The organism is Caulobacter sp. LARHSG274, assembly GCF_052871235.1.
In genome coordinates this window covers 1-52,766 of sequence record NZ_JBIXJO010000024.1, presented here as the reverse complement: position 1 = coordinate 52,766, position 52,766 = coordinate 1, and the positions used below count along the sequence as shown (strand labels likewise).

Sequence of the window (52,766 nt, the reverse complement as noted above, 5' to 3'; positions counted from 1 at the left end):
GCGTGTCTCTCCCGGGGCTTTCCCCCCCCCACCCCATTGTGGGGGTGGGGGGGGGGGTGGGGGGCCACCGCGGTTCAGGATGAATCACGGCCGGAGCGAACCCCGCCACCGTAGTCACCCCCACCCCTGGCCCCTCCCCCATCAAGGGGGAGGGGAAATTGTTGTAGTTCATGCGCCCACCCCCTCCAGCGCCCCAGCGAACCCATCCACCGCCACGACCAAGCGGTCGATGGCGGCGTCCTGGGTGACCGGCGACACCAGCATCATGGTGTGGAAGGGTGCGATCAGCACCCCTCGGTTGATCAGCCACAGATGAAGCGCGGCCAGGACCTCGGCGTCCAGCGCCTTCCTCATTGCGGCGGCGGTCTTCGGCGGCGGATCGGCCAGCACCAGCTCGACCCGCGCCCCGACCTGGACCACCGACCAGGCCACGCGCCGCGCGGCGATCACCGCCCGCAGCCCGGCCGCCAGCCGCTCGGCCCCGGCCAGCATCCGCCCATAGGCCGCCTCCGTCATCACCTCGCTGAGCATGGCCCGCATGGCCGCCAGCGCCAGGGCGTTGCCGGACAGGGTGGTGCCGATCCCCGACTGGCCGGGCCCGACCCGGGCTGCGGCCGCGTTCATCCGCGCCGACAGCTGCGCCGTCACGCCCCAGACCGCGGCCGGCACGCCGCCGGCTATGGCCTTGCCCAGCACGAAGACGTCCGGCTCCAGGCCGTGGGCGCCGGTGTAGCCGCCCGGGCCCGTCGAGATGGTGTGGGTCTCATCGATGACCAGCAGGGTCCCGGCCGCGCGGGTCATCGCCCGTAAGGCGTCGTGGAAGCCGGGCTCGGGCAGGATCATCCCGCAATTGGTCATCACCGGCTCGGCCAGGACCGCGGCGACATCGCCCGGGGCCAGGGCGGCTTCCAGGGCGGCCAGGTCGTTGAACGGCACGACCCGGGTGGTGGCGGTCAGGTCCTGGAGCTGGCCCAGCAGGCCGGGCTTCATCGCCGGCTGGCCGTCCCTCAGCGCCACGAAGGCGTCGTCGACCATGCCGTGATAGCAGCCGTCGAACACCAGGATCACGGGCCGCCCCGTCACCGCCCGCGCCCAGCGGATCGCCGCCCGGTTGGCGTCGCTGGCCGTGGTCGCCGTCTGCCACAGCGGCAGGCCGAAGCGCTCGGCCAGCAGCCGGCCGACGATCACCGCGCTGGCGGTCGGCAGCATGAAGCCCGCGCCCCGCAGCGCCTGGTCGGCGATCGCCCGGGCCACCGCCGGCTCGCCGTGGCCGAACATCGCCGGCGTGTCGGCCAGGCAGAAGTCGTCGTACAGCACCCCGTCGATGTCGGTGATCTGGGCCCCGACGCCCTGGGCGGCGAAGATCGGCGCCGGGGTCGCCCAGTCGCCCATCCAGTGCATGGGCACCCCGCCGCGCCAGACCTCGGCCGACGCGCGCGCCATGGCGACCGAGCGGGGGTGTTCGGCGGTGAAGCGCGCGGCTTCGTCGTGGAGCAGGTTGGAGAGGTTTGGAGCGTGGGCGGGTTTGGGGGTCATGCCGGCGAGGTCCCCCCGATAACACCCAGCCAATTTTCAACCGTCATTCCCGCCCTTGTGGCGGGAACCCCTGGTTCAGCCGACGGTGAAGCGCTTTGGCGCGCTGGCGCGCCACACCCCCGCCCATGCGGCGGAGAGAGGGGTTCCCGCCACAAGGGCGGGAATGACGGTGCGAAAAGGGAAAGGACGGCGGATGGCGTCATCCCCCCACCCCGCCGAAACACAGGTACTTGGTCTCCAGATACTCGTCCAAGCCCTCGGAGGCCCCTTCGCGGCCCAGGCCGGAGTCCTTGACCCCGCCGAACGGCGCAACCTCGGTGGAGATGATGCCTTCGTTGATGCCGACCATGCCGGCCTCGATCGCTTCGGCCACCCGCCAGCAGCGGGCGACGTCGCGGCTGTAGAAGTATGAGGCCAGGCCGAACGGCGTGGCGTTGGCCAGCTCGATGGCGTCGGCCTCGGTCGCGAACTTCACGATCGGCGCCACCGGCCCGAAGATCTCCTCGTGAAACAGCTGCATGTCCGCCGTCGCGCCGGTCAGCACCGTGGGCTGGTAGAACAGGCCGCCCAGATCGTGCCGCGCGCCGCCGACGGTGGCCGTCGCCCCCTGCTCCACCGCCGCCTGGACCAGGGCTTCGACCTTGTCCACGGCCTTGGCGTTGATCAGCGGCCCGATCGTCACGCCCTCCTCGGTCCCCGGCCCGACCTTCATCGCCGCCACCTTCTCGGTCAGCCGCGCCACGAAGGCGTCGTGGATGCCGGCCTGGACCAGCAGGCGGTTGGCGCAGACGCAGGTCTGGCCGGTGTTGCGGTACTTGCTGGCGATCGCCCCGTCGACGGCGGCCTCCAGGTCGGCGTCGTCGAAGACGATGAACGGCGCGTTGCCGCCCAGCTCCAGCGACAGCTTCTTCATGGTGCCGGCGCACTGGGCGTAGAGGGTCTTGCCCACCGGGGTCGAGCCGGTGAACGACAGCTTGCGCACCCGGGCGTCGTCGCACAGGGCCTTGCCGATGCCGGCGCTGTCCTTGCCGGTGACGACATTGAGCACCCCGGCCGGCACGCCCGCCTCCACCGCCAGCCGGGCGATGGCCAGGGCGCACAGCGGCGTCTCGGAGGCCGGCTTGACCACCACCGTGCAGCCGGCCGCCAGGGCCGGGCCGACCTTGCGGGTGATCATGGCGATCGGGAAGTTCCACGGCGCGATGGCCGCGCAGACCCCGACCGGCTGCTTGATCGACACCAGGCGCTTGGCCTTGTCGGGCGTCGGGATCGCGTGGCCGTAGGCCCGCTTGGCCTCGTCGGCGAACCAGTCGATGAACGCCGCCCCGTAGGCGACTTCGCCCCGCGACTCCGCCAGCGGCTTGCCCTGCTCGGCGGTCATCAGCCTGGCCAGGGCGTCGGCGTGCAGCAGCATCAGGTCGGACCACCGCCGCAGGATCGCGCCGCGGTCCTTGGCGGTGCGGTCGGCCCAGGCCGGGAAGGCCCGGTGGGCCGCCTCGATGGCCACCGCGACTTCCGAAGGCCCCAGGTCGGCGACCTGGGCGATCACCGCCCCGGTGGCGGGGTTGAGCACTTCGAAGGTCTGGTCGGCCTCTATCCACAGGCCGTCGATGAAGGCGGCGGTTTCGACGAGTTCAAGGGTCATGGCGGCTACCTCAGCGTCACGGACACCGACTTCAGGTCGGCGTACTTGTGTAACGCGTGAAGGCTGCGGTCACGGCCGAAGCCCGACTGCTTGAAACCCCCGAACGGCATGGTGATGTCGCAGGCGTCCCAGCCGTTGATCCACACTAGGCCGGCCTTCAGCCTGCGGGCCCCGGTCAGGGCACGGTTGATGTCGGACGTCCACAGACCGGCGGCCAGGCCGTAGACGCTGTCATTGGCTAGGCGGATCGCCTCGTCGTCGCTCCGGAAGGTCTGCACCCCCAGCACCGGCCCGAACACCTCTTCGCGGGCCAGGGTGTGGTCGGCGGCCACGCGGTCGAAGATCGTCGGCTCGACATAGAAGCCGCCGCTCTCCTGGCGCACCCGCTGGCCGCCCAGCAGCCGGCGATTGCCCTGGCTGTCGGCGGTGGCGATGTAGTCGAGGGCGGTGTTCATCTGCCGCTCGCTGACCATCGCCCCGAACACCGTCTCCGGGTCGAGCGGATCGCCCGGAACCATGGCCTTGGCCACGGCGATCACCTTCTCCAGGAACGCGTCCTTGATCGAGGCTTCGACCAGCAGGCGCGAGGCGGCGGTGCAGACCTCGCCCTGGTTATAGAACACCCCCCAGGCGGCGGCCTCGGCGGCGGCGTCGAGGTCGGGACAGTCGGCGAAGACGATCTGCGGCGACTTGCCGCCCAGCTCCAGCGACACGCGCTTGAGATTGCTCTGGGCGGCGTATTCCATCAGCCGGCGGCCGGTGAGGCCCGAGCCGGTGAAGGCGATCATGTCGACGTCCATCGACCGGGCCAGGGCCTGGCCGGCGACGCCGCCGAGGCCGGGGACCACGTTCAGCACGCCCGGCGGCAGGCCGGCCTCCAGGGCCAGCTCGCCCAGCTTCAGGGCGGTCAGCGGCGACTGCTCGGCCGGTTTGAGGACGACGCTGTTGCCCATGGCCAGGGCCGGGGCGACCTTCCACATCGCCATGTGCAGCGGGAAGTTCCACGGCACGATGGCGCCGATCACCCCCAGGGGCTCATGCACAGCATAGCTCAGACGATCGACGGGCGAGGTTCCGACCTCGCCATAGACCTTGTCCAGGGCCTCCGCGTACCAGCGGGCGGTGCTGATCGACAGCGGGATGTCGACGGCCCGGGCGTCGCGGATCGGCTTGCCGGTGTCCAGGCTTTCCAGCAGGGCCAGCTGCTCGGCGTCGCGTTCCATCAGCTCGGCCAGGCGGAACAGCGTCTTCTTCTTGTCGCGCGGCCCCTGGTCGCGCCAGCGGCCACCCTCGAAGGCGGCCCGGGCGGAAGCCACGGCGCGGTCGACATCGCCGGCCTGGCAGGCGGCGACCTGGTTGAGCACCGTCCCGTCGCGCGGCGAGACGTTGTGGAAGGTCTCGCCCGAGGCCGCGTCCACCAGCGCGCCGTCGATCACCGCCCGCCGGGGGAGGGGCAGGGTCTTGAGGGCGTCGACGGGCGAAAGCGCGGTCATGGGGCGGTCCTCATGAAACTGTGATCACAGTTTGCGCTGGCGGGACGGCTGTCAAGACGAGGCACGGGGGTTGGCGTCCGCTTGAAGCAGATGCGCTCGTTCTAATCACCGTCATCCCGGGCCTTGTGCCCGGGACCCATCGTTCAGCTCGCACGTGAAGCGCCTTGGCGCGCCAGCGCGCCACACGTCCGCACCTGCGGCGGACAAATGGGTCCCGGGCACAAGGCCCGGGATGACGGGCTTTTATGCATGGGCTCATCCGCGCCCCTCCACCGCCGCCCGCATCTTGTCCATGCCCTCCGACAGGTCGGCGGCGATCGCCTGTCGCGCAGCGTCGGCGTCGCGGGCCTTCAGCGCCTCCAGCGCCTCGGCGTGGCGGTCGGCGACCAGGCCGTCGGCCCCGACCCGGCCGAACACCACCCGCATGAACGGGCCGATCTGCAGCCAGAGGCCGCCGGCCATCGACAACAGCACCTCGGCCCCGGCCCGTTCATAGAGCGTGAAATGGAAGCGGTGATTGGCCGCCATGTAGCGATCGACATCGCCCAGGGTCAGGGCGGCGTCGACCTCGGCGTCGAGCGCGGTCAGGGCCTTGATCAGGGCGGCGTCGGCTTGCGGCGCGGCCCGGGCCGCCAGCTCCGGCTCGATCCACAGCCGAGCCTGGGACAGCTGCTCCAGCCGGCCCGCCGTCAGCGAGGGCACCGACAGGCGCTTGTTGGCCGGATTGATCTCCAGGGCGCGCTCGGCGACCAGCCGCCGCACCGCGTCGCGCACCGGCATGGGCGACACCCCCAGCTCGGCGGCCAGGCTGCGCAGGCTGACCCCGACGCCCGGCGCGATGCGGCCGGTGATCAGCGCCTGGCGGATGGCCTCGTAGACCTGGTCATGGATGGCTGGGGAGTCCGCAAGCGGGCGGCGGGATCTTGGTTCAGGCACAACCCCCTCCCTTTCCAACCGCCAGGGGTGGACAGGAGACCAACAATTGCGATCACAATGCAAGGCCTCGCGGAGACTCCCCATGCCCGACTTCGGCCCGAACGACCTCGACGCCTTCTGGATGCCGTTCACGCCCAACCGGCGGTTCAAGGCCAATCCGCGGATGCTCAGCCACGCCGAGGGCATGCACTACCGCACGCCGGAGGGCCGCCAAGTGCTGGACGCCACCTCGGGCCTGTGGTGCGTCAACGCCGGCCATAACCGCCCCAAGATCGTCGAGGCCATTCGCCGCCAGGCCGGCGAGATGGACTACGCCCCCAGCTTCAACATGGGCCACCCGGCGGCCTTCGCCTTCGCCAGCCGCCTGGCCCAGATCACCCCGCCAGGCCTGGACCGCATCTTCTTCACCAATTCCGGCTCGGAGTCGGTCGACACCGCCCTGAAGATCGCCCTGGCCTATCACCGGGCTCGCGGCAAGGGGACCAAGACCCGGCTGATCGGCCGCGAGCGCGCCTATCACGGGGTCGGCTTCGGGGGCATTTCGGTCGGCGGCATCCCGACCAACCGCAAATATTTCGGATCCTTGCTGACTGGCGTCGACCACTTGCCCCACACTCACGGCGTGGCCGGCAACCTGTTCAGCCAGGGCTTGCCGAAGAACGGCGCCGAGTTGGCGGACGCCTTGGAGGCCATCGTCGCCCTGCACGACGCCAGCAACATCGCCGCGGTGATCGTCGAGCCGGTCGCCGGCTCCACCGGCGTGCTGGTCCCGCCCGAGGGCTACCTGCAGCGCCTGCGGGCGATCTGCGACCGGCACGACATCCTGCTGATCTTCGACGAGGTGATCACCGGCTTCGGCCGAGTCGGTTCTGCCTTTGCAGCGGAACGCTTCGGGGTGGTCCCGGACATGATCTGCATGGCCAAGGGCCTGACCAACGCCGCCGTGCCGGCCGGGGCGGTGGCCGCGTCGGACACGATCTACCAGACGATGATGGACGGGGCCGACGCCGCCATCGAGCTGTTCCACGGCTACACCTATTCGGCTCATCCCCTGGCCTGCGCGGCCGGGATCGCCACGTTGGAGACCTATCAGGAGGAGGGCCTGTTCGAGCGCGCCCTGGCCCTGGAGCCTTACTGGCGCGCGGCGGTGCACAGCCTGCGCGACGCCCGCCACGTGATCGACATCCGCGACTTCGGCCTGATCGCCGGCATCGAGCTGGAACCCCGCCCCGGCGCCCCGACCGCCCGGGCACTGGCCGCCTTCGAGACCGCCTTCGACCAGGGCCTGTTGATCCGCGTCACCGGCGACATCATCGCCCTGTCGCCGCCGCTGATCATCGAACAGGGCCAGGTGGACCAGGTGGTCGAGACGATCCGCAAGGTGCTGGCGGGGGTGGATTAGGCGACACGGACAGGCGGAGACGACACTTGACGCACGTCAGCTACATATGTAGTGTACTCGTTACATAAATTGCGAGACGCGCCGCTATGACCGACCCCTCCGAACTGGAACTCCAGGTCCTCAAGGCGTTCTGGCGTGGTGGCGCGATGAGCGCCCGAGAGGCCCAGGTCGTCATCGCCCCTGAACTGGGCTGGACGTCGTCAACCACCCGCACCGTGCTTGAGCGCATGGTCGCCAAGGGCCTGCTGTCGCGGCAATCGGTGCACGGCCTGGCTGTCTATCGCGCCGAAAAGGCCAAGGTGGATGTGATCGGCGGCGTACTGGGTCGCCTGCGCGGCCTGCTCGAGATCGATGGGCGGCTGCCCGCCTCCGCCTTTTCCGGCAGCCAGCTGCTGTCCGCCGAGGACCTGGTCGAGCTCGAGGCGCTGCTGAACGTCGCGCCCAAAGGCGACGAGCAACCATGAGCGCCCTGGTCTCCGCCGCCGCCCTGGGCCTGGTCGCGGCCTGGCCGGTCGGGATGTTGGGCTGGGTGATGGGCGCCGTCACCGAACGGCTGACCGCCGATCCCCGACCGCGCGCGGCGGCCTGGAGCCTGGCCTTCCTGCTTCCGGCGGGAGCCCTGGCGGCCGTCCTGTTCGGCGCGGTCGGGTTGGCGTCGGCCGCGGCCGGGCCGCCCTCGGTCGCCAGCTCGCACCTGCCCTTGACTGCGATCCTCAAGACCGCGCCCGCCGTCCGAGCCCTGCACGCCGCGTCGCCGCCGTGGATGGCGCAGGCTGTGGCCTGGAGCGTCCTGGGCCTGTCGATCCTTGGCATGACGCACCACCTGTGGGCCTGGCGAGAAGGCCATGGTCGCCTGATGGCCGTCACGCGCCGGGCCAGCCCCGTCGATGATCCCGCCTTGCTGGAGCGGCTACGCTCGGCGGGTCGTCGGCCGGAGGTCGCGACGCCGCCGATCCTGGTCAGCGACGAGATCGACCAGCCGCTGCTCGTTGGCCTGCGCCGTCCCGCCATCCTCCTGCCCACTCGCTTGGTCTCGACCACCCGCGCCGCGCCGCTGGCCCTGATCTGCCTGCACGAATTGGCCCACCTGCACCGACGCGACAACGTCCGGCTGGTCCTTGAGAACGCCCTGGCCGGCCTGTTCTGGCTCGCGGCTCCCGTCATCACCGTCCTGCGCGCCCATATGACCGCCGCCCGTGAAGAGCTTTGCGACCAACTCGCCCTGGTCGAGGCCTCCCCCCAGGCCCGCCACCAGTACGCCCACGACCTCGTCGAGGCCCTGAAGGGCCGCCTCGTTTCCCCCCAACAATCGGCCTTCGCCGGCCATCACAGGAAGCTGACCACCATGCGCCTGACCGCCATCCTGCAACCCAGCCAAGCCGTCTCCGCCCCGCGTCTGGGCCTGATCCTCGCCCTGAGCGCCGCCCTGGCCACGCTCGTCGGCGGCGGTTCCCTGGCCCTGGCCCGGCAGGCGACCGCCAAGCCGCCATCGAACACCTTCGATCCGGTGAAGGGCTCATCGCCCATTCTGATCGACCCCATGCCTTTGATGATCACCGCCGACGCCGCGCGCACCTCCGGGACCAGTCCCATGGTGGTCTGGATCGGAAACCCCACGATCAGCGGCGTCTTGGACCGCCCCTCCACGACCCTGTTGGTGAATGGCGTGGCGCCGCTAGCCGATTTCGATCCGATGCGATTGCCCCCGAACGCGATCGAGCGCCTCGAAGTGACGCCCGGAAAAGACACGCCAGACCGCAAGCTGCTGCTCAACGTGGTGCTGAAGGCCCACTGATTTCACCCCGCGATCGGGATTCGACATCCAAAAGGCGGCGGTGGGGGGATGGTTAGGCCCTCACCGCCCATCCCGAACGCCGCGCCGGCACGCCGCCCAACACCGTGGTCCCTCACCCTCCCAAGCTTTGCTTGGACCCTCCCTCTCCCTCTGGGAGAAGGTATAAGGGGGAATGACCCTGACCGACGTCCGACCGACCAAGCCCGCCCCGATCAGCCACAACGCCCTGATCCTGACCGCCGTGTTCGCGGCGCTGGCGATCGCCCTGGCCCGGTTGCCGGATCCGCCCGGGGTGCTGACCTTCGCCTTCGTCGTGGTCGGCTGGATTCTCAGCGTGGCGATCCACGAGTTCTGCCACGCCTTCGTCGCCTACAAGGCCGGCGACCACACGGTGGCCGAGAAGGGCTACCTGACCCTCGATCCGCTGAAATACACCGACCTGTCCACCAGCCTGGTCCTGCCGCTGGTCGCCCTGGCCCTGGGCGGCATAGGCTTTCCGGGCGGGGCGGTCTATCTGCGCGACGACCTGATGCGCTCGCGCCGCGGCCGGGCCCTGGCCTCGCTGGCCGGACCGCTGGGCACGCTGCTGGTGCTGGTCGGCCTGGCGATCGGTCTGGCCGCCGACCGGGCGTTCGGCGTGGCCGGCAACGCCCTGACCCACGCCGCCGCCTTCCTGGCCTTCCTGCAGGCCTGGGCGTTGATCCTCAACCTGCTGCCGCTGCCCGGCCTGGACGGCTTCGGCGTGATCCGGCCCTATCTGCCGCCGACGGTGCGGGCCCGGGCGACGCGGCTGGGCAACCTGGTGTTCCTGGGCCTGTTCGCGGCGATCTTCTTCGTGCCGCCGGTGGCCAATGTGTTCTTCCGCCTGGCCTTCCTGACCGTCCAGGCTTTCGGCGTGCAAGGCCCCGCCATCGGCGCCGGCTACGAGGCGTTCCGGTTCTGGACGGCGTTCGGCTGAACCGCCGCCGTGACGCCCCCTCCGTCACGTCGCCTATCGGCGCCGCGCCACCTCCCCCGCTGCGCGCGTGAGGAGATGGTTTAAGCCGCGGTCAGCCGGCCGGCCGGGGCGAGCGCCGCCGGCTTGGCGGTTTCGGCGGTCTGGACCAGGCAGCCGTACCAGCCCATGCCGGCATAGGTCTCGTAGCCGGGCGTCAGGGCGTAGCCGACCGTGCGACCGCGGTCGCCATAGCTGCCCATGGTCCCGCCGGCGGTGTCGAGCTTGAAGGTCTCGTCCAGCACGCCCTGGCCGTCGGAACTGGCCAGCACGCGGTGGTTCTGGTCGAGCAGCAGCACCCGCGAACGGGTCCTTTCCTCGTCGGTCAGGCGCACGCCGTCGACCACCGCCTGGGCCTGGGGCTTCCAGTCGAAATGCACGCCCAGCACGCCGATCACCTTGCCCTGGGCCTGGCCGCCCTCGCGGATGGCGGTGGCGTAGGTGGCGACCGGGGCGTCGTTCAGGGCCCGGACCCGCTCGATGTCGCAGACGGTGAACTCGTCGCCCGACCGGGTCTTCAGGGCGTTCTTGAACCAAGCGGAGTCGGCCACCGACAGGCCCTTGGCGGCCGGGTAACGCTCGGGGCGACCGCTGGCGACGACCCGACCGGCCGGGTCGCAGATCCACAGGTCCAGATAGACCGTGTAGGCGTCGAGGATCACCCGCAGCCGCTGGCTGGCGTAGGTCGAGGCTTCGCGCGAGGGGGCGGCGACGCAATCGACCACGGCGCTGTCGGTGGCCCACCAGCGCACGTCGCAGGTGCGCTCATAGAGGTTGCGGTCGATGATCTCGATGGCGTTCAGCGCCAGGTCGGCCAGGCGCTGACCGCGCAGGTGGCCCAGGATCGCCCCGCCGATCACCGTCAGCTCGTTCAGGTCGGCTCGCACCTGGCTTTCCAGGGCGGCGGCCACCGCGTCGATCTGGGTGGAGATGGTCTTGAACTCCTCGGCGACGATGGCGAAGCCGCGCCCCGCCTCGCCGGCCCTGGCCGCGACGATCAGGGCGTTGATCGCCAGCATCTTGGCCGAGCGGTTGACGGTGGCGATCTCGCCGATCTTTTCGCCGGCCACGGCGCTGAGCCGCTCCGACAGCTCCAGAATGCGCTCCGGGCGCAGGCTGGCGTCTTCAGCTGACATGGTGGTTTCCCCCGAAACCGGCGCGAAGACCCGGAAAAGCCGAATCACTCGCCAGACGAGCGAGGATGACACCCGCGCCAGAGCCGCGGGATGGGGGCGGACAATAGGTCGCGCGTTTTGGCGTCCCGGTTGTAAAGGCAGAGACATCAACGCCTTAATTGTCGGCATTGACCGGAAGGATCGCCCATTCTCTGACCAAAATTGCGGCCGTGGCGACGACGAAGCACGGCGAGGATGGCGTCCCGGCTCCGGCCGCGCTTGGCGCGGGCCCGGCCAGCCCCGCCGCAAGAGGGTTCAAGTCGGTCGAGCTTTCCGCTACACCCGCCGCATGTCGCACAACACCTTCGGCCACCTGTTCCGCGTCACCACCTGGGGCGAAAGCCACGGTCCGGCCCTGGGCTGCGTGGTCGATGGCTGTCCTCCCGGCATCGCCCTGACCGCCGAGCAGATCCAGGCCTTCCTCGACAAGCGCCGACCGGGCAACGGCAAGTTCGTCACCCAGCGCCAGGAGCCGGACGCGGTTCGCATCCTGTCGGGGGTGTTCGAGGACGCCCGCACGGAGGGTCAACGCACCACGGGCGCGCCGATCAGCCTGATGATCGACAACACCGACCAGCGCTCCAAGGACTATGGCGAGATCGCCCAGGCCTTCCGGCCCGGTCACGCCGACTTTCCCTATTTCGCCAAGTACGGCGTGCGCGACTATCGCGGCGGCGGCCGCAGCTCTGCCCGCGAGACCGCCGCACGGGTGGCGGCCGGGGCGATCGCCCGGCTGGTGATCCCCGGCGTCACGGTGCGGGCCGCCCTGGTGCAGATCGGCCCGCACCACATCGACCGCGCCCGCTGGGACTGGGACCAGGTCGAGCAGAATCCCTACTGGTCGCCCGACGCCGGGATCATTCCGCTATGGGAAGAGCACCTGGAGACCGTCCGCAAGGCCGGCTCCTCGACCGGCGCGGTCGTCGAGGTCGAGGCGATCGGCGTGCCGGCCGGCTGGGGCGCGCCGCTCTACGGCAAGCTCGACGCCGAACTGGCCGCCGCCCTGATGTCGATCAACGCCGCCAAGGGGGTCGAGATCGGCGAAGGCTTCGCCAGCGCCGCCCTGTCGGGCGAAGACAACGCCGACGAGATGCGGATGGGCCCCGATGGGCCGATGTTCCTGTCCAACCACGCCGGCGGCGTGCTGGGCGGGATCTCGACCGGCCAGCCGGTGACGGCCCGGGTGGCCTTCAAGCCGACCTCGTCGATCCTGACCCTGCGCCAGAGCCTCAACGAGGCCGGCGAGGAGGTCGACCTGCGCACCAAGGGCCGCCACGATCCCTGCGTCGGCATCCGCGGCGTGCCGGTGGTCGAGGCGATGACCGCCTGCGTGCTGGCCGACGCCTTCCTGCGCCATCGCGCCCAGACCGGCGGCGGGACCTTCGTTCCGGGCGGCGGACGCTGATCGGCGGCGCAGGCCGCCCCTAGCGAGAAGGTTCCGAGCTGAGCTGCCGGACCTTGGCCGCTTCCGGCCATTCCTCGGGTCGCAGGATCATGGTCGGGCGGAGGAACGGCGACTGTACGCGGTCGTAGGCGCGGACGACCAGGTCCCGGCAGATCAGTTCCAGCAATTCGCCGCCGCTGACCTCCGGCGGGGGCTCGTCATGCATCTGCTTCCAGAGCTCCAGAGCCTCGGCCTTGATAAGATCGTCGCGACGCGCCATGGGAATTCCGTGTCCTTACGCCCCATCAACTCGTGGCCGGGCCGGCTTGTTCCTGATTTTTTCGTTGACAATCAGTAACCAAGCCCCTTAGCGGCCCGAGCGGGCATTTTCGCCACACCTGCCCCGGGCGCCGGAAATCGGCCATGCAGCGGCCATCGGACGCGGCGACCCTGCGCCGTCCGTGCGTTAAAAAGCGCGTCCATTCCGTGAGTATATTGCGCCATGCGTCTGAACCGTCCCGCCCTCGCCCTGTCCCTACTGGGGCTGGCCGCCAGCCTCCAGGGCTGCCTCGCCGTCGCCGCCGGCGGCGCCGTGGTCGACGCGACCGGGGCGGTGGTCGGCACGGGCGCCAAGGTCGTGGTCGCCACCGGCAAGGCGGTGGTCCCGGGCGAAAGCCGCAAGGACCGCGAAAAGCGCGAATTCAAGGCGTGGAAGAAGCGGCAGGGGAACTGATTAGGTTCCGTCGCTGATCTCCTGCACCTCCTCGAAGGTCCGCAGGCCCGGCCGCTGGGCGCAGACCAGGACCGCCATGTTCCCGGGCAGGTGCTGATTGGCCAGCATCTTCTCGTGGGCGGCGGGGATGTCGTCCCAGGGAAACACCTCCGACAGGCAGGGATCGACCCGGCGGTCGATGACCAGCTGGTTGGCGGCGCTGGCCTGCATCAGATTGGCGAAGTGGCTGCCCTGAACCCGCTTCTGCCGCATCCACAGGAAGCGGGCGTCCATGGTCAGGTTGAAGCCGCTGGTGCCGGCGCAGATGGCGACCATGCCGCCGCGCTTGACCACGAACACGCTGACCGGAAAGGTCGACTCGCCCGGATGCTCGAACACCAGGTCGACGTCCTTGTTGCCGGTGATCTGCCAGATGGCCTTCCCGAACTTTCGGCTTTCCTTCATGTAGTCGTTGAACTCGGGACCGTTGACCTTCGGCAGTTGGCCCCAGCAGTTGAACTCCTTGCGGTTCAGCACCGCCTTGGCGCCCATCGACAGCACGAACTCGCGCTTGTCGTCGTCACTGACCACGCCGATGGCGTTGGCCCCCGCGACGGCGGCCAGCTGCACGGCGAATACCCCCAGGCCGCCCGAGGCGCCCCAGACCAGCACGTTCTGCCCCGGCTTCAGCTCATGCGGCTTGTGGCCGAACAGCATGCGATAGGCGGTGGCCAGGGTCAGGGTGTAGCAGGCGGCCTCTTCCCAGGTCAGGTGCTGGGGGCGCGGCATCAGCTGACGTGACTGCACCCGGCAGAACTGGGCGAAGCTGCCGTCCGGGGTCTCGTAGCCCCAGATCCGCTGGCTGGCCGAGAACATCGGGTCGCCGCCGTTGCACTCCTCGTCGTCGCCGTCGTCCTGATTGCAGTGGATCACCACCTCGTCGCCGGGCTTCCAGCGCCGGACCTTGGCCCCCACGGCCCAGACCACGCCCGAGGCGTCGCTGCCGGCGACGTGATAGGCTTGCCTGTGAACGTCGAGCACGCTGACCGGCTCGCCCAAGGCGGCCCAGACGCCGTTGTAGTTGACCCCGGCGGCCATCACCAGGACCAGAACCTCGTCCTCGCCGATCGTCCAGGTCGGCACGACCTCGACCTGCATGGCCGTCGTCGGCTTGCCGTGGCGCTCCTTGCGGATGCTCCAGGCGTACATGGTCTTGGGGACATGGAAGGCCGGCGGGATCTCGCCGATCTCGTAGAGGTCCTTCAGATCGGTCTTTTCCAGCGTCGCGGCGGTCATGTCACTCCCCGTTCTTCGGCGCTGCAACACAACGCGCGAATGGCTTTCAGCGCTCCGGGGTTCGTTCCGCGCGATCATTTCACCGCGTCGAACCCTCATTTTGGCGCTTCACGACGGAAGTTTCCATCGCGAAGACGCCCTAGGCTGTGACAACCGTTTAAATCTGGCAAGTAGAAAATTGTTGCGATGCAGCATGGTTGCGCGTGAAACCGACCATGACGTCAAGGTCGGGCTAGGCGCTTCCCAATCCCGCGATCATCGGCCAGGGTCGGACCATGAGTTCGCCTATCCATGTCAGCCGACCCACCGGTTCGATCCTGCTGGTCGAGCTGGACGCCCCGCCCGCCAACGCCCTGGGCCTAGCCGTCCGGGCCGAACTGGTGCGGATCCTCGACGAGATCGCCACCGACGACGACACCCGCGCCGTGGTGCTGACCGGTCGCGGCGGGGTGTTCTGCGCCGGCGACGACCTGCGCGAAGCCCATGGCCGCGCCGCGCCCGACGCCCTGGCGGCAGTGGAGAACTTCAACCGCCTGATGGACTGGGTGGAGGCCCTGCGGGTGCCGGTGATCGCCGCCGTCGACGGCTGGTGTTTCGGCGGCGGACTGGAACTGGCCCTGGCCTGCGACATCCGCCTGGCCAGCGACCGGGCGGTGTTCGCCGCCTCAGGGGTCAATATCGGTCTGATCGCCTCGGCCACCCGGCTGCCGCGGCTGATCGGCGTGGCGCGGGCCAAGGCCCACCTGCTGACCGGCGCCCAGTTCGGTCCTGAGCGCGCTTTGGCCGACGGCCTCGTCGCCGCCGTCCACCCGCCGGCCGAACTGCTGCCCGAGGCCTTCCGCCTGGCCGAGTGGATCGCCTCGCGCGCGCCCCTGGCCGTAGAGGCGGTCAAGCGGGTGGTCGACGGCCGGTCCTATGTCGAGGAGGAGCTGCCGACCCTGGTGGCAAGCGCCGACCACCGCGAGGCGGTCGCGGCGTTCATGGCCAAGCGGGCGGCGCTGTTTCGGCGCGGGTGATCGTCAGGCGGACGCCGCCAAGGCGGCGCGGTCGAGCGGCTCGCCGTCCGGCGGCAAACGCAGATGCATTTCGCAAACCACGCCCTCGGGACGATATTGCAGGGTCGCCGCGCCCTGCAGATCGCGCAGCGAACGGTCGATCAGGCGGGTGCCGAAGCCCTGGCGCTCCGGCGGCCGCACGCTGGGGCCATCGGACTCCGTCCAGGTCATCCGCACCAGGCGCGCGTTCTCATCGAACGCCCAGGCCAGGCGCACGCGCCCTTTCGCCGCCGACAAGGCGCCGTACTTGGTGGCGTTGGTGGCCAGTTCGTGCAGCAGCATGGCGACGGCCAGGGCGGCGGAAGGCGGGGCCCAGACGTCCGGCCCCTCCATCTCCACGCCGCCCGAGGCGTCCTCGACGAACGGGCGCAGGGCGCGCGTGACGACGGCGCGCAGGTCGGCCCCGTGCCAGTGCTCGCTGGTCAGCAGGTCATGCACTCGCGACAGGCCCAGCAGCCGGGCCTCGAACTTGGCGTAGGCCGACAACGGGTCGGGGTCGCTGCGCAGGGTCTGCGACGCCATCGACTGGATGGTCGACAGGGTGTTCTTCACCCGATGGTTCAGCTCGTTGATCATCAGCCGCAACTGCTGGTGATGGCGGTGCTGCAGGCCTTCGGCGAACTTACGGGCGGCGATGTCCTCGATGATCGACACGAAATAGTCGGGCGCTCCGTCCGGGCCGCGCATCAGCGAGACGGTCAGGTTGACCCACACGGTCTCGCCGCCGGCGGTGATGTAGCGCTTCTCGATCGTGTAGGTCTGCTGGTCGCCGCTCAGAAGGGCGTGGACCGCCGCCTGGTCCTTGGTCAGGTCCTCGGGATGGGTGATGGTCTGGAAATCGCCGGCCAGCAGCGCCGCGCGGTCATGGCCGGCGATGGCGCAGAAGCGGTCGTTGACCTCCAGGAACCTGCCGTCCGGCGCCACCCGGGCCACGCCCATGGCGACCTGATCGAACACGGCGCGATAGCGGGCTTCCGCCGCCTCCAGCTCGCGCCGGGCCTCGACGTCGGGCGTCACCACCTCGGTATAGAGCACCAGTCCGCCGATCCGGCCGTCCTCGGCGCGCCAGGGAGCCACCGACCAGCGGATCCAGTCGACCGCGCCGTCCGGACGCACGAAGGCCTCGCCCGGATGGCGGCGTTCGACCCCGTCGCGCAGCGCCTGGGCGTGGATGTCGCGCCAGCGCTGGGGCACGCCGGGAAAGACGTCGTAATGCACCCGCCCGACCAGGGGCGTGTCGGCCGGCAGGTCCTGGTCGGTCAGATAGCGATCCGAGGCCGCCAGATAACGCATGTCGCGGTCGAAGATGGCGATGCCGATCGGCGCCTGGCGCAGGGCGGTCAGGACGGGCGACGGCTCTGATCCCACCTGCGTCGTCACGGCCTCCCCTTCCACTCGCCTCATGTCTGCAAACCCGAGGGCGGGAGGGGTGTCAAGCATTGTCCCCACGCCGCCGCTCCGCGTCTGGAAATTCAACATGCAGGCGACGCCTTCGCCATCGTCATGGCGGCGCGGCGCTGAGCCTGGCTGGGAAATTATCCCGATTCCTGGATTGCAGAGATTCGAGCCCCTCCCTCGCGGGAGACCAAGCCCGTCAGGCCGCCGCCTCGGCGTCGTCCTCGCCGCCGAGCAGGGCGCTGAGCACCACGGCCAGGCGTTCGGGCTTGATCGGCTTTTCGACCACGTCCTGCATGCCGGCGGCGATATAGGACTGGACGTCGGCCGGGTCGGCGTTGGCGGTCAGGGCGACGATCGGGGCGCGACCGGCCCGGCCGGGCAGCTCGCGGATGGCGCGGGTGGCGGTGACGCCGTCCATCCGCGGCATCTTGATGTCCATCAGGATCAGGTCGAAGCGGCCGCCGCGCGCGGCTTCCACCGCCTCGACTCCGTCGACCACCTGCTCGGAGGTGCAGTCGAACATCTCGCACAGGGCCTCGGCGACCATGCGATTGGTGGCGTTGTCGTCGACGATCAGAATGTGAGCCGAACGGCCGTCCATGGCCGGCTCGTCCGGGTGTTCCTGCGCTAGGCTGGCGATCGGGGCGGTCAGGGCGAAGTGCAGGGTCAGGCCGGCGCCGAGATTGGCCTCGGCCCGCAGCGGGCCGCCCATGGCGCGGGTCAGGCCGCGCGCCAGGGCCATGCCGACGCCCAGCGAGAGTTCGTTGCGGTCCTCGATGCGCGAGGCGCCCAGCGGGTCGAACACCCGGGCCAGGCGTTCGGACGCCGAACCGCCGGTGTTGTCGCGCACGCGGCCTTCCAGCCGCAGGCCGCCGTCGACAGCGCGGGCCTTCAGACTGGCCTCGATGACGCCGCGGCCGCTCGACAGGGCGCTGTCGATCAGGGCGTCGAACACCTGCAGCACGCGATCGGCGTCGATCAGGACTGCGGCTTCCGGATCGCCGTCATAGGAGAACAGCAGGGTCGAGCCGCCCTCGGCCGCCCGGGCGCTCCAGCGGCTTTCGACCGCGTCGCTGAGCTGGCGCAGCTGGGTCGGGACCGGATTGAGCACCAGTTCGCCCATCACCGCCCGGCGCAGGTCCATGGCCCGGTTCAGCACGTCGCTCATGTCGCGGCTGGTGTCGCCGATGGCGCGAACATAGGCGGCGGCGTCGGGCGTCAGCCGCGACTGTTCCAGCCGGTCGGTGAAGGCCAGGACGCCTTCGAGATGGTGGCCGATGTCGCTGGCCATGCGTTCGACCAGAGCCATGGCCTCGTCGGCCTCGCGTCGGCGGCGGCGATGCGAAGCCAACAGCGAACCCAGTCCCCCGACGCCGACATAGTCGCCGGCCTCGTCGACGGCGACATAGGCGCTGCGGAACACGGGGGTCGCGCTCTGCGACATGGTCTCGACCAGCACCCCGGCCTCAAGAGTCGCGGCGAGGATGCGCGGCTCGGAATCCATCACTTCGGAGATTGGACGCGGGCTCAGGCCATCGGCTGCAACAGCCATCTGGCCGAGGAAAACGTCGCGATAGACCAGGCCGACCGGCTTGTTCGACACGGTCACGGCCACCGCGCCGGTGTGCGATTCGGCCAGAAACAGCGCCCGGACGTCCGCGCATGACGTCGCGGGGTCGATCGGGGCTCGGCGGTCTATGAAGCGAGCGAGCGTATCCATGTGGCCGTTCGACGAGCGTCTATTGGATCAACACCATCGCCGGTTGGCGTTGCGGAGTCGTAAATGGCCAAGCCACCGGCGGATTTGCCGCATGCGGGGCGGGCCGCGGATCGCCCCGCCGCCCGCCCCGCATGGGGTCTCAAGCTACCATTTCTTGGTCAGGCTGACACCGTAGAGCCGCGGCTCCAGCGTGTAGACATTGGTGAACAGGCCTGACGAATCGTCGGTGGTGTAGGCGTCGGTGATCGGCGTGTCGTTGAGCAGGTTCTTGACGTAGGCGTCGATTTCGAAATTCCACTCCGGCTTTTCGATCTTGAGCGTCAAATTGACGTTCTCCCACGACTTCAGCTTGTCGTAGGCGGTGTTGTAGATGCGGGCGTACTGCTCGCTCTGGCGATAATAGTCGCCGCGCAGGGTGGCCGCCCAGCCGCCGGCCAGGTCGAAGGTGTACTGGCCGCCGACCGAGAAGGTCCAGTGCGGCGAGTTGGGCAGCTGGTTGCCCGACAGGTCGGCCGGCCGGCCGTCGATCGATGCCCCGGTCGGATAGTTGTAGAGGCCCGTGCCATTGGCGAGGGCGTTGGCGGTCAGGGCCGCCGTGACCAGGCCGGTGGCCTGGGGCACGGTGAAGGCCCCGGTGCCGACCAGCGCGCCGACCAGGGTGGCCGCGCCGGCGGACGGGCCGCCCGCCCGGGCCAGGATGGTCTGCACCAGGTTGGCGTTGGCCGCCGACAGGCCGGCGCCGCCGGACGCCGCCGGCAGGGTCAGCAGGGTGTTGGTGAGATTGCTGTAATAGCTGCTGGCCCCGGTGCCCGGGCCCGCGCAGGCCAGGGGCAGGGTCCCGCCCAGCGGCGTGCTGAGGATGGCGGCGACGCCGGCCGTAGTCAGCACGCAGTTGCTGCCGATCGCCGAGGCCGGCCGTGCGGCCTTGACCAGGGTCAGGGCCGGATCGCCCTGGGTGCGGTTCATGGTGTCGATCGAACTGACGCCGTCGCCGATCTCGGTGTGCAGATAGCCGACATTGGCATTGAAGCGCAGGTTGTGGATCGGCGACCAGATGCTTTCCAGTTCGGCGCCATAGACCTTGGCGTCGACGTTCTCATTGACCGAGGTGCGATTGACGATCTTGGAGATCTGGTAGCCCTGGTAGTCGTAGTAGAAGCCGGTGGCGTTGAAGATCAGGCTGCCGCCCAGCAGGGTGTTCTTGGCCCCGATCTCCAGGGCGTTGACGAATTCGGGCTGGTAGGTGGCCGCCACCCCGGCCAGGCCGATCGCGCCCGGCGGGTTGGCGCCGCCACCCTTGTAGCCCTTGGAAAAGAAGGCGTAGAGCAGGGTCTCGTCGGTGAAGCTCAGATGGGCCTTGTAGTCGAAGCCGAACCGGCCGGTCAGCTCCTGGAACCGTGAAAACTGCTGGGCCGGCGTGCCGAGCGACAGGCCGTAGCCGGGCGTCAGCAAGGCGGTCGGATAGTTGTCCGAGGTCTTCTTGTCGTCGGTGCGGCGCAGGCCCAGCGTGAACTTCAGGTCGTCATTGGCCTGCCAGTAGAGCTCGCCGAAGATGGCGTTGGACTCCAGGTGAAAGGGCGTGTGGTTGTCATAATAGTTGTGGCCCTCCCCGCTGGGGTCGGCGGCGGTGTCGATGCCGATGCAATTGGCCGTGGTGGCCGGGTTGCAGTTCGGATTACCGGTGTTGCTGAAGTTCAGGGCCAGGGCCGAGATCGTCAGGCCGTTGCTGATCACCAGGTAGTCGGTGGTGCCCTTGTAGTCGAAATAGATGCCGCCGACGTTGAAGTTCAGCGGGTAGTCGAAGTTCGACTGGATGCGGAATTCCTGGCTGAACTGCTTGGCGTTGTTCCTCGAGATGTCATAGGTCAGGAAGGTGTTGGCCGTGCCGGTCTGCGGGTCGGTGAAGCTGCCGCCCGGCGTCAGGGCGCTGTTGCTGAACGTGCCCGGCGAGATGTTCCGGAAATAGTCCTGCCGGGAATACATGTGGCTCTTGCTGTACGAGGTCAGCGAGGTCAGCTGCAGGTCGTCGGTCAGGTCATAGGCGATATTGGCCTGGTAGAGGTCGGACTTGGCGCGGTAGATCGGGTCGAACCGGCTCTCGATCTGGCGCAGGTCCTTGCTGACGGTGTCGCCGGCGTTGAGGTCGCCGCCGGTGAAGCCCACCAGGTTGCCCAGCACGCCAAACAGGGTGGCCGAGGTGTTCACGGTGCCGTAGGCGGCGTCGGTGAACAGGCTGGCGTTGGCGCAGCCCTGGCTCAGGTACTTGCGATTGGCGCCGGTGGCGACGCCGCCGACCGTGGCCGGACCGGGGTCCTTGGTGCAGAGCTGCTTGCCGATGCGGGCGCGGTTGTCGTCTTCCTTGAAGTGCTCCCACATGAAATTGGTGCGCAGCTTCTCGGTCGGATTGAAGGCCACGCTGATGCGGCCCGAATAGAGGTCGCGGTCATCGACCTTGTGGCCGTTGAAGGTGTTCTCGACGAAACCGTCGCGTTTCACATAGGAGCCGGCGGCGCGGATCATCAGCTTGTCGCCGACGATCGGCATGTTGATCATGCCGCGCACCTTCTGGGTTCCGTAGTTGCCGACCTCGCCGCGGATCATCGCCTCGAAGCTGTCGGTGGGCTTGGCGGTGATGATATTGACGACGCCGCCGGTGGCGTTGCGGCCGTACAGCGTGCCCTGCGGACCGCGCAGCACCTCGACCCGCTCGACGTCGAAGAACTCGGCCTCGAACAGGTTGCTCGTCTGCAGCGGCGCATTGTTCTCGTGGACGCCGACGCCGCTGTCGGCCGAGACGCCGACGCCCTTGCTGCCGATGCCGCGGATCTGGAAGTTGAAGGTGTTGGTGAAGTTGCTCTTGCCGAAAGTGACGTTCGGAATGGCCTGCTGCAGGTTGGGGCCGCCGTCGATCTTCTGCGCCTCCAGGCTGTCCTGGCTGAAGGCCGAGACGGCGATCGGCACGTCCTGAAGGGCCTCCTCCCGCTTCTGGGCGGTGACCACCAGCTCCTCGATGACGTTGCCGGCGGTCGGCTCGGGCTTGGACGGGGCCGGCGGCGCCGTCTGGGCGAAGGCCGGGGCGCCGACGGCGGCCAGCACGGTCACCGATGCGCCCATGGCCAACAGGCTCCGCATACGCAGAGATTGCGACATTCTATTCCCTCCCTGGACGGCGCGGTTCCTTATGGCGGCCCCTGCGAACGTCTAATGTTTCCTCGGCGCCGCACCATGGCGCCACGTGGGCGTGCGGCCGACCCCCGTAGCATAATGAGGATTGCATACTTGAGGACCTTGGCTGTCAACTGGCGACAGGCCAAGTAACCATTGATAGGTTACGCCTTTTCACTTTACCTAACGTCATAGTCTTCTGGCGCGGCAAGTTTCCGCCCCGATGACGAAAATGGATGTCTCGGTTGACGTTAGGTCAATCTCGGCGGACGACCCGGAAGATCTTGGCGCATACAACCGTCGACGATCGATTCTCGACCATTTCGGTGGACGGCGGCCCTGTGCTAGAGACGGCCGATGTCCAACACCCTTCATGTTTCCGCGGAGCCCGCGCGCGCCGAGGCCGCCCTGGTGCTGTTCTCCGGCGGCCAGGACAGCAGCGTCTGCCTGGCCTGGGCCCTGGAGCGCTACGCCCGGGTCGAGACCGTCGGCTTCGACTACGGCCAGCGCCACGTGATCGAGATGCAGGCCCGCCAGTCGGTGCGCCGCCAGATGGCCGAACGCTTTCCGCATTGGGCGCAGCGCCTGGGCGAGGACCATGTGCTGGACCTGACCGGCTTCGGCGCCGTGGCCCAGTCGGCCCTGACCGCCGACGTCGCCATCGAGATGACCGAGCGCGGCCTGCCCTCGACCTTCGTGCCCGGCCGCAACCTGGTGTTCCTGATCTACGCCGCCGCCCTGGCCGACCGCCGGGGCCTGGGCGCCCTGGTCGGGGGGATGTGCGAGACCGATTTCTCCGGCTATCCCGACTGCCGCCGCGACACCCTGGACGCCATGCAGAGCGCCCTGAACCTGGGCATGGACCGCGACTTCGTCATCGAGACGCCGCTGATGAAGCTGACAAAGGCGCAGACCTGGGCCCTGGCCAAGCAGCTCGGCGGCGAGGACCTGCTCGACCTGCTCGTGGTCGAGAGCCACACCTGCTACCAGGGCGAACGCGGCGAACTTCACCCCTGGGGCCATGGCTGCGGCGAATGCCCGGCCTGCGAGCTGCGGCAGCGCGGGTATGAAGAATGGGACGCTGGCGGGCGGCAGGTGCTGGCATGAGCGCGCACGGCCTCCCCTCCCCCTGGAGGGGGGAGGGGCCGGGGGTGGGGGTGGCGCCGCTGGCGGAAGCTGCTGCGCTCGGACTTCATCCTCAACCGCTTCCACCCCCATCCCCAGCCCTTCCCCCCTCCAGGGGGAAGGGAGCGACGCCGCGCCCATGACCTACAGCGTCAAGGAGATCTTCCTCACCCTGCAGGGCGAGGGCGGGCAGGCGGGCAAGGCGGCGGTGTTCTGTCGGTTCGCCGGCTGCAACCTGTGGACCGGCCGCGAGCAGGACCGGGCCAAGGCCGTCTGCACCTTCTGCGACACCGACTTCGTCGGGACCGACGGCGAGGGCGGCGGCAAGTTCACGACGGCGCAGGCCCTGGTCGACGCGGTCGAGGCCGCCTGGACCGGCGGGCCGGATGACCGCCTGGTGGTCTGCACCGGCGGCGAGCCGCTGCTGCAATTGGACGCCGAGGCCATCGACGCCTTCCATGCCCGCGGCTTCATGATCGCGGTCGAGACCAACGGCACCGTCGAAGCCCCCGAGGGGATCGACTGGGTCTGCGTCAGCCCTAAGGCCGACGCCCCGGTCGTGCAGACGCGCGGCCAGGAGTTGAAGCTGGTCTATCCGCAGGCCAAGGCCTTGCCCGAACGCTTCGCGGGCCTGGATTTCGAGCGCTTCTACCTGCAGCCGATGGACGGGCCCGACCGCGAGCGCAACACCCAATTGGCCGTCGCCTATTGCCTTTCGCACCCACAATGGCGTTTAAGCGTCCAGACGCACAAATATCTCGGCCTGCCCTGACGGATAAGGCGCTCGACCTAGTGACAGGGTCGAGCCGCTAGAGCCTCCCAGGCCTTGTCAAAAGAAGTACCTGATGAAGCCCGTCTTCGAGATCACGAAGGCCGCGCATTTCGACGCGGCCCACTATATCGAGCAAGGTCCTGCCGACCATCGCTACCGCAAGCTGCACGGCCACTCGTTCAAGGTCGAGGCCAGCGTGCGCGGAGCGATGCAGGACGCCGGCTGGGTCGCCGACCTCGACGGCCTGGACGCCGCCCTCAAGGCCGTGGCCGCCGAGCTGGACCACGGCCTGCTCAACGACCGCGCCGGCCTGGAAAGCCCGACCCTGGAGCGGATCTGCCTCTATTTCGCCGACCGCCTGACGCCGCAGTTCCCCGGCCTGTCGCGGGTGGTGGTGTCGCGCCCGACGATCGGCGAGAGCTGCGCGCTGGTCCTTTAAATACCCGCTCATCCGGCGACGCCGGAACCCAAGCGGCCCATCCGAGCTGGCGCTTGCGAGCGAGACGACCGGGAACTCGCAGTCAACTCGCCTGGCTTCCGGCATTTGTCGGGATGAGCGGATTTAGTTGGCCGGCGCGGCGGCAAAGTCGCCCAGTTCGCCCGTGGCTTTCAACTGCTGCAACGCCGCGCGTCCTTCACAGACGGTCGCAAGCAGCCGGGCTTCGGGGCCATCCGACGGCGTCGCGACAGGCTTCCGCGGACGAGGCTCGCTTGGGATGTACACCCTCACGCCAGGCCAGCTGACGCGGGTCGATTGCGCGAACGCGCCCGATCCGCAATCCACCTCGAAGTCCCTCAGCAGATAGACTTGGTCCGTCTTCGCGCGGCCAACGCCCGCGACCCAGATCGCCTGGGCGGTGACCGTCTTGCCCTGGCGCTTGACCGACCGGGCGGATACGAAAACCGCTTTGTCCCCCGCCCTCCAGATCAAGTCCAAGGGGCCGGGCGGGTCGAACGGCGGCGGCGTCTCGGTGATCTCTTCGTAGGCGCTGATGATCGGCGGCGGCGGCGTATCGACCTTATAGGCGGCCTCGACGTCGTAGCCGAACCGGCCGATGCCGTCCTTCACGGCGGCGGCCAGGGAGGGATAGGGACCTGTTGGATTCGAGCAGGCGAAGGCGGCGGCCGAGTTGGGATCCTGCGGATCGCCGAAGAACTTGGCCCGATCCCAGTCCTTGGGAGGGGTGGAATCCTTTTCAGGTGCGCCGAGCGGCCGGCCGATAGCAGCCCAACTCTCGCGGCCCACGCCCCAAGCGCAGTCGATTCGCACGAGCTTGCGCCACACCAAAATCCCGTCGGCCTGACTCAGGCCCTGCAGCCTGATGCTCGAAAACTCGGCCTGGTCGCCGTCGCGCCGGATGTCGGTGGACCAGTAGGTCGGGTGGTACATTTCCACCGGGGCATAGCGCCATGCGGCCAGAACGGGTTGAGCCGCCGTGCAGACAGTCGCCGCCATTGCAGCCGCCAAGATTCCGACGCGCATTTCCATCCCCGAACTTACACGCGGTGATTGATAATGGCCACTACAGGTCGGTCAAGTCTGCATCGACCAGCCCACCGACAGGCTTGGAGAATGTCGGTCTTTCTTCTCGCGCGGACCTGCCCTATCCCTAGCGTCCGATGACGTCGGGAAGGCCGCGAATGCTCTACATGCTGCTCTGCTACAACAACGAGACCATGGTCACGGGCTGGAGTCAGGAAGAGGACGACGCCGTGATGGCCCGTCTCTCGGTGGTCCATGACAAGCTGTCGGCCGAGGGCAAGCTGGGGCCGTCCGGCCGGCTGAAGGCCACGGGCACGGCCAAGACCCTGGTCAAGGGCGACGCCCCGTTCGTCGTCGATGGCCCCTATGCCGAGACCAAGGAGCAGTTCCTCGGCTTCTATGTCGTCGATGTCGCCTCGATGGACGAGGCCCTCGACGCCGCCCGCCAGCTTGGCGAGGCCAATCCGACGGGGGCGTACGAGGTGCGGCCGATGTCGCTTTACCTGCCTGGAGCGGCGGTCGGCTAGTTGGCCGGAGCAGCGGGGGCGGACGCCAGCGGCGGACCGCTGAACTCGGCCTCGATCTGCACCTCGACCGCGTCGCCGACGCCCATGGTCGTGCCCGGCGCCGGGACGCCGAAGCCCATGCCGAACTCCGAGCGGTTGAACACCCCATGGGCCGAGAAGCCGATGCGGGCGTGCGGGTCCATCGGATGGCCGGCATAGCCGCCGTTGAAGGTCGCCTCCAGCACCACCGGCTTGGTCACCCCGTGCAGGGTGAAGTCGCCGGTGATCTTGGCCGTGTTGGTCCCCGTCACTTCGACCTTGGTCGAGCGGAAGGTGATGGCGGGATACTTGCCGGCGTCCAGCCACTGGGGTCCGGTCAATTCGGTCTTGAAGCCGGCCGGCGGGGTCGGCAGTTCCAGCGAGCGCGGATCGATGGTCGCCTCGACGCTGGAGGCCGCAGGATTGGCCGGGTCGAACTTCAGGCTGGCGTCGAAGTCCGAGAACCGCGCGGTGTAGTGCGAAAAGCCCAGGTGGTTGACCTTGAACTCCAGGTTGGCGTGGGCCTTGTCCAGCTTGTAGTCGCCGGCCGGGACCTGCGGCGCGGCCGGCTTGGCGGGAGCGGGGGCGGCGGCGGGCGGCGGCGCTTCCGTCTTCTTCGCCGTCGGCGGCGAGCAGGCCGCTAGAGCGGCGACGGCGGTCGCCAGCAACAGGGCCCGCCCGGCGGGCGACAGGTTGGGCGACAGGCGGATCGGATCGGTCATGCTTTCCTCCGGGACCTAATGTCCATCGATATGACCAGCCGCCGCACTCAACGTCTAGTCGCGACGAAAGCTGGTGTCATGCGAAGGACGGACGACGGGAGCGCGATCCGACAGGGGGATGCATTTTTTGTCCGCCTGAGCGAGAGGAGCCTCAGCTCATCAGTTGCCGCATCGTGGCCTCGACCACCTGCGCCAGGGCTTCGCGGTCGGTGTCGGGGTGATTGACCGCCCGCATCACCATGCCGTCGAACAGCATACCGATCACTTCGCAACGGGCTTGGAACTCGGCGTCGGTCCATTCGGGCTTGCGGCTGCGCGCGGTCATCGCCCGGACGAGCGCCCGTTCCTGCTCGTCGGCGGCGCGGACGATGGCGGCGACCTTCGGATTGCGCGCCGCCTCGGCCAGGACCTCGAGCACCAGGGCCGCGCGGCCCGGATCGAAGCACTTCTCGATGGCTTCGGGCAGATGATCGACGATGGCGTCCAGCAGGACGCCAGGCCGGTTCTCCATCTCGGCGAACTTTTCGCGCATCTCGGCCAGGTCCTGGGCAACGATGGCGGCGATGATCGCTTCCTTGTTGTCGAAGTAGCGATAGATCTGGCCGACGCTCAGACCGGCGGCCTTGGCGATCTCGGCCATGCTGGCCCCGTGGAAACCGGCCTGGCGCACGCAGTCGCAGGCCGCATCCAGAATCTGCTGCCGCCGCGTCTCCGGTGTCGGCCGGATCGCCATATGCCCTTCGTCGATCATCGGAAGCTTCGCATCCCAATTAAATTTCCGTCACGTCAAACAGGACGGAACCCCCGAGGTTGACTTGCGATAACCTCGGACCTATGTCCAGCCCGATTGAGAATGAGCGTTCATTCTCATGTGGTCACCATCAGGGCGTCGTCAAGGCTTCAGGCCTGCGACCCCCTGTCGCTCCTGGGGTTCCGTATGTCCTTCGATTGCTCTCGCGCCGCCCGGTCGGGCGCTCTGTCGGCCGCCGCCCTGGCGGCCGTCGCGCTGACCCTGGCGGCCTGCGGTCAAGGCAAAGGCGGCGGGGCCGGGGGCGCGGGCATGGGCCCCGGCGGTCCCGCGCCGGTGGGCGTGGTCGTCGTCAAGACCGAACCGGTCACCCTGACCTCGGAACTGACCGGCCGCACCTCGGCCCACCTGGTCTCGGAAGTGCGGCCGCAGGTCAGCGGCATCATCAAGGCCCGGCTGTTCACCGAAGGCGGCAATGTGCGCGCCGGCCAGCCGCTGTACCAGATCGACCCGGCCACCTATCAGGCCGCCTACAACAGCGCCGCGGCCGGTCTCGCCCAGGCCCAGGCCACCGCCACCGCCGCGCGGCTGAAGGCCGAACGCTACAAGGGCCTGGTCGAGATCAACGCCGTCAGCAAGCAGGACAACGACGACGCCCAGGCCGCCGCCCAGCAGGCCGCCGCCAATGTCGCCGCCCAGAAGGCCGCGGTCGAGACCGCCCGCATCAATCTCGGCTACACCCGCGTGCTGGCCCCGATCTCCGGCCGCATCGGCAAGAGCTCGGTGACGCCGGGGGCCCTGGTCACAGCCAGCCAGGCCACCGCCCTGGCCACGGTGCAGGACCTGTCGAAGATCTATGTCGATCTGACCCAGTCCTCGGCCGACATGCTCAAGCTGCAGCGCGACCTGGCCACCGGACAGCTGGGCCGCTCCGGCTCGGCCCAGGTGACCCTGAAGCTGGAGGACGGCTCGACCTATCCGCTTCCGGGCCGGCTGGAGTTCTCCGACGTCACCGTCGATCCGACCACCGGCTCGGTCGGCCTGCGCGCCACCTTCGACAATCCCAACGGCGTGCTGCTGCCGGGCATGTATGTCCGCGCCGTGCTCGGCAAGGGCGTGGCCAACGCCGGCATCTTGATCCCGCAGGCCGCGGTCAGCCGCGATCCCACGGGCAACGCCACCGTCATGGTGGTCGGGGCCAAGGGCGCGGCTGAGCCGCGCCCGATCACCACCTCCCAGACGATCGGCGACAAGTGGCTGGTGACCTCGGGCCTCAAGCCCGGCGAGCAGGTCATCGTCGAGGGCCTGCAAAAGGTCCGGCCGGGCGCTCCCGTGAAGCCCGCCGTCATCACCGCCCCCGCTTCTGTTCAACGCTAAGGCCGGTCCGCCATGCTTTCCCGCTTCTTCATCGACCGGCCGATCTTCGCGTGGGTCGTGGCCATCGTCATCATGCTGGCGGGGGCGCTAGCTATCCGCACCCTGCCGATCGCCCAGTATCCCAACATCGCCCTGCCCCAGGTCTCGGTCGCCGCGGTCTATCCCGGCGCCTCGGCCAAGACCGTCGAGGACAGCGTCACCCAGGTCATCGAACAGAAGATGAAGGGCCTGGACGGACTGGAATACATGTCGTCGAACAGCGACAGCTCCGGCGCGGCGACCACGACCCTGACCTTCAAGGCCGGCACCAACATCGACATCGCCCAGGTGCAGGTGCAGAACAAGCTGCAGACGGCCACGGCGCTTCTGCCGCAGGAAGTGCAGCAGCAGGGCCTGACGGTCACCAAGTCGGCCCGCAACTTCCTGCTCATCATCGGCATGTATTCGGAAGATCCGAAGACCACCAACACCGACCTGGCGGACTACATCGCCAGCAACCTGCAGGACCCGTTGAGCCGCGTCGACGGCGTCGGTGAAATCCAGCTGTTCGGCGCGCAATACGCCATGCGCATCTGGCTGGACCCGATCAAGCTGGCCAGCTTCAGCCTGACCCCCGCCGACGTGCAGGCCGCCATCAGGGCCCAAAACGCCCAGGTCTCGGCCGGTCAGCTGGGCGGCGTGCCCAACCTGCCGGGCATCGGCCTCAACGCCACGATCACGGCCCAGTCGCGCCTGACCACGCCGGCCGAATTCGAGAACATCATCGTCAAGAACAGCGCCGGCGGGGCCATCGTGCATCTGCGCGACGTCGCTCGGGTCGAGCTGGGCGCGGAAAACTACGGTTTCGCCGCCAAGTACAACGGCAAGCCGGCCGCCGGCCTGGCCATCCGGCTGGCGCCAGGAGCCAATGCGCTCGACACCGCCGACGCAGTCAAGGCGCGGGTCGAAGAGCTCTCCAAGAACTTCCCGGCCAGCTACCGGTACGTGGTCCCCTATGACTCCACGCCGTTCGTGCGGCTGTCGATCGAGGAAGTGGTCAAGACGCTGATCGAGGCCATCGTCCTCGTATTCATCGTCATGTTCCTGTTCCTGCAGAACTGGCGCGCGACCCTGATCCCGACCATCGCCGTGCCGGTCGTGCTGCTGGGCACGTTCGGGGTGCTGGCCGCCTTTGGTTATTCGATCAACACCCTGACCATGTTCGGCCTGGTGCTGGCCATCGGCCTGCTGGTCGACGACGCCATCGTCGTGGTCGAGAACGTCGAGCGGGTGATGAGCGAAGAGGGCTTGTCGCCGATCGAAGCGACCCGCAAATCGATGGACGAGATCACCGGGGCCCTGATCGGCATCGCCCTGGTGCTGGCCGCGGTGTTCGTGCCCATGGCCTTCTTCGGCGGGTCCCAGGGCGTGATCTATCGCCAGTTCTCGATCACCATCGTCTCGGCCATGGCCCTGTCGGTGATGGTCGCCCTGATCCTGACCCCGGCCCTCTGCGCCACCCTGCTCAAGCCGGTGACCAAGGGCCACACCGTTTCCGACAAGGGCTTCTTCGGCTGGTTCAATCGCAGCTTCAACGACCTGAGCCACCGCTACCAGGGCGCCGTGCGCGGCATCCTGGGCAAGACCGGCCGCGGAATGCTGGTCTATGGCGTGATCATCGTGCTGCTGGGCTTCCTGTTCGTCCGCCTGCCCACCGCCTTCCTGCCGGAAGAGGACCAGGGCACGATGTTCACCCTCGTCCAGCTGCCGCCCGGCGCGCCGGAGGCCCGCACCCAGGCCGTGCTCGACCAGGTGCGCACGCACTTCCTGGTCGACGAGAAGGACTCCGTGCAGGCGGTGTTCACCGTCGCCGGGTTCAGCTTCAGCGGCGCGGGGCAGAACGCGGGCCTGGCCTTCATTCGCCTGAGGGACTTCGACGAACGCAAGGCCGCCGAGCGCAAGGCGCCGGCCCTCGCAGGCCGGGCCATGGCCAAGTTCATGCAGATCCGCGACGCCATGGTCTTCGCCGTGGTGCCGCCGGCCGTGCCGGAACTGGGCACCTCGTCGGGCTTCGACTTCCAGCTGCAGGACATCGGCGGCGTCGGCCACGAAGCCCTGACGGCGGCGCGCAACCAGGTGCTGGGCATGGCCGCCCAGGATCCCAATCTGGCCGGCGTGCGTCCCAATGGCCAGGACGACACCCCGCAGCTGAAGATCGACATCGACCAGGCCAAGGCCGGGGCGATGGGCCTGACCACCGCCGACATCAACGCTGCGCTTAGCGCCGCGTGGGGCGGTTCCTACGTCAACGACTTCATCGACCGCGGCCGGGTCAAGAAGGTCTATGTCCAGGCCGATGCGCCCTTCCGCATGCGTCCGGAAGACCTCAACGACTGGTACGTCCGCACCAGCAACGGGACCATGGCGCCGTTCAATTCGTTCGCCACCACTCGCTGGATCTACGGCTCGCCGCGCCTGGAGCGCTATAACGGCCTGTCGTCGATGAACATCCAAGGCGCCCCGGCCCCGGGCAAAAGCTCGGGCGACGCCATCAAGGCCATGGAGGCCATCGCCGCCAAGCTGCCGCCGGGCATCGGCTTCGAATGGACCGGCCTGTCGGCCCAGGAACAGGAATCGGGCAACCAGGCCCCGGCCCTCTACGCCATCTCCGTCCTGGTGGTGTTCCTGCTGCTGGCGGCCCTCTATGAGAGCTGGTCGATCCCGCTGTCGGTGATCATGGTCATCCCGCTGGGCATTGTCGGCGCCCTGCTGGCCACCACCCTGCGCGGCCTCAGCAACGACATCTACTTCCAGGTGGGCATGCTGACGACCATGGGCCTGGCGTCCAAGAACGCCATCCTGATCGTCGAGTTCGCCAAGGACATCTACGAGCGGACCGGGAATCTGGTCGAGGCCACGCTGGAGGCGGTCCGCATCCGTCTGCGGCCGATCATCATGACCTCGCTGGCCTTCGTCTTCGGCGTGCTGCCGCTGGCGATCTCCAACGGGGCCGGCTCGGGCAGCCAACACGCCATCGGCACCGGGGTGATCGGCGGCATGCTGTCGGCGACCATCCTGGCGATCTTCTTCGTGCCGCTGTTCTTCGTTCTGGTGGAACGGATCTTCAAACCCAAACCGCGCCGCCTCGACGAGACCGCCGCGACCCCGGCCGAGGGCCACTGAGATGCGTAGGACGATGCTGCGGAACCTGACCCTCGCCTTGTTGGCCGCCTCGGCCCTCAGCGCCTGCACCCTGGCGCCCAAGACCGTGCGCCCGGCCCTGGCGGTGGACAACGCCTGGCCGATCGCTTCGGCCAATACGGGTTCGGCCGTCACCGCCGCAGACCTGGGCTGGCGCGAGGTGTTCCAGGACCCTCGCCTGCAGGGCGTCATCGACCTGGCGCTGAGCAACAACCGCGACCTGCGCGTGGCGGTGCTCAACATCGAGAAGGCCCGCGCCCAGTATCGGGTCGAGCGCGCGGCCCTGCTGCCGGGCGTCAACGCTACGGCGACCGGCGCCAAAGGCCGCAATGCGAGCGACCTGACCCAGCCGGGCGTGTCCCGCGACGTCGAATCCTATACGGCCGGCGTCGGGGTCACCGCCTACGAGCTGGACCTTTTCGGCCGGGTGCGCAGCCTGAAGGACGCGGCCCTGCAAAGCTATCTGGCCACCCGCGAGACCAGCCGTTCGGTGCAGATCAGCCTGATCGCCGAAACCGCCAGCGCCTGGCTGGCCCTGGCCGCCGACCAGGACCTGCTGGCCTTGGCCCAGAACACCCTGGCCACGCGCGACCAGTCCCTGACGCTGATCCGGCGACAGTTCGAGGCCGGCGCGGCCTCGCAGCTGGATCTGCGCCAGGCCGAGACCCTGTCGGAAACCGCCCGCTCGGACGTGGCGACCTATGTCGCCCAGGTCGAGCAGGACAGGAACGCCCTGCGGCTGGTGGTCGGGACCGACGTCCCGGCCGACCTGCTGCCGGCCGGCGGCCTGGTCACCGCCCAGATCCTGCCCGACCTGCCGGCCGGCTTGCCGTCGGACGTTCTGACCCGGCGTCCCGACGTGCTGGCCGCCGAGCACACCCTGGCCGGAGCCAACGCCAATATCGGCGCGGCCCGCGCGGCCTTCTTCCCCAGCATCAGCCTGACGGCCTCGACCGGCGGGGCGAGCACCGACCTGAGCAACCTGTTCGACAGCGGCAACGGGACCTGGAGCTTCGCGCCGCGCATCAACCTGCCGATCTTCGCCGGCGGGGCGAATGTCGCCAATCTCGACAGCGCCAAGGCCAGCCGCAACATCGCCGTCGCCCAGTACGAAAAGGCCGTTCAGACCGCCTTCCGCGAGGTGGCCGACGCCCTGGCCGTGCAGTCCACGATCCAGGACCGGGTGAGCTCGCAGGAGCGCCTCGTCGCCGCCGCCAACGACACGGTCCGCTTGTCGCGGGCCCGCTACAACGCCGGTATCGACAGCTCCCTGACCCTGCTGGACTCCGAGCGCACGCTCTACACCTCGCAGCAGGGCCTGATCGGCGCGCGCCTGGTGCGGGCCAACAATCTGGCCACTCTCTACAAGGCCCTCGGCGGCGGCGCGCCCGCCGCGCCCGCAGGGACCTGAACCCGATCCCCCGCCTACCCCGGCGGGGCGCTAACGGCGTCTCCCCCCGACGCCGCCAAGCCGGAAGGGGCGCATTCCCCCATGCGCCCCTTCATCCTTTCAGCCGATGCCGATCTCCGCCAGCCGTGAAGGCTACGGCTCCCGCTTCCAGACCGAGATCGGGATCGTCCCGTCGGGCGTGGCCGGCACCTGATAGCTCAGCACATCACCCTTCAGTTCATAGCGCCGCTTCTGCTGCGCGCCCTCCCAGTTGGGATAGGAGGCGCCGTCGATGGTGAAGGTCAGGAGGTGGGCTGCAGCGTCGACGGCGATGGTCCCGTAGTGGGTGCTGGAGCCCAGCACCGCGCTTTCGTACTCGGCCGGCGCGCCCTTGCGCTTGTCGCCCGAGGCGAACCGGACCCGCTCGGCCTTGAAGATCTGCAGGCTGTAGCGGCCTTGATCGTCGACGATCAGCCGTCCCTTGGGCTGCTCGCCATAGCCGTGGGTGCGCGTGCCGTCCGGATGCAGGTCGTCCGCCGCCACCAGGGTCCAGGTTCCGGCCAGCGTCGGCTGGGCCGCGCCGGCCGTCGTGGCCAGGAGCAGGCCGGCCAACGCCGACGCCACTGCGAAGAAGCCCTTCAGGGTTCGCATCATTTCGCCTTTCCCGCTGAATAACCTATCTGTCAGGTTACTTGCGGAAGATCGACGACACACCATAACCTGTCAATCCGGTTTCTGAGGTGATGCAGCATGACGGCGAAGGCGGAAATCCGTGACGGCTTCAAGTTCCGCGGCGGACGGCTGGCGCTGGACCTCGCCGCGACGGTGACCGGCCGGCTCGGCGCTGCGCCGAGGGACCTGCTGGCGACGCCGGCCGACCTCGACCGCTGGCTGGTCGCCGCCTTGGTCGAAGCGCCGCCGGGCGCGACCGAGGGCAACCTGATCCAGGCCCGAAGCCTGCGTGAAGCGCTGTACCGGCTCGGCTTGGCGCGGGCCGAGGGCCGCGATCTGCCCGCCACGGATCGTGAGCTGATCAACGGCTTCGCCGCCCTGCCCGCCGCCCCGCCCTGGCTGGACGAGGACGGCCGGGCGCGCCTGCAGGGCGATGTCCGCGGCCTGCTGGCCGTCCTGGCCCGCGAGGGCGTCGAGCTGCTGGGCGGCGACCAGTCCGACCGCATCCGCCAGTGCGAGGGTCCGCCCTGCGCGGTGCTGTTCGTCGACACCTCGCGCAAGGGCGACCGCCGCTGGTGCTCGATGAACGCCTGCGGCAACAAGGCCAAGGCGGCGGAATTTCGAAAGCGGGAGAAGGCGTGACGGCCTCGGCTCACAACGGCAGTTGCACCGTGCTCTTGACCTCTTCGAGCACCGCATAGGTTCGCGTCTCGCGCACGCCCGGCATCTTGACCAGGATGTCGCCGAGGAAGCCGCGATAGGCCTCCATGTCGCGCACCCGGGCCTTGATCAGGTAGTCGAAGCCGCCGGCCACCATGTGGCATTCCAGGATCTCGGGCGCACGGCGCACAGCGGCGGCGAAGTCCTCGAACACCTCGCCGGTCGTGCGGTCCAGCACCACCTCCACGAAGATCAGCAGGGCGCGGTCGACCTTGGCCGGGTCGAGCAGGGCCGCGTAGCCGGTGATGAAGCCCCGCTCGCGCAGCCGCCGCACGCGGTCGAAGGTGGCGGCCGGCGACAGGTTGCAGCGCTTGGCCAGCTCGGCGTTGGTGATGCGGCCGTCGGCCTGCAGGACCCGCAGCAGCCGGCGATCGGTGTCGTCCAGAGCAGACATGGTTATTTTCCGTTTCGACCGAAGATCGTTCGAAATTACATACCAACAAACAAAGCACCTTCGCCATAGCCCGGCCTATACCCTCGATCGTCCTAGCGAGCTTGGCCGCCACCCCCCGGCGTCCCTGCGAACCTAGGGCCAGCCTCCGCCATCCCCCCGGCGGAGCGCAGACATGGCGCCCTCTCCCCCGTCGGCGCCGTGTGAGAGCGGAAGGGACGCGCGACCTCCCCCCGTATCGCGTCCCTTCCCACCTCTCCCCTTCCCGCCCATGCTCCAAGCCGCCCGCACGCCGCGACAGCCTGTCGCGCGCCCGGAGCCGACGGCGTCTTCCCGCGCTTTCGCCGAAGATCGTACAGCCTGAGCGCACAACAAACGAAGCACCTTCGAACAATCCGGGGATATAGCGACGATATCCACCAACGAGGCGACCATGACCGATTGGGACTCCCTGGACGACGGCAAGTATCGCGACGAGGCGGCGGTGATCGCCGACCTGCTGGCCGCCCAGCCCCTGAGCAGCGAGGACCGCGCCGCCGTCCGCGCCGAGGCCGAGGCCCTGGTCCGGGGCGCCCGTCGCAGCGTCCGCAAGCAGGGCGTGGTCGAAAGCTTCCTGCAGGAGTTCAGCCTCGGCACCCGCGAGGGCCTGGCCCTGATGTGCCTGGCCGAGGCCCTGCTGCGCACCCCCGACGACGACACCCGCGACAAGCTGATCGCCGAGAAGATCGGCTCGGCCGACTGGGCCAGCCACCTGGGCGGCAGCGACAGTCTGTTCGTCAACGCCTCGACCTGGGGCCTGATGCTGACTGGCAAGATCGTCGAACCGGACGACCAGGCCCAGAAGGACCTACCGGGGTTCATCAAGAAGATCGCCGGCCGCCTGGGCGAGCCGGTGATCCGCGCCGCCGTCGGCCAGGCCATCCGCATCATGGGCGAGCAGTTCGTGCTGGGCCGCACGATCGAGGCCGCGATCAAGCGCGCCGCCAATGACGGCGACATCTGCAGCTTCGACATGCTGGGCGAAGGCGCCCGCACCGCCGCCGACGCCGCCCGCTATGAAAAGGCCTATGCCGACGCGATTCTGACGGTCGGCAAGCTGTCCAACAAGGCCGGTCCGGAAGCCGGCCACGGCGTGTCGGTCAAGCTGTCGGCCCTGACGCCGCGCTACGAAGCCACGCAGGAAGCCCGCGTCTGGGACGAGCTCTATCCGCGCGTCCTGCGCCTGGCCAAGATCGCCGCCAAGCACGACCTGAACTTCACCATCGACGCCGAAGAAGCGGATAGACTTGCGCTGTCGCTGAAGCTTCTGGACCGCCTGTGCCGCGAACCCGAGTTGGGCGCGTGGACGGGCCTGGGCCTGGCCGTCCAGGCCTACCAGAAGCGCTGCCCCGAGGTGATCGCCCGCCTGACCGCCCTGTCCAAGGAAACCGGTCGCAGGTTGATGGTCCGACTGGTCAAGGGCGCCTATTGGGACAGCGAGATCAAGCGCGCCCAGGTGGCGGGCCGGCCGGACTATCCGGTCTACACCACCAAGCCGGCCACCGACCTGTCGTACCTGGTCTGCGCCAAGGCCCTGATCGCGGCCGCCCCGCACCTCTACGCCCAGTTCGCCACCCACAACGCCCACACCCTGGCCGCCGTGGTCCGGATGTCGAAGAACGCCGGCGTCAGGATCGAGCACCAGCGCCTGCACGGCATGGGCGAGGCGCTCTACAAGGCCGCCGACGACCTCTATGACGGCATCACCCTGCGGGCCTACGCCCCGGTCGGCGGCCACGAGGACCTGCTGCCCTACCTGGTCCGCCGCCTGCTGGAGAACGGCGCCAACACCTCGTTCGTCCACGCCCTGCTCGACGAGCGGGTGCCGGTCGAGAAGGTGGTCGTCGATCCGATCACCGCCGTGGAGGCCCATCCCGACCGCCACGCCAAGATCCCGACGCCGGTCGACGTCTACGGCCCGGATCGCCGCAACAGCGCGGGTCTCGACCTGTCGGTCAAGGCCGACCGCGACCGCCTGACCGCCCACGTGGCCGAACTGGACAAGCTGACCCTGTCGGCCGGCCCGCTGGTCGGCGGCAAGCTGACCGCCGGCGCCCCGCCGATGCCGGTGCAGAGCCCGACCGACCACGACCGCGTCGTCGGCGTGGTCTCCGAGGCCCAGCTGCCGCAGATCGACCAGGCCTTCCGCCTGGCCCGCGCCGCCCAGCCCGCCTGGGACCAAGCCGGGGGCCCGGCCCGCGCCGAGGTGCTGCGCGCCATGGGCGACGCCCTGGAGGCCAATATCGAGCGCCTGTGCGCCATCCTCTCGCGCGAGGCCGGCAAGACCCTGCCCGACGCCATCGCCGAGGTGCGCGAGGCCGTCGACTTCTGTCGCTACTACGCCAAGCTGGCGCAGGAACAGTTCGGCCTGGCCGGCGAGGTGCTGACCGGCCCGGTGGGCGAGGCCAACAGCCTGCGCCTGGCCGGGCGCGGGGTCTTTGTCTGCATCAGCCCGTGGAACTTCCCGCTGGCCATCTTCACCGGCCAGATCGCCGCGGCCCTGGCCGCCGGCAACGCGGTGCTGGCCAAGCCGGCCGAGCAGACCCCGCTGATCGCCATGGAGGCGGTGAAGCTCTACCACGCCGCGGGCCTGGACCACCGCCTGCTGGCCCTGCTGCCGGGACGCGGCGAGACGGTCGGCGCGGCCCTGACCGCCCACGAGGGCCTGGACGGCGTGGCCTTCACCGGCGGCACCGACACGGCCTGGCGGATCAACCAGACCCTGGCCCAGAGGCAGGGCCCGATCGTTCCCTTCATCGCCGAGACGGGCGGCCTCAACGGCATGTTCGTCGACACCACCGCCCAGCGCGAGCAAGTGATCGACGACGTGATCCTGTCGGCGTTCGGCAGCGCCGGCCAGCGCTGCTCGGCCCTGCGGCTGCTGTTCCTGCCGCACGACACCGCCGACCATGTCATCGAGGGGCTGAAGGGCGCGATGGACGCCCTGGTCCTCGGCGACCCTGCCCAGGCCGTCACCGACGTCGGCCCGGTCATCGACGCCGAGGCCAAGGCCGCGCTGGACCAGCACCTGGTCCGCCTGAACCGCGAGGCCAAGGTCCTGCACCAGCTGACGGCGCCGGAAGCGGGCACGTTCTTCGCCCCGGTCCTGGCCGAGATCCCCGCCGCCGACTTCCTGGAGCGCGAGGTGTTCGGTCCGGTGCTGCACGTGGTGCGCTACCGGCCCGAGGACCTGGAGCACGTCGCCGGCGCCCTGGCGGCCCGCCGCTACGGCCTGACTCTGGGTGTCCACTCGCGGATCGAGAGCTTCGCGGCCGAGGTCCAGCGCCTGGTCCCGGCGGGGAACTGTTACGTCAACCGCTCGATGACCGGCGCGGTGGTCGGGGTCCAGCCGTTCGGCGGCGAGGGCCTGTCGGGCACCGGCCCCAAGGCCGGCGGCCCCCACGCCCTGCTGCGCTACGCGGTCGAGCGGGCCCTGAGCGTCAACATCACCGCCCAGGGCGGCGATCCGGCGCTGCTGAATCTCTGACCTTGACGGCATTGGCCATGAATTGGATTCTTCGTCCATGGCCGATGGCTTCGATATTCATCTGGACTCAGAGCGGGCGGCCCGGCTGAAGGCGGCGGCGGATCTGCTCGGCATGTCGCCGGAAGACTACGCCGCCCTGCTGATCGACCAAGGGCTCGCGGAGCGCGCGCCTGGCTGGATCGATCCGGATCCGGCCATCGACGAGGCCATAGCCGACGAGGTCGAGCGCACGGGCGACGCCATTTCCTGGCCCGAGTTTCAGGCGCGGCTGCGAAAGTTCGGCGGCCGCGAAGGGTGATCTATTCCATTATCGTCTCTCCTCGGGCGGCCAAGGATGCCGATCGCCTCAACCAGAGACTGATGGAATATGACCCCGCCGTCGCCGCGCGTTTCGGGAATCTTCTTGAACATCAGCTTGATGGAATATCCTCTCTCAGAGGTCGCGCCGTCGGCCCCACGACCCGCGAAGTGAACCTGCCGTTCGCCAAAGCGCCTACATCATCCGCTATCGGGTCACCGCCGACCGGATCATCATCACACGAATATGGCATGGGCTCGAACAGCGTCCGCGCTGATCCCCATCGCGCGAGACTGCGACCGCGTCGGGCCGATACGGTTTCCGAGACCACATCCGCTCTACCCAGGGGCGCAAAGCCGTGCCTATGATCCGCCCGCCTGAAGGCCTGTCGGGAACTGATCATGCGGCTCATCCATGCGACCCTGCTTGCGATCGTGGCGACGGCGACACCCCTGGCCGCTAGCGCGCAGGACCTGACGCCGATCCTCGGCGACTGGTACGGGACGTTGAACGCCGGGGCGAAGATCCCGGTGGTGCTGCACGTCAAGGCGGACGGGACCGGCGCCATCGACAGCCCGTCGCAGGGCGCCGCGGGCCTGCCGGCCAGCATCAGCCTGGCCGGCTCGACGGTGACGGTGGTCCTGGCCGCGCGGGCCGCGCGGTTCGAGGGCGCGGTGTCCGCCGACGGCGCCAGCCTGGTCGGCCAGTGGCGGCAGGGCGGCGGCGCGGCGCCCCTGACCTTCACCCGCACCGCGCCGGCCGCCGCCAAGCGCCCGCAGACGCCCAAGCCGCCCTTCCCCTACCGGGCCGAGGAGGTGAGCTACGTCAATCCCGCCTCGGGTCTGAAGCTGGCCGGGACCCTGACCCTGCCGAACGGTCCCGGCCCTTTCCCCGTGGCCCTGATGATCACCGGCTCGGGCACGCAGGACCGTGACGAGACCATCCAGGGCCACAAGCCGTTCCTGCTGCTGGCCGACGCCCTGACCCGCCGGGGCGTGGCCGTGCTGCGGGTCGACGATCGCGGGGCCGGCGGCTCGGAAGCGGGCGAGACCATCATGGGCGTGACCAGCGCCGACTTCGCCACCGACGTCGAGGCCGGCGTGGCCTTCCTGCGGGCGCGCCAGGACATCGATCCGGACCGGGTCGGCCTATTCGGCCACAGCGAGGGCGGCCTGATCGCGCCGATGGTGGCGGCCAAGGACCCGCGCATCGCCTTCGTGGCGATGATCGGCGCCCCGGGGGCGAGCGGAGAACGGGTGATGCTCAGCCAGAACCGCGCCCTGATGCTGGCCCATGGCGCATCCGTCGCCCAGGTCGACGCCGCCACCGCCGAGAACCGCGCCGCCTACGACCTGGTCGAGGCCGAGGCCGATCCCGCCGTCGCCCGGACCAAGCTGGTCGCCCTGTTCCAGGCCAATGGCGCGCCGGAGCCCCTCGCCCAGCGCAAGGCGGCGGTGCTGTCCCTGCCGTGGATGCGGGCGTTCCTGGCCAGCGACCCGGTCCCGGCGCTGCAGGCGCTGAAATGCCCGGTGCTGGACGTCAATGGCGGCCTGGACCTCAACATCGTGCCGGCCATCAACCTGCCGCCGATCCGCGCCGCCCTGGCCCGCAATCCCGACGCCACGGTCCGCGAACTGCCCGGCCTCAACCACCTGCTGCAGACCGCGCCGGCCGGCCAGCCGGAGGGCTATGGCGCGATCGAGGAGACCATGGCCCCAGCGGCGCTGGCCCTGATCGTCGACTGGGTCACGGCGCGAGCGACGCGGCGCTAGGGCGCCGGTAGCCTGGCCAGAACAAGGGAGTGAAACATGCTGTCGAGACGCCATCTGATGCTGGCCGGCGCCGCCGCCATGATCGCCGGCGGGGCGCAGACTTCGCGGGCCGCCACAACCGCCAAGGGCTTCGTCACCGTCCGGGACGGCCATCTGTCGCTCGACGGCAAGCCCTACCGCTTCGTCGGCTCCAACCTCTGGTACGGGGCCTGGCTGGGCTCGCCGGGACCCGAAGGCGACCGGGCGCGGCTGGGGCGCGAACTGGACCGGCTCAAGGCGCTGGGCGTCACCAATCTGCGGGTGCTGGGCGCAGGCGAGCGCTCGCCGGCCAAGGTGGCCATCGACCCGACCTTCCGCGGCCCGGGCGAGGACTATGACCAGAACCTGCTCAAGGGCCTGGACGTGCTGTTGGCGGAGATGGGCCGGCGCGGCATGAAGGCGGTGATCTATCTGAACAACTTCTGGGACTGGTCGGGCGGCATGCCGGCCTATCTGCGCTGGACCGGCAATGGCGAGTGGTTCCAGCAGGGCGACCCGGCCCATCCCTGGCCGCAGTTCGCCGACTATTCGGCCCGCTTCTACGGCGACGCCAAGGCCCAGGCTCTGTTCCGCCACTATGTCCGCGCCCTGGTCACCCGCACCAGCAGCGTCACCGGCAAGCCCTATCGCGACGACCCGACGATCATGGCCTGGCAGCTGGCCAACGAACCGCGGCCGGGCGGCAGCGAGGCCTTCGGCGTCGCCAACCTGCCGACCTATTATCGCTGGATCGCCGAAACCTCGGCCTTCATCAAGTCGCTGGACGGCCGCCACCTGGTGACCACCGGCAGCGAGGGCGACATGGGCTGCCTGCAGCGCGAGGTCTGCGTCGTCGAGGCCCACAAGCCGGCCAGCATCGACTACCTGACCCTGCACGTCTGGCCCAACAACTGGGGCTGGATCGACTTCAAGGACCAGCCGGGAACCTATGCGGCCGGCGAGGCCAGGTGCCGCGACTACGTCGCCCGCCACATCGCCCTGGCCAAGGCGCTGCACAAGCCGCTGGTGATCGAGGAGTTCGGCCTGATCCGCGACAACCGCGCCTTCACCCCCGGCGCGCCGGCCACCTACAAGGATCGGTTCTATGGAACGATCTTCGAGCTGGTCCTGGCCGACATGAAGGCCGGCGGCCCCATCGCCGGCAGCAACTTCTGGGCCTGGAACGGCGAAGGCCGGGCGCTGCACCCGGACGCCTGGTTCAAGATGGGCGACCGCGCCTATGTCGGCGATCCGCCGCAGGAGGAGCAGGGCCTGTTCGGGGTGTTCGACGCCGACGCCTCGACCCTGGCTGTGGTGCGGGCCCATGCGGAGGCGGTGGCGGCGCTATAGCGCTCAAGCTTTCTTTGTCGATGGTCCAGGCTGGGCACGTGAGAATGGATTACCGATCCACGAATGCACTATCGATTAGCTCTTCGAGAAGCATCGCGAGTTGGACGAGTTGATCAGGACGTGCGCCATGCCTTGGCTTAAGGGCAATGCTAGCGGGCCTACCGGTGGGCTGGGCGACCTCTACGTCTCCGATTAACGTCAGATAGACGCCAGCGCCGGTGTTTTGTGTGTTGCAGGTGAGCATGCAGATCTCCTTTGTTGATCAGCATGAGCCAACACCGCACGCCCCTCAACGCACGGGACGATCGGGGAAAGAAGGGCCGACACATCCCAAGAAAAAGGGATTGTTACCGGTGTCATGATCTGTGGTAGCGATTCTGCCGAGCGCGAGCCAACCGCGCCGGAGGAAGCCATGGACCATCCCGACATCGGCCGACGCGGCCTGTTCGCCGGCGCGGGCGCCGCCCTGGCGCTGGCCTCGAGCCCCGCCCTCGCCGCCCGCCCCGGCCCGGTCGTGGCCACGGCCGCCGGCAAGGTGCGCGGCGCCGGCCTCGGCGGCGTCCAGGTGTTCAAGGGCCTGCGCTACGGGGCCGACACCGCGCCGCTGCGCTTCATGCCGCCGCAGTCGGCGCAGCCCTGGACCGGAGTCCACGACGCCCTGGCCTATGGCCCGGCCTGTCCGCAGGGCAAGGGCGAACCGGGCGAGGCCCTGAGCGAGGACTGCCTGTTCCTCAATGTCTGGACCCCGGCCCCCCTCGACAAGAGGGCCGACGGCCGGAAACGGCCGGTGATGGTCTACATCCATGGCGGGGCCTACAACACCGGCTCAGGGGCCAGCCCCTGGTACGACGGGACCAAGCTGGCCAAGCGCGGCGACGTGGTGGTGGTCACCGTCAACCACCGCCTCAACGCCTTCGGCTACCTGTACCTGGCCCGGCTGTTCGACGATCCGTCGGTGGCCGACAGCGGCAACACCGGCCAGCTGGACCTGGTGCTGGCCCTGCAATGGGTGCGCGACAACATCGCCGCGTTCGGCGGCGATCCGGGCAAGGTCATGCTGTTCGGCCAGTCGGGCGGCGGCGCCAAGATCGCCACCCTGATGGCCATGCCGGCCGCCCAGGGCCTGTTCCACCGCGCCGCGACCATGAGCGGCCAGCAGGTCACCGCCGCCGGCCCGTTCAACGCCACCCGGCGCGCCCAGGGCTTCCTCGGCAAGCTGGGGATCAAGGACCTAACCGCCCTGCGCGCCCTGCCCGCCGACCAGCTCCTGGGCGGCCTGAAGGCCGTCGATCCAATCGCCGGCGGCGGCGGCGTCTATATGGGCCCGGTGCTGGACGAGCGGTCGCTGACCCGGCACCCGTTCTTCCCCGACGCCGCCCCGACCGGCCTGTCGGTGCCGATGATCTGCGGCAACACCCATGACGAAACCCGCGGCTTCGTCGGCTATGACAAGCGCCTGCTGGAGATGACCTGGGAGCAGGTGGTCGCCAGGCTGCCGGCCCAGTTCAACGCCCGCGTCGATATCGACCCGGCCACGGTGGTGGCGGCCTATCGCCGGATCTATCCGGCCTATTCGCCATCCGACGTCTATTTCGCCGCCTCGACCGCCGGCCGCTCGTGGAAGGCGGCGATCATCCAGGCCGAGGAACGCACCAAGGCCGGCGCTCCGGCCTTCGTCTACCAGCTGGACTGGCGCGCGCCCAAGGACGGCGGCGTCTGGGGCGCCCCCCATACCTTGGACATGCAACTGGTGTTCGGCAATTTCGATGCGCCGGAGGTGATCACCGGTTCCGGACCGGACGCAGTGGCCATGCACGAGCGCCTGGCTGACGCCTTCATCGCCTTCGCCCGGACTGGCGACCCCAACTGCGCGGCGATCCCGCAATGGGAGCCCTACACCCTGCCCCGCCGCCAGACCCTGGTGTTCGACAACGCCGCCCGGATGCAGGACGACCCCCGCGGGGCCGAGCGCGCGCTGTTCAACAAGGTCCCGTTCACGCAGTTCGGGACCTAAAACCCGACGATGTTCACCGTCCGGCGGGCCTTTCAGAGGATCTGATTTCGGCTTCTGCACGACGCCGACCGACAAGACCCAGTCATCCAGACATTGCTGCAGGGTGCGGAAAACCCGACATTCGCAACCGTACCTAGAATACGAAAATGTCGCAGCAACAGCCCTAGGCATCGTGGGGTTTTAGAGTCATGCTCCAGCCATTGCGGACTTGCGCCCGAAGAGGACGGCCGCGCATGAGGAAACAACGATGGTTATGGTCCACGATCCGCGCTACGCGCGGGGTGCATGCACTCCACAAGGCAGCGCGCTCTGCATGGGCGTCACGATCGCCGGTCTGGTGCTCGCCGCGATCGTGCTGAGCTGGTTGTTCGGGCTGATCGGCCTGCTGTTCTGACAGCCAGGCCCGCCCGCGGGGGATAAGGACGCGCCGGCTAGGCCGCCAGGCGCCGCCAGACCTGTCGGTCCGCTTCCAGATTGCTCAAGGCCCCCACCTTCTGGCGTTCGAACAACGACCCCATGATTTCCAGCCCTAGCTGGGCGTAGCGCACCTGCACCTGGTCGACCAGGCAGCCGCGCGACGGCGCGATGAACAGGGCCGCATTGACCTCTGGAGCCTTGCCGATGATCAGGGCGGCCAGGCGCCGCGCCTTTTCCAGGTCCTTGTGGTGCAACAGCGGCTCGGCCGCATACAGCTCCTGCCCCAGCTTGCCGACATAGTGCAGCGACAGCTTGGCGAACTGGTCACGGGCGATCGGCGGCGTCAGTTCGGCCGGATCGAAGCTGAGGATGACGTCGTTAAGCAGGAACAGCATCAGACCCTGGTGAGGTTTGGCGGCGACGGGAAGACGTCCGGGAAGGATCCGCATCATCCTGCCGCAACGGGCTTTCGCCCAGGTTTAGGAGCACGGTTAACCGGGGAAGAAACAGCCTGCGGTGTCGCCATCCGGCATCCTCCACCCGATTTCACCGCCTTTCTTTGCGGTCCAGGCTTGGCCGTTCGTCCGCAGACGCCATCTGAGGTCCAGCACCGCTTGATCAAGGGCCGCCGAATTGGATCGTACGGATATCGCCGCCGCCCTGCAGGACTTCGGCTTCCACCACTTGCCGCCGAAACGCATGGACGCCCTGCTCGGCGCCGAGGCGCTGGCCAGCTGGGAGACCTTCGCCGACAGCTGGAACGACCTGGGCCTGGACCGTTTCATGGCCGACGGCGGCCGCTATCGGCGGCGGCGGTTTGCCGCCTTCTCGGTCACCGCCGACCCCGCCAGCGTAGTCCGCAAGCCCCACCAGCCGCACTATCAGAGCCGTGACTACAACGGCCTGAACGGCGGCGTGCAGCGCTGGTTCGCGCCGATCCACGACGCCATCGCCGATCATGCGGTGGTCCAGGCCTTGCTGCGCGAGGGCCTGGCCCTGTTCCAGCCGCTGACCGCCGATCCGCCGCCGACCTGGCACGTCGAGTTGCACCAGTTCCGGATCGAGGCGGGCGACGGCGAGGCCGGCCTGCCGACTCCCGAGGGCGCGCACCGCGACGGGGTCGATTGGGTAATCGTCATGCTGGTCAACCGCCACAATGTGGCCAGCGGCGTCACCGACATCTTCGCCCCCGACGGCGCCCGCCTGGGCGCCTTTACCCTGGAGCAGCCGCGTGACGCCGTGTTTCTCGACGACCACCGCGTGCTGCACGGGGTGACCGCGATCCATCCGCTGGAGCCCGGCGCGCCCGCCCGTCGCGACGTGCTGGTGGCGACCTTCCGCCGCGAGAACGCGCTTCCGCCCGGCCGAACACTCCTATAGGTTGCCGCGACCGTATGCCACACTCGTTTGCCGTTACCGCCCATGCCAGGTTCCGCGCCGAGTGCTCACGAGTTTCTCCCCCCGCATGACCAATTCAGGTTCTCCGCACGCGCCCGGAACGGTGGAACACAGCGCCAGTCGGGCGCTGTTCTCCGCGAGCATGGCCGACGCCGTGCCGATCCTGATCGGCTATCTGGACGCCGAGGAGCGCTATCGTTTCGTCAACCGCGCCTATGAGGAGTGGTTCGGCGTCGAACGCAGCGCCATCGAGGGGCGCACCCTCCGCGACGTGCTGGGCGAGGCCGCCTATGAGCGGGTCAAGGGCCATGTGGCCCGGGCCCTGGGCGGGGAGCGCCTGACCTTCGAGGGCGAGGTGGCCTATCGCGGCGTCGGCGCGCGCCACATCGAAGCCCATTACGTGCCCGATATCGCCGCCGATGGCGCGGTGCTCGGCTATTATGTGCTGGTCAGCGACATTTCCGATCGCAAGCGGGCCGAGACCGAGGTGGCGCGACTGCTGGAGCGCGAGCGCCGGCGGGCCCTGATGCTCGACCTGGGCCGTCGCCTGCGCGAGGAGCCCGATCCCGACGCCGTCATCACCAAGGCCTGCGAGGCGCTGGGCCGGCGGCTCGAGGTCTCGCAGGTCGGCTACGGCGTGCTGGACCGCGGCGCGGTCCAGGTCGAGATCGTCGGCGAATGGGGCGCGGCCGGAGCCCCGCCCCTGATCGGCAACCGCTACGTGCTCGACGACTTCGGTCCGGAAATGGCCGCGGAGATGCGGGCCGGCCAACAGACCGTGGTCTTCGACGTCGCCACGGACCCGCGCACGGCCCAGGCGGCCCTGGCAGGGGCCTATGCGCCGCTGCGCGTCGGCGCCTATGTGGCTTGCCCGCTGATCAAGGCGGGCCGGCTGACGGCCTATCTCTATGTCGTCCAGGACGTCGCTCGGACCTGGACGGCCGACGACGTGGCCTTCATCGCCGACGTGGCCGAACTGGCCTGGACGGCCAGCGAGCGGGCCCGTTCCGAGGCCGCCCTCCGCCAGGCCGAGGAGACCGAACGCCTGCTGATCCGCGAGATCGATCACCGGGCCAAGAACGTCCTGGCCGTGGTCCAGTCCCTGGCCCAGCTGACGCCGTTCGTGAGCAAGAAGCAGTATGTCGACGCGCTTTCGGGGCGGATCGGCTCGCTGGCTCGTTCGCACAGCCTGCTGTCGAGCAACCGCTGGAGCGGCGCCCGGCTCGACGTCCTGTTGCAGCAGGAGCTGGAGCCCTATGGCGCCGATCACGACGCGCGGCTGAGCATCGCCGGACCGGCCGTGCTGATCCAGGCCGAAGCCGCCCAGTCCCTGGGCCTGGTGATCCACGAACTGGCCACCAACGCCAGCAAGTACGGCGCCCTGTCGACCGAGGCCGGCGCCCTGCGGGTCGACTGGCGCTGGGGACCGGAACGCCAGTTGGTCCTGACCTGGCGCGAGACGGGCGGCCCGCCAGCGGCCCCGCCCAAGCGACAAGGCTTCGGGGCCACCCTGATCGTCAACGCCGGCCGCCAGATCGGCGCGCGGATCGAACGCGACTGGGCGCCGGAAGGCCTGGTCTGCCGGATCACGCTGGAGCGCGGCGCCATCCCCTATTTCGACCCGCCGGCCAAGTCCGCGACCGCCGACGGTCCGGTCGGCGATCCGGCCCGGGCCCTGGCCGGACAACGGGTGCTGATCGTCGAGGACGAGGTCCTGGTGGCCATGGAGCTGAGCCATATCCTCACCGCCGCCGGAGCCAAGGTGATCGGCCCGGCCGGGGACATCGACGACGCCCTGGCCCTGGTCGAGGCCGGCGGCGTCGACCGCGCCCTGCTGGACATCAATCTGGGCGGCCGGATGGTCACCCCCGTGGCCTCGGCCCTGAGCCGACGGTCGATCCCGTTCATCTATCTGACCGGCTACCAGGAACCCGACGTCGAGGGGACCGTGCTGTGCAAGCCGACCCAACCCGCCGCCCTGCTCGGCGCCCTGGCCAGCCAGATGGCGTCGCTCGTCGATTGACCGCTCAGCCCGGGTCGGCCTCCACCGGCTCGGTCAGGAAGTGCCGGCCGTCGCGGTCTTCGATCTCGACCAGCCAGATGTCCGGATCGATCCGGGCGGCGCGTTCGGCATAGGCGTCGAGGTCGGGCTCGAAGGCCGAGCGCACCGGCTGCATCCAGAACCGCTCGCCGTCGCCGCGCGTCGCCTCGCTATAGAGCCGCGCCGTGCCGGCCCGCCGGTCCACGGCCTTGACCAGCACCGCCCCGGCCCGCGGGTCGCCCTTGCGCGCCACCATGGCGAAGGCGCCGCCCAGCTCGGCGCGACGGATCAGCGCGCCCACCCAGATATCGGTCGAAAGAAGCATCGCTAACTGAACCGCAACCTTGGGGCTCGTAGACTGCCCCTGAAACCGCTCTCTCGCAGAATACGAGAAAATGACGTCGAAGAAGACCCCAGCGGGCGTTTACGCGCGCTTGATCGCCTATTGTCGAGCCTTTTTGTCCGCTTCGAATTTCATTCGAAAGGGAAAGGCTCGAGCCGTCAAGGCGACGTCGTGGCCAGGAATTTCCGTCGCGGTCGCCGTGCTGGCCGTCGGCACGCAGGTCCACGCCGCCGCCGCCGACCAGCTCTATGAACGCACGCTGATGACTTCGGCCGACGCCCGCTGCCGGCTGTTCAAGCCCGCCGTCGGCTCGGCGCTCGACGCCGCTCGCGCCCAGGCCCGCGGCGCGACCCTGCGGTCCGGCGCCAGCGAGGACCAGGTCAGCGCGCTCGAGGCCCGCGCTCGCGCCAAGGCCGGAACCGCGCCTTGCGGGTCCAAGGACCTGACCACCGCCGCCGGCCGCGTCCGCCAGGCCTTCGACGGCTATTCGACGATGCTGCGCATGACCTATCCCGGCGACCGGGCGACCTGGCAGGCCGACCGTTCGGTCTCGGCGACCATACCGATGTGGCGGCTATCGCAGCCGGCCGGCTTCGGCGGCGACCGGCTGGTGTTCGGCCTGGTCGGACGGGGCAACCAGATGCTGGCCGTGGCCAGTTTCGCCGACGGCGCCCAGCCCTACGCCGCCCGTCTGGTGCTGCGCGACACCCTGCGCACCCAGGGGCCCTATCTGAACGCCCGCAACGCCATGGGCCTGGCCGCCAACGCCGCGCCGCGCAGCGCCAGCCGGGTGTTCGGGGCCGAGACCCGCGACATGGCCCCGCCCACCCTGCTGCCGACCGGCGCCAAGACCGGCCTGGCGTTCCGCTTCCCCGGCGAGGCCAGCGAGGCCCTGAGCCGGCTGGACCCGCGCGAGACGGCGACGGTGGAGTTCGTGTTCACCAGCCGCGGCGGCGTCGACGTGGTCCGCCGCGCCTATGTCGAGGTCGGGGATTTCGCGGCCGGACGGGCGTTCCTGCGCTAGAGCAATTGATTTAGATCGATGCGCTCTCCCCCTCCTCCGTCTTCCCGGCGAAGGCCGGACCCAGATTCATCCTGAGCGGCCCGTGGGTTTCACCTGGGCCCCGGCCTTCGCCGGGGAGACGGGGTTTCGAGAAGCGCCGTTCAACTTGAAGCAAACCGTTCTAGGCGCGCGCCCCTATCGCGGCGGGGCGAACTTAACGACGTTCGGGCCCAGGAAGGGCGACTCCGGCTCCGGATCGGCTTCGGCCAGCGACTCCAGCAGCGGCGGCTCCTTCGCCGGCCGTAGCGCCTTGAGCAGCACCGGCATCCGCACCGAGACGCTGGTCCCTGCGCCCAGGCGGCTTTCGATGTTCATCTCGCCGCCGTGCAGCTTGGCGAAGGCCCGCACCAGCGAAAGGCCAAGGCCGGTGCCCCGGGCCCGCTGCTCGACGCCGCCGGCCTGTTCGTAGGGACGGCCCAAGCGCTCCAGGTCCTCGGGACTGATGCCGACCCCGGTGTCGGCCACCACCAGTTCGAGCTGGCCGTCATGACCATCGACGCTGACGATCACCTGGCCGCCGCGCGGGGTGAACTTCAGGGCGTTGGACACCAGGTTCAGCACGATCTGCTTGAGCGCCCGGCGGTCGGCGTCGACCTCCAGCTCGGCCGGCGGCAGCACCCCGCGCAGCTTCACCCCGGCCGCGTCGGCCTGGGTGCGCAGCAGGCGCATGGCCGCGGTGACCGCCTCGCGGGCGTCGAACTCGCCGCGCGTCAGCTCGAAGCGCTCGGCCTCGATCTTCGACATGTCGAGCACGTCATTGATCAGGTCCAGCAGGTGACGGCCCGATTCATGGATCAGCTCGGCATATTCGCCATATCGGTCGCTCAGGGGTCCGAACATCCGGGCCCGCATGATGTCGGAAAAGCCCATGATGGCGTTCAGCGGCGTGCGCAGCTCGTGGCTCATATTGGCCAGGAAGCGGGCGCGGCCGGCGGCCAGGCCCTCCGCCTCGGCTCGGGCCCGTTGCAGGGCGGTCTCGCGGGCCTTGTCCACCGTGGCGTCGCGCATCACCCCGACCAGCAGATCGGGCGAGACCTGGCGCAGCTCCAGGCAGACGGTGCGGCTCGGGTCCAGCAGCGGCGCGAAGGCGACGGTGGCCTCGCCGCCGTGGACGGCCTCGATCAGGGCGGCGCTGATCTTCTGGCGGTCGCCGGCCGCCGCGGCCGAGGCCAGTCCTTCGCTGGCCAGGTCGAGGTTGCCGACGCCGCGCGGCGGGGCCCCGCGCACGGTCCGGATCTGGCCCTGGCTGGTGATCACCAGCAGCAGCTGCGGCGCGCCGTCGACCAGGGTCTGCAGGATGTTCAGCTCGCCCAGGTGGCGGCTGTCGCGTTCGCCGGCCCGGCGATGGGTGAGGATCAGGCCGGCGGCCAGACCCACCCCCGTGGTCGCCACCGACAGAAAGCCGAGGATGAAGGCCAGGGCGCCGGTCGGGGCCGGCGGCGCCTGGCCCGAGACCTGGGTCAGGGCCGCGACCGCTCCGCCCATCAGGGCCAGGCTCGCGCCCTCGGCCAGGCGGCGCGGCGAGGCCAGGGTCGAGGCCGCCGCGACCGGGGCCAGGATCCAGGCGCTCATCGCCCCGGAAACGCCGCCGGTCACCACCGCCGCGCCGGCGCCGCAGACCGCCCACAGCACCAGGATCAGCGATTGCAGGCGCTCGTCTCGCCGGTCGCCGGCTACAAGCGCCGCCAGGGCGGGAAGCGCCCCGGCCGCCAGGGCCAGCCAGACATGGACGCCGACGACGCCGGAGGTGAACGCCACCGCCGCGGCCGCCAGGGTCACCGTCGCCAGCCAGCCCAGCCGCCACAGTCGCGCCGCATCGAAGTCCGGCGTCGAGGACGCGGCCTGGCCCGGCTTGAGCCGGTCGGACTGGAACGGGGCGCCGTCATTGGCCAAGGCCGCGAGAATCCCTTCCGCTGCTTCGTCGTCAAAGCTTAACGCGAGCCGGCCCCTGGCCCAAGGCCGCACAATCGGCGGGCGATCCTTAACGCCCGAGCTTCCTGTGGACGGAAACGGATTCGTAAGCGGGATGGTTCACGGTGGTTCACCGAGAGTGTCGGACAGAAGGTCCGGGAGTTGCTTATGCCGCCTTTGGCGACCCATGACGAAACGTCTCCCGTCGAGACGTCCCGCGAAAACGCCGGGACCGGGACCGGGGCCGAGCTGGGATCGATGGCCCAGACCGCGACCTTTCGCCGCGCGGCCGCCCGCGTGCGCCGCAAGCAGGCGCTGGACGAGCAGAAGCGGTCGTTCCTGCGCATGGTCAGCCACGAGCTGCGCACCCCGCTCAACGCGGTGATCGGCTTCTCCGAGATCCTATCCTGCGAGCTCTACGGGCCTTTGGGCGCGCCGCAGTACAAGGAATACGCCCAGCTGGTGCACGACAGCGGCCAAAAGCTGCTGCGGCTGGTCAACCAGATCGTCGAGATCGCCCGACTGGAAGGCCATGTCACCGACCTGGACCTCGGCGCGCAGGACCTGGACGAAGCCGTCGAGGACGTGATCCTCCAGCTGCGCGGCGAGGCCCGGACGCGCGAGATCAACATCATCGCCCCGGAAGTCGGCCTGCTGCCCGGCCTGAAGGCCGACGGCCGCGGCCTGCGCACCATCCTGACCAACCTGCTGCAAAACGCCGTCACCCACTCGCCGCAGGGCGGCATGGTGGTGATCGAGGCGCGGCAGGTTCCCGGCGCTATGATCGAGATCGCAATCCGCGACCATGGCGACGGCGTCGATCCGATCGACCTGCCCCGGCTGATCCGGCCCTTCGAGCAGGGCGGCAGCACCCTGACCCGCGCCTCGGAAGGGGCGGGCCTGGGCCTGCCGATCGTCGACCTGCTGGCCCGGGCGATGGGCGGCGCCCTGCGGTTGAAATCGGCGCCGGGCCAGGGCTTCACCGCCGTGGTCACCCTCCCCGAGGCCCACGGCCGGGCCGGCCTCGCCCGCGCCCACCCTTAAGTCCCGACAGCCCCGACGGCGCGATAATCGACGAAACCGCCTTTCCCTTTGCGGCCGCGCGCACTAAGTCCCCGGTCATGCAACGCCCCATCGACGCCGCCCTCGACGAGCTGGCCGACGAGTTCGAGCTCCTCGGCGACTGGGAGGAGCGCTATCGCTACGTGATCGAGCTGGGCCGCGAACTCGCGCCCCTGACCGAGGCCGAGCACTCGGAAGCCAACAAGGTGCGCGGCTGCGCCAGCCAGGTCTGGCTGGTGACCGAGCCCCAGGCCGACGGCACGATCCGGTTCCGCGGCGACAGCGACGCCCACATCGTCAGCGGCCTGATCGCCATCCTGCTGCGGCTCTATTCGGGCCGCCCGGCCCGCGACATCGCCAGCTTCGACGCCGCCGCCGCCATGGCCCGGCTGGGCCTGTCCGAGGCCCTGTCCTCGCAGCGCTCCAACGGCCTGAAGGCCATGGTCGCCCGCATCCAGAGGGACGCGAGCGCCCTGGCCGGCTAGCGGCAGGATGATGGACGGCGGAATCGCTCTTTCCCTCTTCCTCCGTCTCCCCGGCGAAGGCCGGGGAGACGGATTAGGGGATGACCGTTTCAGTTCACGATTATCATGCTCTAGTGTCCTGACTCAGAAGTTCGCGGACTCGGTATCGACTCAGTCGTGACAGACTCTCTTGGTTTTAGGGAGGCTGCGGGATGGTGGGTCGGGAGTTGCCGGCGGTGGAGTTGGAAGAGGCGGAGC

Annotated in this window: 44 protein-coding genes and 1 pseudogene; 27 read left to right on the top strand and 18 right to left on the bottom strand. The window is 69.3% G+C overall.

What is annotated here, in order from left to right:
• Nucleotides 1–168: 168 nt before the first annotated feature.
• The 4 genes from ACIPQB_RS23835 to ACIPQB_RS23820 form a co-directional block, all read right to left on the bottom strand.
• Nucleotides 169–1,536, bottom strand: a complete 1,368-nt coding sequence (locus tag ACIPQB_RS23835; protein WP_446487730.1) for an aspartate aminotransferase family protein — start codon at nt 1,534–1,536, stop codon at nt 169–171.
• Nucleotides 1,537–1,735: 199 nt separating this feature from the next.
• Nucleotides 1,736–3,181, bottom strand: a complete 1,446-nt coding sequence (locus ACIPQB_RS23830; RefSeq protein WP_446487729.1) for an NAD-dependent succinate-semialdehyde dehydrogenase — start codon at nt 3,179–3,181, stop codon at nt 1,736–1,738.
• A gap of 5 nt (nt 3,182–3,186) precedes the next feature.
• Complete coding sequence (locus tag ACIPQB_RS23825) at nt 3,187–4,674, bottom strand: aldehyde dehydrogenase (protein WP_446487728.1); 1,488 nt, start codon at nt 4,672–4,674, stop codon at nt 3,187–3,189.
• Between the two features lie 255 nt (nt 4,675–4,929).
• The gene (locus tag ACIPQB_RS23820; RefSeq protein ID WP_446487727.1) at nt 4,930–5,610 is read right to left on the bottom strand and encodes a GntR family transcriptional regulator; all 681 of its coding nucleotides are present in this window, start codon (nt 5,608–5,610) and stop codon (nt 4,930–4,932) included.
• Between the two features lie 82 nt (nt 5,611–5,692).
• Between ACIPQB_RS23820 and ACIPQB_RS23815 the strand changes: the two genes are divergently transcribed.
• From ACIPQB_RS23815 to ACIPQB_RS23800, 4 genes are all read left to right on the top strand, one after another.
• Entirely contained in the window at nt 5,693–7,012 is a 1,320-nt protein-coding gene (locus ACIPQB_RS23815; protein ID WP_446487726.1) for an aminotransferase class III-fold pyridoxal phosphate-dependent enzyme, read from the top strand.
• An 86-nt stretch (nt 7,013–7,098) separates the two neighbouring features.
• Nucleotides 7,099–7,476 carry a BlaI/MecI/CopY family transcriptional regulator gene (locus tag ACIPQB_RS23810; RefSeq protein ID WP_446487725.1) on the top strand — a complete coding sequence of 126 codons (378 nt, stop codon included), beginning with the start codon at nt 7,099–7,101 and terminating at the stop codon, nt 7,474–7,476.
• Entirely contained in the window at nt 7,473–8,807 is a 1,335-nt protein-coding gene (locus ACIPQB_RS23805) for a M56 family metallopeptidase (RefSeq protein WP_446487724.1), read from the top strand. The genes ACIPQB_RS23810 and ACIPQB_RS23805 overlap by 4 nt, the downstream gene beginning before the upstream one ends.
• A 172-nt stretch (nt 8,808–8,979) precedes the next feature.
• Nucleotides 8,980–9,765, top strand: a complete 786-nt coding sequence (locus tag ACIPQB_RS23800) for a site-2 protease family protein (protein ID WP_446487723.1) — start codon at nt 8,980–8,982, stop codon at nt 9,763–9,765.
• 80 nt (nt 9,766–9,845) lie between these two features.
• Here the strand turns inward: ACIPQB_RS23800 and ACIPQB_RS23795 are convergent, their stop codons facing one another.
• Nucleotides 9,846–10,937, bottom strand: coding sequence for a methyl-accepting chemotaxis protein (locus ACIPQB_RS23795; RefSeq protein ID WP_446487722.1), 1,092 nt, complete (start codon nt 10,935–10,937; stop codon nt 9,846–9,848).
• Nucleotides 10,938–11,265: 328 nt separating this feature from the next.
• Here ACIPQB_RS23795 and aroC point away from each other — a divergent pair, with 328 nt between their 5' ends.
• Entirely contained in the window at nt 11,266–12,381 is a 1,116-nt protein-coding gene (gene aroC / locus ACIPQB_RS23790; protein WP_446487721.1) for a chorismate synthase, read from the top strand.
• Between the two features lie 19 nt (nt 12,382–12,400).
• Here aroC and ACIPQB_RS23785 read toward each other — a convergent pair whose 3' ends face one another.
• Nucleotides 12,401–12,640: a hypothetical protein gene (locus tag ACIPQB_RS23785; protein WP_446487720.1), complete on the bottom strand. Its 240-nt coding sequence runs from the start codon at nt 12,638–12,640 to the stop codon at nt 12,401–12,403.
• A 222-nt stretch (nt 12,641–12,862) separates the two neighbouring features.
• Between ACIPQB_RS23785 and ACIPQB_RS23780 the strand changes: the two genes are divergently transcribed.
• Nucleotides 12,863–13,093, top strand: coding sequence for a hypothetical protein (locus ACIPQB_RS23780; RefSeq protein ID WP_446487719.1), 231 nt, complete (start codon nt 12,863–12,865; stop codon nt 13,091–13,093).
• Here ACIPQB_RS23780 and ccrA read toward each other — a convergent pair whose 3' ends face one another.
• Nucleotides 13,094–14,368, bottom strand: a complete 1,275-nt coding sequence (ccrA, locus tag ACIPQB_RS23775) for a crotonyl-CoA carboxylase/reductase (RefSeq protein WP_446487718.1) — start codon at nt 14,366–14,368, stop codon at nt 13,094–13,096.
• Nucleotides 14,369–14,643: 275 nt separating this feature from the next.
• On the opposite strand from ccrA, the gene ACIPQB_RS23770 reads away from it, so the two are divergent.
• Complete coding sequence (locus tag ACIPQB_RS23770) at nt 14,644–15,384, top strand: enoyl-CoA hydratase/isomerase family protein (protein WP_446487717.1); 741 nt, start codon at nt 14,644–14,646, stop codon at nt 15,382–15,384.
• 3 nt (nt 15,385–15,387) lie between these two features.
• Here ACIPQB_RS23770 and ACIPQB_RS23765 read toward each other — a convergent pair whose 3' ends face one another.
• The 3 genes from ACIPQB_RS23765 to ACIPQB_RS23755 all read right to left on the bottom strand — a co-directional run bounded on the left by ACIPQB_RS23765 (nt 15,388) and on the right by ACIPQB_RS23755 (nt 21,691).
• Nucleotides 15,388–16,803, bottom strand: coding sequence for a sensor histidine kinase (locus ACIPQB_RS23765; protein ID WP_446487716.1), 1,416 nt, complete (start codon nt 16,801–16,803; stop codon nt 15,388–15,390).
• A gap of 214 nt (nt 16,804–17,017) precedes the next feature.
• Nucleotides 17,018–18,541 carry a response regulator gene (locus ACIPQB_RS23760; protein ID WP_446487715.1) on the bottom strand — a complete coding sequence of 508 codons (1,524 nt, stop codon included), beginning with the start codon at nt 18,539–18,541 and terminating at the stop codon, nt 17,018–17,020.
• A gap of 144 nt (nt 18,542–18,685) precedes the next feature.
• Nucleotides 18,686–21,691: a TonB-dependent receptor gene (locus tag ACIPQB_RS23755; RefSeq protein WP_446487714.1), complete on the bottom strand. Its 3,006-nt coding sequence runs from the start codon at nt 21,689–21,691 to the stop codon at nt 18,686–18,688.
• Between the two features lie 372 nt (nt 21,692–22,063).
• On the opposite strand from ACIPQB_RS23755, the gene queC reads away from it, so the two are divergent.
• The 3 genes from queC (at nt 22,064) to ACIPQB_RS23740 (ending at nt 24,042) form a co-directional block, all read left to right on the top strand.
• Entirely contained in the window at nt 22,064–22,813 is a 750-nt protein-coding gene (queC, locus tag ACIPQB_RS23750) for a 7-cyano-7-deazaguanine synthase QueC (RefSeq protein WP_446487713.1), read from the top strand.
• A 157-nt stretch (nt 22,814–22,970) separates the two neighbouring features.
• Nucleotides 22,971–23,603 (top strand): 7-carboxy-7-deazaguanine synthase, encoded by a 633-nt coding sequence (queE, locus tag ACIPQB_RS23745; protein ID WP_446487712.1) that lies wholly within the window; start codon nt 22,971–22,973, stop codon nt 23,601–23,603.
• A gap of 73 nt (nt 23,604–23,676) precedes the next feature.
• Nucleotides 23,677–24,042, top strand: a complete 366-nt coding sequence (locus ACIPQB_RS23740) for a 6-pyruvoyl trahydropterin synthase family protein (RefSeq protein WP_446487711.1) — start codon at nt 23,677–23,679, stop codon at nt 24,040–24,042.
• 123 nt (nt 24,043–24,165) lie between these two features.
• Here the strand turns inward: ACIPQB_RS23740 and ACIPQB_RS23735 are convergent, their stop codons facing one another.
• Nucleotides 24,166–25,086 carry a hypothetical protein gene (locus tag ACIPQB_RS23735; RefSeq protein ID WP_446487710.1) on the bottom strand — a complete coding sequence of 307 codons (921 nt, stop codon included), beginning with the start codon at nt 25,084–25,086 and terminating at the stop codon, nt 24,166–24,168.
• 158 nt (nt 25,087–25,244) lie between these two features.
• On the opposite strand from ACIPQB_RS23735, the gene ACIPQB_RS23730 reads away from it, so the two are divergent.
• Entirely contained in the window at nt 25,245–25,613 is a 369-nt protein-coding gene (locus ACIPQB_RS23730) for a YciI family protein (protein ID WP_446487709.1), read from the top strand.
• Here the strand turns inward: ACIPQB_RS23730 and ACIPQB_RS23725 are convergent.
• Nucleotides 25,610–26,353, bottom strand: coding sequence for a YceI family protein (locus ACIPQB_RS23725; protein ID WP_446487708.1), 744 nt, complete (start codon nt 26,351–26,353; stop codon nt 25,610–25,612). The two genes, ACIPQB_RS23730 and ACIPQB_RS23725, sit on opposite strands and share 4 nt — an antisense overlap.
• Nucleotides 26,354–26,504: 151 nt before the next feature.
• On the bottom strand, nt 26,505–27,104 hold the full coding sequence (locus ACIPQB_RS23720; RefSeq protein ID WP_446487707.1) for a TetR/AcrR family transcriptional regulator: 600 nt from the start codon (nt 27,102–27,104) through the stop codon (nt 26,505–26,507).
• A gap of 186 nt (nt 27,105–27,290) precedes the next feature.
• Between ACIPQB_RS23720 and ACIPQB_RS23715 the strand changes: the two genes are divergently transcribed.
• Genes ACIPQB_RS23715 through ACIPQB_RS23705 form a run of 3 tightly spaced genes read left to right on the top strand, consistent with a single transcriptional unit; the run spans nt 27,291 to nt 33,069 of the window.
• Nucleotides 27,291–28,478, top strand: a complete 1,188-nt coding sequence (locus ACIPQB_RS23715; RefSeq protein WP_446487706.1) for an efflux RND transporter periplasmic adaptor subunit — start codon at nt 27,291–27,293, stop codon at nt 28,476–28,478.
• Between the two features lie 12 nt (nt 28,479–28,490).
• Nucleotides 28,491–31,640 (top strand): efflux RND transporter permease subunit, encoded by a 3,150-nt coding sequence (locus tag ACIPQB_RS23710; protein WP_446487705.1) that lies wholly within the window; start codon nt 28,491–28,493, stop codon nt 31,638–31,640.
• A 13-nt stretch (nt 31,641–31,653) separates the two neighbouring features.
• Nucleotides 31,654–33,069, top strand: a complete 1,416-nt coding sequence (locus ACIPQB_RS23705; protein ID WP_446487739.1) for an efflux transporter outer membrane subunit — start codon at nt 31,654–31,656, stop codon at nt 33,067–33,069.
• Between the two features lie 132 nt (nt 33,070–33,201).
• Here ACIPQB_RS23705 and ACIPQB_RS23700 read toward each other — a convergent pair whose 3' ends face one another.
• Complete coding sequence (locus ACIPQB_RS23700; RefSeq protein ID WP_446487704.1) at nt 33,202–33,702, bottom strand: lipocalin-like domain-containing protein; 501 nt, start codon at nt 33,700–33,702, stop codon at nt 33,202–33,204.
• A gap of 96 nt (nt 33,703–33,798) precedes the next feature.
• Between ACIPQB_RS23700 and ACIPQB_RS23695 the strand changes: the two genes are divergently transcribed.
• Nucleotides 33,799–34,362: a CGNR zinc finger domain-containing protein gene (locus tag ACIPQB_RS23695; protein WP_446487703.1), complete on the top strand. Its 564-nt coding sequence runs from the start codon at nt 33,799–33,801 to the stop codon at nt 34,360–34,362.
• 10 nt (nt 34,363–34,372) lie between these two features.
• On the opposite strand, the gene ACIPQB_RS23690 is transcribed toward ACIPQB_RS23695, so the two are convergent.
• Nucleotides 34,373–34,840, bottom strand: coding sequence for an Lrp/AsnC ligand binding domain-containing protein (locus ACIPQB_RS23690; RefSeq protein ID WP_028039284.1), 468 nt, complete (start codon nt 34,838–34,840; stop codon nt 34,373–34,375).
• A gap of 403 nt (nt 34,841–35,243) precedes the next feature.
• Here ACIPQB_RS23690 and putA point away from each other — a divergent pair, with 403 nt between their 5' ends.
• The 7 genes and pseudogenes from putA to ACIPQB_RS23655 all read left to right on the top strand — a co-directional run bounded on the left by putA (nt 35,244) and on the right by ACIPQB_RS23655 (nt 44,203).
• Complete coding sequence (gene putA / locus ACIPQB_RS23685) at nt 35,244–38,357, top strand: bifunctional proline dehydrogenase/L-glutamate gamma-semialdehyde dehydrogenase PutA (protein WP_446487738.1); 3,114 nt, start codon at nt 35,244–35,246, stop codon at nt 38,355–38,357.
• Between the two features lie 37 nt (nt 38,358–38,394).
• Entirely contained in the window at nt 38,395–38,655 is a 261-nt protein-coding gene (locus tag ACIPQB_RS23680; protein WP_446487702.1) for an antitoxin, read from the top strand.
• Nucleotides 38,652–38,932: pseudogene (locus ACIPQB_RS23675) on the top strand (type II toxin-antitoxin system RelE/ParE family toxin). Before ACIPQB_RS23680 ends, ACIPQB_RS23675 begins: the two are co-directional and overlap by 4 nt.
• Before the next feature lie 124 nt (nt 38,933–39,056).
• Nucleotides 39,057–40,427, top strand: a complete 1,371-nt coding sequence (locus tag ACIPQB_RS23670) for an alpha/beta hydrolase family protein (protein ID WP_446487701.1) — start codon at nt 39,057–39,059, stop codon at nt 40,425–40,427.
• A gap of 36 nt (nt 40,428–40,463) precedes the next feature.
• Nucleotides 40,464–41,795 carry a glycoside hydrolase 5 family protein gene (locus tag ACIPQB_RS23665; RefSeq protein ID WP_446487700.1) on the top strand — a complete coding sequence of 444 codons (1,332 nt, stop codon included), beginning with the start codon at nt 40,464–40,466 and terminating at the stop codon, nt 41,793–41,795.
• A gap of 412 nt (nt 41,796–42,207) precedes the next feature.
• On the top strand, nt 42,208–43,809 hold the full coding sequence (locus tag ACIPQB_RS23660; RefSeq protein ID WP_446487699.1) for a carboxylesterase/lipase family protein: 1,602 nt from the start codon (nt 42,208–42,210) through the stop codon (nt 43,807–43,809).
• Nucleotides 43,810–44,062: 253 nt separating this feature from the next.
• Nucleotides 44,063–44,203, top strand: coding sequence for a hypothetical protein (locus ACIPQB_RS23655; protein WP_446487698.1), 141 nt, complete (start codon nt 44,063–44,065; stop codon nt 44,201–44,203).
• 37 nt (nt 44,204–44,240) lie between these two features.
• Here ACIPQB_RS23655 and ACIPQB_RS23650 read toward each other — a convergent pair whose 3' ends face one another.
• Nucleotides 44,241–44,621 carry a hypothetical protein gene (locus ACIPQB_RS23650; protein WP_446487697.1) on the bottom strand — a complete coding sequence of 127 codons (381 nt, stop codon included), beginning with the start codon at nt 44,619–44,621 and terminating at the stop codon, nt 44,241–44,243.
• A gap of 304 nt (nt 44,622–44,925) precedes the next feature.
• On the opposite strand from ACIPQB_RS23650, the gene ACIPQB_RS23645 reads away from it, so the two are divergent.
• On the top strand, nt 44,926–45,606 hold the full coding sequence (locus ACIPQB_RS23645; protein ID WP_446487737.1) for a 2OG-Fe dioxygenase family protein: 681 nt from the start codon (nt 44,926–44,928) through the stop codon (nt 45,604–45,606).
• Between the two features lie 85 nt (nt 45,607–45,691).
• Nucleotides 45,692–47,647 carry an HWE histidine kinase domain-containing protein gene (locus ACIPQB_RS23640; protein ID WP_446487696.1) on the top strand — a complete coding sequence of 652 codons (1,956 nt, stop codon included), beginning with the start codon at nt 45,692–45,694 and terminating at the stop codon, nt 47,645–47,647.
• A gap of 4 nt (nt 47,648–47,651) precedes the next feature.
• On the opposite strand, the gene ACIPQB_RS23635 is transcribed toward ACIPQB_RS23640, so the two are convergent.
• Nucleotides 47,652–47,990, bottom strand: coding sequence for a DUF1491 family protein (locus ACIPQB_RS23635; RefSeq protein WP_446487695.1), 339 nt, complete (start codon nt 47,988–47,990; stop codon nt 47,652–47,654).
• A gap of 280 nt (nt 47,991–48,270) precedes the next feature.
• Between ACIPQB_RS23635 and ACIPQB_RS23630 the strand changes: the two genes are divergently transcribed.
• Nucleotides 48,271–49,032: a hypothetical protein gene (locus ACIPQB_RS23630; protein WP_446487736.1), complete on the top strand. Its 762-nt coding sequence runs from the start codon at nt 48,271–48,273 to the stop codon at nt 49,030–49,032.
• A gap of 174 nt (nt 49,033–49,206) precedes the next feature.
• On the opposite strand, the gene divJ is transcribed toward ACIPQB_RS23630, so the two are convergent.
• On the bottom strand, nt 49,207–50,964 hold the full coding sequence (gene divJ / locus ACIPQB_RS23625; RefSeq protein ID WP_446487694.1) for a cell cycle sensor histidine kinase DivJ: 1,758 nt from the start codon (nt 50,962–50,964) through the stop codon (nt 49,207–49,209).
• 186 nt (nt 50,965–51,150) lie between these two features.
• Here divJ and ACIPQB_RS23620 point away from each other — a divergent pair, with 186 nt between their 5' ends.
• Both ACIPQB_RS23620 and ACIPQB_RS23615 read left to right on the top strand, forming a co-directional pair.
• A complete protein-coding gene (locus ACIPQB_RS23620) occupies nt 51,151–52,026 on the top strand; it encodes a sensor histidine kinase (RefSeq protein WP_446487693.1) in 876 nt (291 codons plus the stop codon).
• 77 nt (nt 52,027–52,103) lie between these two features.
• Nucleotides 52,104–52,529, top strand: a complete 426-nt coding sequence (locus ACIPQB_RS23615) for a SufE family protein (protein WP_446487692.1) — start codon at nt 52,104–52,106, stop codon at nt 52,527–52,529.
• Nucleotides 52,530–52,766 lie beyond the last annotated feature (237 nt).

What these genes read in the sequence shown, in the direction of transcription:
- ACIPQB_RS23755 (WP_446487714.1), bottom strand. Translation starts at nt 21,691, where the DNA reads ATGTCGCAATCTCTGCGTATGCGGAGCCTGTTGGCCATGGGCGCATCG.
- ACIPQB_RS23725 (WP_446487708.1), bottom strand. Translation starts at nt 26,353, where the DNA reads ATGACCGATCCGATCCGCCTGTCGCCCAACCTGTCGCCCGCCGGGCGG.
- ACIPQB_RS23710 (WP_446487705.1), top strand. Translation starts at nt 28,491, where the DNA reads ATGCTTTCCCGCTTCTTCATCGACCGGCCGATCTTCGCGTGGGTCGTG.
- ACIPQB_RS23805 (WP_446487724.1), top strand. Translation starts at nt 7,473, where the DNA reads ATGAGCGCCCTGGTCTCCGCCGCCGCCCTGGGCCTGGTCGCGGCCTGG.
- ACIPQB_RS23640 (WP_446487696.1), top strand. Translation starts at nt 45,692, where the DNA reads ATGACCAATTCAGGTTCTCCGCACGCGCCCGGAACGGTGGAACACAGC.
- ACIPQB_RS23785 (WP_446487720.1), bottom strand. Translation starts at nt 12,640, where the DNA reads ATGGCGCGTCGCGACGATCTTATCAAGGCCGAGGCTCTGGAGCTCTGG.
- ACIPQB_RS23615 (WP_446487692.1), top strand. Translation starts at nt 52,104, where the DNA reads ATGCAACGCCCCATCGACGCCGCCCTCGACGAGCTGGCCGACGAGTTC.
- ACIPQB_RS23695 (WP_446487703.1), top strand. Translation starts at nt 33,799, where the DNA reads ATGACGGCGAAGGCGGAAATCCGTGACGGCTTCAAGTTCCGCGGCGGA.
- queC (WP_446487713.1), top strand. Translation starts at nt 22,064, where the DNA reads ATGTCCAACACCCTTCATGTTTCCGCGGAGCCCGCGCGCGCCGAGGCC.
- ACIPQB_RS23730 (WP_446487709.1), top strand. Translation starts at nt 25,245, where the DNA reads ATGCTCTACATGCTGCTCTGCTACAACAACGAGACCATGGTCACGGGC.
- ACIPQB_RS23645 (WP_446487737.1), top strand. Translation starts at nt 44,926, where the DNA reads ATGGACGCCCTGCTCGGCGCCGAGGCGCTGGCCAGCTGGGAGACCTTC.
- ACIPQB_RS23800 (WP_446487723.1), top strand. Translation starts at nt 8,980, where the DNA reads ATGACCCTGACCGACGTCCGACCGACCAAGCCCGCCCCGATCAGCCAC.
- ACIPQB_RS23740 (WP_446487711.1), top strand. Translation starts at nt 23,677, where the DNA reads ATGAAGCCCGTCTTCGAGATCACGAAGGCCGCGCATTTCGACGCGGCC.
- ACIPQB_RS23620 (WP_446487693.1), top strand. Translation starts at nt 51,151, where the DNA reads ATGCCGCCTTTGGCGACCCATGACGAAACGTCTCCCGTCGAGACGTCC.
- ACIPQB_RS23810 (WP_446487725.1), top strand. Translation starts at nt 7,099, where the DNA reads ATGACCGACCCCTCCGAACTGGAACTCCAGGTCCTCAAGGCGTTCTGG.
- ACIPQB_RS23770 (WP_446487717.1), top strand. Translation starts at nt 14,644, where the DNA reads ATGAGTTCGCCTATCCATGTCAGCCGACCCACCGGTTCGATCCTGCTG.
- ACIPQB_RS23705 (WP_446487739.1), top strand. Translation starts at nt 31,654, where the DNA reads ATGCTGCGGAACCTGACCCTCGCCTTGTTGGCCGCCTCGGCCCTCAGC.
- ACIPQB_RS23835 (WP_446487730.1), bottom strand. Translation starts at nt 1,536, where the DNA reads ATGACCCCCAAACCCGCCCACGCTCCAAACCTCTCCAACCTGCTCCAC.
- ACIPQB_RS23760 (WP_446487715.1), bottom strand. Translation starts at nt 18,541, where the DNA reads ATGGATACGCTCGCTCGCTTCATAGACCGCCGAGCCCCGATCGACCCC.
- ACIPQB_RS23630 (WP_446487736.1), top strand. Translation starts at nt 48,271, where the DNA reads ATGACTTCGGCCGACGCCCGCTGCCGGCTGTTCAAGCCCGCCGTCGGC.
- ACIPQB_RS23680 (WP_446487702.1), top strand. Translation starts at nt 38,395, where the DNA reads ATGGCCGATGGCTTCGATATTCATCTGGACTCAGAGCGGGCGGCCCGG.
- ACIPQB_RS23780 (WP_446487719.1), top strand. Translation starts at nt 12,863, where the DNA reads ATGCGTCTGAACCGTCCCGCCCTCGCCCTGTCCCTACTGGGGCTGGCC.
- ACIPQB_RS23670 (WP_446487701.1), top strand. Translation starts at nt 39,057, where the DNA reads ATGCGGCTCATCCATGCGACCCTGCTTGCGATCGTGGCGACGGCGACA.
- ACIPQB_RS23650 (WP_446487697.1), bottom strand. Translation starts at nt 44,621, where the DNA reads ATGCTGTTCCTGCTTAACGACGTCATCCTCAGCTTCGATCCGGCCGAA.
- ACIPQB_RS23635 (WP_446487695.1), bottom strand. Translation starts at nt 47,990, where the DNA reads ATGCTTCTTTCGACCGATATCTGGGTGGGCGCGCTGATCCGTCGCGCC.
- ACIPQB_RS23720 (WP_446487707.1), bottom strand. Translation starts at nt 27,104, where the DNA reads ATGATCGACGAAGGGCATATGGCGATCCGGCCGACACCGGAGACGCGG.
- ACIPQB_RS23735 (WP_446487710.1), bottom strand. Translation starts at nt 25,086, where the DNA reads ATGCGCGTCGGAATCTTGGCGGCTGCAATGGCGGCGACTGTCTGCACG.
- ACIPQB_RS23795 (WP_446487722.1), bottom strand. Translation starts at nt 10,937, where the DNA reads ATGTCAGCTGAAGACGCCAGCCTGCGCCCGGAGCGCATTCTGGAGCTG.
- ACIPQB_RS23715 (WP_446487706.1), top strand. Translation starts at nt 27,291, where the DNA reads ATGTCCTTCGATTGCTCTCGCGCCGCCCGGTCGGGCGCTCTGTCGGCC.
- queE (WP_446487712.1), top strand. Translation starts at nt 22,971, where the DNA reads ATGACCTACAGCGTCAAGGAGATCTTCCTCACCCTGCAGGGCGAGGGC.
- ACIPQB_RS23830 (WP_446487729.1), bottom strand. Translation starts at nt 3,181, where the DNA reads ATGACCCTTGAACTCGTCGAAACCGCCGCCTTCATCGACGGCCTGTGG.
- ACIPQB_RS23665 (WP_446487700.1), top strand. Translation starts at nt 40,464, where the DNA reads ATGCTGTCGAGACGCCATCTGATGCTGGCCGGCGCCGCCGCCATGATC.
- ACIPQB_RS23655 (WP_446487698.1), top strand. Translation starts at nt 44,063, where the DNA reads ATGGTCCACGATCCGCGCTACGCGCGGGGTGCATGCACTCCACAAGGC.
- ACIPQB_RS23660 (WP_446487699.1), top strand. Translation starts at nt 42,208, where the DNA reads ATGGACCATCCCGACATCGGCCGACGCGGCCTGTTCGCCGGCGCGGGC.
- ACIPQB_RS23700 (WP_446487704.1), bottom strand. Translation starts at nt 33,702, where the DNA reads ATGATGCGAACCCTGAAGGGCTTCTTCGCAGTGGCGTCGGCGTTGGCC.
- ACIPQB_RS23815 (WP_446487726.1), top strand. Translation starts at nt 5,693, where the DNA reads ATGCCCGACTTCGGCCCGAACGACCTCGACGCCTTCTGGATGCCGTTC.
- ccrA (WP_446487718.1), bottom strand. Translation starts at nt 14,368, where the DNA reads ATGACCGCCGCGACGCTGGAAAAGACCGATCTGAAGGACCTCTACGAG.
- ACIPQB_RS23825 (WP_446487728.1), bottom strand. Translation starts at nt 4,674, where the DNA reads ATGACCGCGCTTTCGCCCGTCGACGCCCTCAAGACCCTGCCCCTCCCC.
- aroC (WP_446487721.1), top strand. Translation starts at nt 11,266, where the DNA reads ATGTCGCACAACACCTTCGGCCACCTGTTCCGCGTCACCACCTGGGGC.